The sequence below is a fragment of the Streptomyces sp. NPDC008079 genome (assembly GCF_042957385.1).
Lineage (GTDB): Bacteria > Actinomycetota > Actinomycetes > Streptomycetales > Streptomycetaceae > Actinacidiphila.
The window spans coordinates 57,102-103,387 of sequence record NZ_JBIBIC010000025.1 but is presented as its reverse complement, the minus strand read 5'-3'; the positions used below and the strand labels follow the sequence as shown (position 1 = coordinate 103,387).

Below are 46,286 nucleotides of genomic sequence, written 5' to 3'. Positions count from 1 at the left end.
ACCCCCCGCACGAGCGGCCCGCGCCCCGCCCCCGCGCGCCCCCGGCCGCCTTGGCCCCCGGGCCGGGGGTCCGGCCGGGCGGGGCCCCCGCGGGCGGCGCCGCCCGGTCGGACCGCGCGCAGGGGAGGGGCGGCGGCTCCCGCGAATCCGCACGAAGGCGTGCCGTTCGCGGGCGGCCGGTACGCACGGGCGGCGCCGCCCCTCCGGGGGCGGAAAGGCCAGCTCACGTCGCGTGTCGGCATCGCTCGACAGCGGTCCCTCGCTCGCCGCTCATCCCCTTTTCCATCCGTGTCGGAGATTCGGACATCGCGGCAGGTCTTGACAGAAGCCGGTAGGGATTACAGCCTATGGCAACGTTGTCATCCGAGTTGAGAGCCGGGCCGATCGTTCCGTCGGCTCACGTGGGATTGGACTTTTTGAACATGTCGGATCAGCCGCACCTTTCCCGGCGAAGGATCGTCGCCACCGGCTCCACCCTCCTGGCGGGCTTCGGCCTGGGCACCGCCTTTCCCACGGCTGCCTCCGCTTCCACCCCGGCCCCCGCCGCCGGGCCCGCGGCGCCGTCGGGGGCCGCCGCCGCGCGGGCCGAACTCGCCGCCTACCGCCCGATCACCGTGTCGTCCACGGACTACGCGCCCACGCCCGGCGAATTCGCGGTCGACGGGATCGGCACCGTCGGCGTACGCGGCACCGGCTGGCGGGCCGCGGCGGGCGACCCGCAGTGGATCTGTGTCGACCTCCAGGCGGACTGCGAGGTCGACTCCGTGAAGCTGACCTTCGAGGCCACGGTCAACGACCCGGTCTTCACCCCCTCCGACAGCGGCAATCCGCGCGACAGCACCACAGGGCAGGAGATCCTGTCGAGCTGCGCGGTGGACTTCGTCATCGAGACCTCGCGCGACCAGCACGCCTGGACCACCGTGTACCGGACCACCTCGGGCACCGGCGGCGTCGTGGACATCGCGCTGGACCGCAGGGTCACCGCGCGCTGGGTGCGGCTGACCGTGCGCAAGCGCTCCAACGCCAACCCGCTGGGCCTCAACGGCTTCGCGGTGTACGGCACTTCGCGCGCCCACCGCCCCGCCGCCACCGGCTGGACCGACTGGGGCACCCATCACCACCACGCCCCCGCGCTGAAGACCGCCGCCGACGGCACAGTGCCGCTGGAGTCCGGCTGGACGCTGACCATGGACGACTGGGCGGGCGGCGAGGGCGCCGACCTGTCCCGCCCGTCGGTGGACACCAGCCGCTGGCTGCCCGCGACCGTGCCCGGCACGGTCCTGGCCTCACTGGTCGAACAGGGCCATCTGCCCGACCCCGTGTCCGGCCTGAACAACCTGCACATCCCCGAGGCGCTGTCCCGCCACTCGTGGTGGTACCGGCGCGGCTTCGAGCTGCCCCGTAACCTGACGACCGGCTCGGGCCGCCACATCTGGCTGGAGTTCGACGGCGTCAACCACACCGCGGATATCTGGCTGAACGGCAAGCGGGTCGGCGGCCTGACCTACCCCTTCGCCCGCTCCGCCCACGACGTGACGGCGCTGCTCACCGCCCGCGGCGAACAGGCCCTCGCCGTGAAGATCACCCCGATGCCGTTCCCCGGCAGCCCCGGCGACAAGGGGGCGGCCGGACTGGCCTTCGTGGACGCGGGCGCCACCATGATGAACCGCAACTCGCCCACCTACCTGGCCTCTTCCGGCTGGGACTGGATGCCCGCCGTACGCGACCGCGTCTCCGGGATCTGGAACCACGTACGGCTGCGCTCCACCGGCCACGCCGTCATCGGCGACCCCCGCGTCGACACCGTCCTGCCCGACCTGCCCGACACCCGCAGCGCGGAGGTGACGATCGTCGTCCCCGTGCGCAACGCCGACACCACCGAGCGGCGCGTCACCGTCACCGCCGCCTTCGACGACGTCGAGGTGACCCAGACGGTCACCGTGCCCGCGGGCGGCGGCAAGGACGTCACCTTCACCCCGTCCGTGTACGGCAAACTGCGGCTGCGCAACCCCAAGCTGTGGTGGCCCAACGGCTACGGCGAGGCCGCCCTGCACGACCTGACACTGACCGCGACCGTCGACGGCCGCACCAGCGACCGGCGCACCACCCGGTTCGGCATCCGGCAGTTCGGCTACGAATTCGCCGTGCCGCTGCCCTTCACCGCCGGCGGCGACGCGTACACCCAGTCCGTCGACCTCGGGGCGCGGACCGCGCGGTACATACGGGTGCGCTGCCTGACCCGCGCCACCGCCTGGGGCTCGTCGCTGTGGAGCCTGTCGGTGGTCAACAGCGCCGCGCCCGGCACCGACCTCGCGCTGCGCAAGACGGCCACCGCCTCGTCGGTCGACGAGGACGACCACCAGCCGGGCAACGTCACCGACGGCGACCAGGGCACCCGCTGGTCCTCGTCCTTCGAGGACGACCAGTGGGTCCAGGTCGACCTCGGCGCCCAAGTCGCCTTCGACCGCGTCGACCTGACGTGGGAACAGGCGTACGCGCGCACGTACGTGGTCCAGGTCTCGGCCGACGGCTCGGCTTGGACCGACGCGAAGTCCGTCGACAACTCCGCGGTCCCGCTGCCCTTCAACGGCGGCGACGCCAGCCTCCAGACCGAGGACTTCAGCGCGGTGACCGCCCGCTATGTCCGGATCAACGGCGGTGCCCGCGCGACCAGTTGGGGCAACTCGCTGTGGACGCTCTCCGTGGTCGACAGCGCCAGGCCCGGCACCGACCTCGCACTCCACAAGACCGCGAGCGCCTCCTCCGAGGACTCCGGCAGCCCGGCGTCCCACGCCACCGACGGCGACCCCAACTCCCGCTGGTCGTCGGAGTATCTGGACAACCAGTGGATCCAGGTCGACCTCGGCTCGGCCCAGAGCTTCGACCGCGTCGTCATCGTGTGGGAAGCGGCCTACCCGAAGACGTACACGATCCAGGTGTCCGCCGACGCGAAGACCTGGACGGACGTGAAGTCCGTCGACAACACGCCCGAACCGCTGAAGATCAGCGTCAACGGCGTCCGGGTCTTCTGCCGCGGCGGCAACTGGGGCTGGGACGAACTGCTGCGCCGGATGCCCGCCGCGCGGATGGACGCCGCCGTGCGGATGCACCGCGACATGAACTTCACGATGATCCGCAACTGGGTGGCCAGCAGCAACCGCGAGGAGTTCTTCGCCAGTTGCGACGAGCACGGCCTGCTGGTGTGGAACGACTTCCCCAACGCGTGGGGCATGGACCCGCCGGACCACCAGGCGTACAACGACCTGGCGCGCGACACCGTACGGCGCTACCGCGTCCACCCCAGCGTCGTCGTGTGGTGCGGGGCCAACGAGGGCAATCCGCCCGCCGCGATCGACACCGGCATGCGCGACGCCGTCACCTCCGAGGCGCCCGGCGTGATGTACCAGAACAACTCCGCGGGCGGCATCATCACCGGCGGCGGCCCCTACGGATGGGTGGAGCCCGCCCGTTACTACGCGCCGTCCACGTACGGCAGCGGCAGCTTCGGCTTCCACACCGAGATCGGCATGCCGGTGGTGTCCACGGCCGCCAGCATGCGCAATCTCGTCGGCGACGAGCCGGAGTGGCCGGTCGGCGCGGCCTGGTACTACCACGACTGGAGCACGCGCGGGAATCAGGCGCCGCAGAACTACCAGGCCGCCATCGAGGCCCGCCTCGACACCGCCACCGGCCTCGACGACTTCGCGCGCAAGGCGCAGTTCGTCAACTACGAGAACACCCGCGCCATGTTCGAGGCGTGGAACGCCAACCTGTGGAAGGACGCCAGCGGCCTGATGCTGTGGATGTCCCACCCGGCGTGGCACAGCACGGTGTGGCAGACCTACGACTACGACTTCGACGTCAACGGCACCTATTACGGGGCCCGCAAGGCGTGCGAGGCGCTGCACGTCCAGGCCGACCCCGACAAGTGGCAGGTCATCGCCGTCAACCACACCCCGCACACGGTCACCGGCGCCCGGGTGACGGCCAACTACTACGACCTCGACGGCCGCCGGCTCGTCCCGGAACAGCGCAAGTTGGTGAACATCGCCCCGTCGTCGTCGGTCACCGCCTTCACCGCCGACCGGATGGACACCCTGCCGTCCTTCCACCTGCTCCGGCTCCGCCTGGAGGACCCGCTCGGCCGCGTGCTGTCCGAGAACACCTACTGGCGCTACCGCGACACCAAGGACATGCGGGCCCTGAACAAGGCCAAGCAGACCCGCCTGTCCACCGACCTCGGCCGCCTGACCCACTCCGGCGCCCGCCGCAGCCTCACCGCCACCGTCCGCAACCGCGGCTCCGCCGTCGCCGCCATGGTCCGGCTGTCGCTCCTCGACGACCACACCGGCGAGCGCGTCCTGCCCACCCTCTACAGCGACAACTACCTCTGGCTGCTGCCCGGCGAGTCCCGCACCCTCACCCTGACCTTCCCCGCCGCCGCCCTCCCCTCCTCCCGCCCCGCCCTGCGCGCCGAGTCCTACACCACCCCCACCACCCTCACCCGCCCCTGACCCCGGGACGCGAGGCGGGCGGCGGCGGGGGAATCCGCAGGTCAGTCCTACCCCCGCCGTCGGCGGACGGCGGGGGACACGGAGAATGGGGGCATGGATTCGGTGGACATACGTTTTTCGCGTGACGAGCTGATCGACCATCTGCGACGGACCCGCATCGCCGGGGACGTCGCCACCCCGCGGCAGGGGAATCTGCGCCACTACAGCGAGCTGGTGAAGGGGAACCGGCGCTTCTGGCTGGGACTGGAGCTGGGGGAGCGGTGGACCGAGGAGACGGTGCTGGCCGTGATGGCCGAGCGCGTCGGCGTGGTGGCCGACCCCGGACACCTCCAGGGTCAGGACACCATCGACGCGCGGCTCACCGTGGAAGGACTCGACCGGATGGCGGCCGTCCTGCGGGAGGCGGCCCGGCAGCGGTGGCGGGTGCTGGTCGCCACCGGGCACCCCGGCGGGCTGCTCGATGTGCACCAGGCCATCGCGGGGGCGCTGCGCGCGGCCGGTGCCACCGTCGTCGCCATTCCCAAGGGCCTGTCCACCACCGAGGGCGACGACGACTCCTACGGCGACGTCCGTCAGTTCGGCAGCGTCGCCGTGCTGGAGGACGGTGCCACCCTGTGGCACACCCACGCGCCGCAGCCGATGTCGGCCATTCTCGACGCGCTGACCGCCGCGGGCGAGCCGCTGCCCGACCTGGTGGTGGCCGACCACGGCTGGGCGGGCCGCGCGGGCCAGCGCGGGATCAGGACCGTCGCCTTCGCCGACTGCAACGATCCGGCGCTCTTCCTCGGCGAGGCGGAGGGCACCATCGCGGTGACCGTCCCGCTCGACGACCACGTGGTGGACCCGCAGGCGTACGAGCCGATGACCGCCTATCTGCTGTCGGAGGCCGGGCTCACCGCCTGAGACCCGCGCGAGCCCGTACGACGCGCCGGTACGACCGCGACCCGCCCCGTACGACCCCGCGGAACGCAGCCGCGTCGCCCCGGCGGGACCCACCGGCCGCCCACGGCCAGTAGGCTTCCCGTGGGTGCCCGAAGCACCGCAGAGACCGCCGCGGACGCCCCGGAACACGGGGCGTCCGCCGTGTGTTTCCGCCAAGGAACACGAGGAGGACTGAGATGACCGCTCAGACACAGAAGGCCGTCCTCGCCGGCGGATGCTTCTGGGGCATGCAGGACCTGATCCGACGCCTGCCCGGCGTGACGGACACCCGGGTCGGATACGCGGGCGGCGACGTGCCGAACCCCACGTACCGCAACCACGGCACCCACGCCGAGTCGATCGAGATCACCTACGACCCGGAGCGGACCGACTACCGGGCGCTGCTGGAGTTCTTCTTCCAGATCCACGACCCGAGCACGAAGAACCGCCAGGGCAACGACATGGGCCTCAGCTACCGGTCGGCCATCTTCTACGAGGACGACGAGCAAAAGCGCGTCGCCGAGGACACGATCGCCGACGTCGACGCCTCCGGCCTGTGGCCCGGCAAGGTCGTCACCGAGGTGTCGCCCGCCGGTACCTTCTGGGAGGCCGAGCCCGAGCACCAGGACTACCTGGAGCGCTACCCCGACGGCTACACCTGCCACTACGTACGCCCCGGCTGGCGCCTGCCCGCCCGTACCAAGGACTGACGCCCGGCACGCCCAGCAAACTCAGCACGCCCGGCACGCCCGGCACCGCTGGTTAACCGCATCCGGCCTTTCCCCGCCGGCCGTCCGACGTCCCATTGATAGCGTCGGACCGTGGCGCATACAGTGCGCGCGGCGACTCGTATCCGGGAGGCCAGATGTCGGGTTCATCGTCGGGCGGCACGCCGGGGCGCGCCATGGGGCGAAGGGCTCTGCTGCTCGCGGGCGCCGCCTCCGCGGCGGCGGCCGGCGCCGGATCCCTGGCCTCCGCGGAGCCCGCACACGCGCGCCCCGGTGGCCCGGGGGCCGAGTGGGTCGGCAGTTGGGCCGGGTCGCCGAACGCCGCGCCGACGGCCGCCGTCGTCCACCTGGAGAACCAGACGGTCCGCCATGTGCTGCGTCTGAGCCTCGGCGGCTCCGCGCTCCGGTTACGGCTGACGAACGAATTCGGTGAGAGCGCCGCGTCCATCGGCGAGGTACGGGTCGCCCGCCGCGCGGGAACGCAGGGCACGGCGATCGTCCCGGCCACCGACCGCCGGGTGACGTTCGGCGGCAGCGGGTCCGTCCTGATCCCGGCCGGGGCCCCGGCCGTCAGCGATCCCGTCGACCTGGCCCTGCCCGGCGGCGCCGACCTGGTCGTGAGCCTCTACCTGCCGGAGCGTACGGCCGCGACCAGCCTGCACGCGTACGCCCTCCAGAAGAACGCCGTGGCCGCGGGCAACGTCACCGGCGCGACGACGGTGACGCCGACCGCCGAGCCGCAGGCGGTGTATCTCGTCTCCGGTGTCAGCGTCCGGGCCGGACGGCAGGCGTCCGCGATCGTCGCGCTCGGGGACTCGATCACCGACGGCGGCAAGAGCACCGTCGGCGCCGATCTGCGGTGGCCGGACCAGCTCGCCGCGCGGCTGCGGTCGGCCCGCCCGGCCGCCGACCGCGCGGTGGTGAACGCGGGCATCTCCGGCAACCGCCTGCTGCACGACCCCAATCCGCCCGCGGGCGACCCGGCCGAGGCGTACGCGCTCAACTTCGGACCGAGCGCCCTGCGCCGCTTCGACCGCGACGTGCTCGCCCAGCCCGCGGCGGCGTACGTCATCACCCTGATCGGCGTGAACGACCTCGGCCACCCGGGCACCGTGGCGCCGTTGTCCGAGACGGTGACGGCCGAGCAACTGATCGCCGGGCACGGGCAGTTGGCGGCGCGCGCGCACGCCGCGGGCCTGATCGCCATCGGCGGTACGATCATGCCCTTCAAGGACGACACCTTCGGCTTCTGGAGCCAGGCCAACGGCGAGAAGCGGAACGCCGTCAACGACTGGATCCGCACCAGCGGCGCGTACGACGCCGTGATCGACTTCGCCCGCGTCACCGCCGACCCGGCCGACCCGGACAAGCTGGCCGCCGCGTACAGCAGCGGCGACGGCCTGCACCCCAACGACGCGGGCCACACCGCGATGGCCGCCGCCGTTCCGCTCGACCTGTTCCGCTGAGCCGTCCCCGTACGGCTCGGCGGCCACGGCGCACGGCGGCAGGACGTGCCCGGCCCCGGCCCTGAGCGACCCGTGCCCGGCACTCCGGCACGGCCGCCCCGTCACGCCACCGAGCCGTCCTGGGCGGATCGCTGACCGGCCGTCGGGCGTGCGGCGGTCGGCGCCGAGCCCCGTACTAATACGTATTATCCCTTGACTTCCGGGAATCCGGAAGCCACGATCCCTCACGGCGCCGAGCGTCTCCCGATCGGCCGCGCCGCTCCCGTGGCCGATGTCCTCCCCCCCAACCGTGAGGGTGCTCCATGTCCGTTGACCACTCGTCCCGCGGCCTCACCCGTCGCTCCGCCCTGCTGGCCGGCGCCGCGCTGGCCCCCGCGTGGTTCCTCGGCACCGCAGGCGCCGCGCCCAGCCGCGCCGCCGCGGCGACGGCCTCGGACTTCGCGACGGTCCGCACCCAGTGGGGCACCACGCTGATCGGCAGCTACGACGCCTCCGACCAGGTGATCTCCGCCTACGCGCAGGCGATGGCCGACACGGCGAACGGCCTGTGGTCGACGCTGAACACCGCCAACTCCCGCACCTACCTGTGGGCGGACCTGAACAGCTCCACCGTCTCGGCCGTCCAGCGCGACGTGATCGGACGGCTGCGCCAACTCGCCCTCGCCTACGCCTCGCCGGGCTCGTCGCTGGCGGGCAACGCGACGCTCCTGGCGGACCTCACATCCGCGCTCGACTGGTTCCTCGCCCACAAGTACGGCGTCACCGCGCGGTACGACAACTGGTGGGACTTCGAGATCGGCATACCGCTGGCCCTCAACGACACCTGCGTCGCCCTGTACGACCACCTCTCGGCGAGCCAGATCTCCACCGCGATGGCCGCGATCACCCGCTACGCGCCCGACCCGACGAAGGTCAACGGCGGGACGGCCACCGGCGCCAACCTCAACTGGAACTGCGCCATCGCGACCGTGCGCGGCGCGCTGAGCCAGGACGCGGCCGTCATCGACAGCGCCATGGCGGCGATCGCGCACCTCTTCCCGTACAGCACCGGCGGCGACGGCTTCTACCCCGACGGCGGCTTCATCCAGCACGCGGTCTACGCCTACAACGGCTCCTACGGGGTGTCGCTGCTCCAGTACCTGACCTACCTGCTGGTCACCGTGCAGGGCACCCCGTGGGCGGCGACAACGGACCAGGTGCAGCGCGTCTTCACCTGGACGCAGGCGAACTACCGGCCGTGGATCTACCGCGGGGCGTTCATGGACATGGTGCGCGGACGCGCGCTCTCCCGCTTCTACGAGACCGACCACCGTATCGGCCGCCTCACCACCGCCACCCTGCTCCAACTCGCCCGCGTCTTCCCGGCCGACCAGGCGCTCACCGTCCGGTCGCAGGCCAAGGGCTGGATCGGCGCGGACACCTACCAGGACTTCTTCGCCTTCGACGCGGCGCCGCTCGAACAGGTGCGGATCTCGTCCATCGCGCTCGGCCGCGCCGTCGTCGCCGACAGCGCCATACCGGCGGCGGCGGAGTCCACCACCTCCGTCGTGTCGACCTCGATGGCGCGGATCGTGCACCGGCGGCCCACGTTCGCCTTCGGCATCGCGATGGACAGCACGCGGATCAAGCCGTACGAGTCCGCGAACAACGAGAACCTCCAGGGCTGGTACACCGGTGAGGGCGCCACGTACCTGTATCTGCCCACGCAGCCCGGTCACTGGGTGAACGGGTACTGGCCGGCCGCGGACAAGTACCGGCTGCCCGGGGTCACGCTCGACACCAAGACCCTCGCGCTCGGCGCGAACCGCGGCTCGACCAACACCTGGGCGGGCGGCGCGCTGCTGGACGGGAACGTGGCCGCCGGTATGGGGCTGTCGTTCGCCGTCCAGACCCTCACGGGCCACAAGTCGTGGTTCTGCGTCGACGACATCGTCATCTGCCTGGGCGCGGGGATCACCAGCGACGACGGCCATACGATCGAGTCGGTCATCGAGAACCGCAACACCGGCCCCAACGGGCAGGCGAACATCCACGTCGATGGCAACGTTGTCCTGTCCACGCCGAGCAACACGCCGACGGTGGTCCAGCCGCGGTCGATCTTCGTGGACAACCTCGGCGGCTATGTCTTCCCGGTCGGCGGCCACGTCACCCTCCTGCGCCAGGACCGCACCGGCAAGTGGACCGACATGGACCACCGCGGCGTCTACGACGACACCGCCGCGTACACCCGCAGGTTCGTCACCATGTGGGTTGACCACGGCGTGAGCCCGACCGCGGGCAGCTACCGCTACATCCAACTGCCCGCCGCCACCTCGGCCCAGACCTCGGCGTTCGCCGCGTCGAACGACGTGACCGTCGCCTCGAACACCGCCGCCGTGCAGGCCGTCAGCCGTTCCGGCTCCGGCGTGGCCATGGCCAACGTCTGGCAGGCCGGAGCGCCCAAGGCCGCCGGAATCCAGGTCGACAGGACCGCCTCGGTCGTCACGCACCGGACGAACGGAACGCTCAGCGTGGCCGTGAGCGACCCGACCCAGCAGCTCACCGGGTCGGTCGTCGTCACCGTCGACGGCGCCGTCTCGGCCGCCACCTCCGTCGACCCCGGGGTGACGGTCCTCGCCACGACACCTGACCTCCGCCTCTCGGTAGCGGTCACGGGAGCGGCCGGAAAGACCTTCGTCGCACGCTTCACCGTCTGACAGCCGTCGGCCCGGCACCCCGTCGGCCCGGCACCCCGTCGGCCCGTCGGCCCGCGAGATAAGGAAGTCGCACATGCGCATGAGGGCTTTAGCAGTGGTGATCGGCATGCTCGTCGCGAGCTACGGCGTGACGTCGGGCTCGGCGCACGCCGCGTCATCGCTCTACGAGGCGGAGAACGCCACGGTTTTCCACGGGACGGTGGACCGCGACCACCTGGGATACACCGGGACCGGCTTCGTCAACACCGCCAACGAGGCAGGCGCGTACGTCGAGTTCAGCGTGAGCGCACCGGCCGCGGGCGGCTTCGCGCTGGCCCTGCGCCACGCGAACGGGACGGGGGAGGGACGCGCCGGCACCGTCAGCGTCAACGGCGCGGTGATCTCCGCACCGGCCTTCGCCGCGACCGCGGACTGGAACACCTGGGCCGTCACCCGGATACCGGTGACGTTGCGGGCGGGAACCAACGCGATCCGCGTGACCGGCGCCACGGCGGGCGGCCTGCCCAACCTCGACTCGCTGACCGTCTCCGACCCGCGGAGCACGGACTGGGCCGACGCACTGGTCGACTCCACCATGGAGCGCTACACCCCCGCGACCGTCGGCGGCTGGAGCTACCCGGTCGCGCTCTACCTGATGGGGCAGTACCAGGTCGCCCGGCACACCGCGGACCCCGCGCGCCGGGCGGCCCTGATCGCGTACATCAAGGCGTGGGCCGACCGCTTCGTGGACGCCTCGGGGCACATCGGCATCACCTTCAACAGCCTGGACAGCATGATGCCGGGTCAGGTGATGATCGCCCTGTACCGCGAGACCGGTGAGGCCAAGTACGGCCTGGCCGCCAAGCAGATCCATGACCGGCTGCTGCCCGGCGCCGGGTACCCGACCACGAGCGACGGCGGCTTCTGGCACGCCAACAGCGCCGACCGGGCCAACCAGCTCTGGTCCGACGGCACCTTCATGGCCGACCCCTTCATGGCGCAGTACGGCAGGTACATCGGCGACAGCGCGCAGTCCTACGACATCGCGGCCAAGCAGCTCGTGGTCTACGCCGGCCATCTGCAACAGGCGAACGGGCTGCTGAAGCACGCCTACGACGCGTCCAAGGCGGCGACCTGGTCCGACCCGACCAGCGGCCTGTCCTCCGAATACTGGTGCCGCGCCGTCGGCTGGTACGGCGTCGCCGCCACCGAGATCCTCGACCTGATCCCGGCCGACCACCCGCTGCGCGCCCAGTTGACCGCGACCGTACGCGATCTGGTGCGCGGCATCGCCGCCTACCAGGACCCGGCCAGCGGGCGGTGGTTCCAGGTCGTGGACAAGGGGAGCAGCGCGGGGAACTGGACCGAGACGTCGTGCTCGGCGATGTTCACCCTGACCGCCGACGCGGCGATCAAGCGCGGATACGTCCCGGCCGCCGCGTACCAGGCCACGGTGGACGCCGGAAAGCGCGGCGCATTGGACCGGATCTCCCTGCACAGCGACGGTCTGACGTATCTGACCTCGATCTCGGTCGGCACCAATGTCGGGGACTACGCGTATTACACCGCCCGGTCCCGGGCCACGAACGACTTCCACGGGCTGGGCGCCTTCCTCTACTTCTTCGAGCAGGTCAACGGCTGAACCGGCTCCTGCGAGCAGATCCGCGGCGGGGGAGTGGCGGTGGAGCGCCGTTCCCGGTTCTGGAACGCTACGACCGTCGGCCCGACAGGCCGACGGCACAGCTCTCCTCGACCCGGTGAAGGAACGACGCCATGACCACCGCGCACCCCATCGCGCTGGAGCCCACCGCGATCCATGTGGCCGACCGCGTCCTCGACGACCTGCGCACCCGTCTCGAACTGACCCGTCCGCCGCTGGACGAGGGGAACGAGGACTGGTCGTACGGCGTCCCGGCCAGCTATCTGCGGGAGTTGGTCGCCTACTGGAAGGACGGCTACGACTGGCGGGCGGCCGAGCGCGCCATCAACGCCTACGAGCACTACCAGGTGGAGGTCGCCGGTGTCCCCGTGCACTTCCTGCGCAAGCCGGGGCGCGGCCCCCGCCCGATCCCGCTGATCCTCACCCACGGCTGGCCGTGGACGTTCTGGCACTGGTCGAAGGTGATCGACCCGCTCGCCGACCCGGCCGCCTTCGGCGGCGACCCCGCCGACGCCTTCGACGTGATCGTGCCGTCCCTGCCCGGCTTCGGTTTCCCCGGCCCGCTCACCGGCTTCCCCGACGTCAACTTCTGGAAGGTCTCCGACCTCTGGCACACCCTGATGACCCGGACCCTGGGATACGAGAAGTACGCCGCCGGGGGCTGCGACATCGGCGGGATCGTCACCAGCCAGCTCGGCCACAAGTACGCCGACGAGCTGTACGGCATTCACATCGGCTCGGGGCTGCCCCTCGACTTCTTCACCGGCCCCCGCGCCTGGGACTTCGCCCGGAACCGGCCCCTCACCGACGACCAGCCGGCCGACATCCGCGCCCGCATCATCGAACAGGACCGCCGCTCGGCGACCCACCTGGTGGCGCACATGCTCGACGGCGCCACCCTGGCCCACGGGCTGAGCGACTCACCCGCGGGACTGCTCGCCTGGCTGCTCGAACGCTGGAACGCCTGGAGCGACAACGGCGGCGACCTCGAATCCGTCTTCACCAAGGACGACCTGCTCACCCATGCCACGATCTACTGGGTCAACAACTCCATCGCCACGTCGATGCGGTACTACGCCAACGCCAACCGCTACCCCTGGACCCCCGCCCACGACCGCACCCCGGCCGTCGAGGCCCCGGTCGGCCTCACCTTCGTGACGTACGAGAACCCGCCCGGCGTTCACTCCGCCGCCGACCGCGTCCAGGCGTTCAAGACCGGCCCGCAGTCCCGCTGGTTCCACCACGTCAACGTGAACGCCCACGACCACGGCGGCCACTTCATCCCCTGGGAGAACCCCGACGCCTGGGTCACCGACCTCCGCGGCACCTTCCGCACGCGCAGGCCCTGAGCGCCGGAAGGTCGCTCCCTCCCCGGACGGCAGAATTGACACAGCGGTGATAAAAATCGACACGGTGTAGACTTTTCGATGTGGGAGGACGTCGACTCCCCGCGTGACCGCCGAGGAGGAGCACATGGAGACGCGGAACTGGCTCATCACGGGCGTCAGCACGGGCCTCGGGCGCGCTTTCGCCCGGGCCGCGCTGACAGCCGGGCACACCGTCGTCGGCACCGTCCGCTCGGAGAAGGACCTGCGGGCCTTCGAGGAGCTGGAATCCGGGCGCGCGCACGGCCGCGTCCTGGACGTGACCGACGGCGACGCCGTCACGGCCGTGGTCGCCGAGGTCGAGCGGAGCGTCGGCCCGCTGGACGTCGTCGTCGCGAACGCCGGCTACGGCCTGGAGGGCACCTTCGAGGAGACGCCGCTGGCCGAGGTGCGGCGGCAGTTCGAGGTCAACGTGTTCGGAGCCGTGGCCACCTTGCGGGCCGCGCTGCCCCCCATGCGGCGCCGTCGCCGCGGACACCTGATGGCCGTCACCTCCATGGGCGGGCTCATGGCCGTGCCCGGCATGTCCGCCTACTGCGGCAGCAAATTCGCCCTGGAAGGCATCCTCGAAGCGCTGGGCAAGGAGGTCGCACAGTTCGGGATCCATGTGACGGCGATCGAGCCCGGCTCCTTCCGCACCGACTGGGCCGGACGGTCCATGACGCGCGCCGAGCAGTCCGTCGACGACTACGACGAGCTGTTCACCCCCATCCGCGAAGCGCGGCGGAAGGCCAGCGGGAACCAACTGGGCAACCCGGCCAAGGCCGGAGAGGCGGTCGTGCACATCGCGTCGGTCGACCGGCCGCCCGCCCACCTCGTCCTGGGCTCGGACGCGCTGCGCCTGGTCGCCGCCGCGCGCACGGCCGTCGACGAGGACATCCGCGCATGGGAGACGCTGTCGCGTACGACCGACTTCGCCGAGGGCGCTCAGCTCTGATGCCAGGCCACGAACCCGCCCGAGGCCGCCGGACCGCCGAACGCAAGGGCGATGTCCGGGAGCGCGCCATCCTCGACACCTGCGAGGCACTGCTGGCGACCAAGGGCCACGAGGCCATGACGGTCGCCGACATCGCCCAGGGCGCGGGCATCACCCGCGCCGCGCTGTACTTCTACTTCGGCTCCAAGCAGGAGGTGGTCACCGCGCTCGTGGCCAGAACGGTCGAGCACCTTTGGGAGCGGTCCAGGACCACCGCCCAGGCCGACGAACCGCGCCAGGCCGTCGCGGCGGCCATGCGGCGCACGGTCGAGCTGTGGAACGCGCACGGCCTGGTCATGCGCACCGCGATCGACCTGTCCCTGACCGTGCCCGAGATCGGCGAGCTGTGGAACCACACGGCGGACCTCTTCATCACGGCCATCACCGCCGTCCTGGAACGCGCCGGAATCGCACCGGGCACCGCGCCCCACCAGTCCTCCGCCCTGGCCCGCGCCCTGTGCTGGATGATCGAGCGGACCTTCTACCACGCCTCGCGGGAGTCCCCGGAAAAGCTGCGCGAGGCGTCCGCGACCTGCGAACACATCTGGCTGATCACCGCCGGCCTGACCGCGTGAGCCGTCCGCGGCGACCTCCCGACGATCGAACGGCATGTGCGCACCGGACACTTCGACGTCCTGCTCACCCCCAACCGCTGGACCCTGGTCAACCGTTCCGCCGGTCCGCTCATCGACCTGGCCGTGTCGATGAACGCCGGGGTCGTCAACGCCCCCGTGTCCGGCGGCCAGATCCTGCCGACCGGCATCGGCGGCTCGCGGTGGTGCCCCTACCGTGAGAGGCCGAACTGCTCGCCGCCATCGGCGCGATCGAAGAGGCGTGCCGCGACCACGGCGTGCCGCTCGCCGCGGCGGCGGTGCGTTTCTCCTCCCGCGACCCACGGATCGCCAGCACCGTCATCGGCACCTCGCGGCCCGAACGGATCGAGCAGACCCTCGCGCTCGACGCGACCGAGGTGCCCGACGCGCTCTGGGACGACGTGGACGCCATCGCCGCGCGCGTCGATCCCGCACACCTGCCCGCCTGGGGCCGACGTGCCGTCATCTCGAAGCCCTCGAAGCCCTCGGAACCCGATGAGGAGCCCCATGTCCGACCCCCTGCGCGTCCTGCTGTTCGGCTACGCCCTGGCGGGCCGCGTGTTCCACGGCCCGCTGCTCGCCACAAATCCGCACTACACGGTCCGGGCGATCGTCACCTCCGATCCGGCCCGCGCCGCCGCCGCGGCCCGACCACCCGGACGCCCGCGTGGTGGCCGACGCCGACACGGCGTTCGCGGCGGCCGACGACTACGACCTCGCGGTCGTGGCCACGCCCCACCAGACGCACGTCGAACGGGCCGGGCGCGCTCTCAAGGCCGGTCTGCACGTGGTCGTGGACAAGCCGCTCGCGCTCACCGCCTGTGACGCGCAGGAACTGGCCGACGCCGCCGACGCCGCGAACCGCGCCCTGTCGGCCTTCCAGAACCGGCGCTGGGACGGCGACTTCCTCACCCCCGCTTCGGCGCCACCGCGCTCGTGATGGGCGGTTCGATGACCGGCTCCGGGGACCTGATCGGTCCGGCACTGGCGGGGGGCTGCCCGCCGGCCTCCCGCCGCCGCTGCCCGCGGCCCGGCCGGCCGGAGCCGGGCTGATCGGCGCGGCGCGGTACGCGGCCGAGGTTCCGGAAGACAACGATGCCTCTATTCTCTAGTCAACGAGCCGAGAGGGAGACCACCGTGGCCGGCGCGCCGCTCACCACCGCACCACCGACCACGAAACAGGTCGCCACCCTCGCCGAGGCCAGCGCGATGACCGTGTCCCGCGTCCTGCGCGGCGACACCGGAGTGTCGGCGGACAGACGCGCACGCGTCGAGGCCGCGGTACGGCAACTCGGCTACCGGCCCGACGCTCTGGCCCGAAACTTCCGGCACGGACAGGGCACCGGCACCATCGGCCTGATCGTCACGACCCTCGCCAACCCCTTCTGCGCCCGGCTCGCGCTCGGCATCGAGGCGACGGTCGCCGAGGAGGGACTGCGGGTGATGATCACCAACACGGCCGGTGACGCGGGCCGCGAGCGCGACGCCGTCCGGGACTTCTCCGCGCGCCGGGTCGACGGCGTGATCCTCGTCCCGGCGGGGGCCGACCAGGCGTATCTGACCGAGGAGTTGCCCACCTCCCTGCCCGTGGTCACCGTCGCCCGGCCCCCGGCCGGGTTCGAGGCGGACAGCGTCCTGGTCGACGACTTCGGCGGCGCGTACGCGGCGACCAGCCGACTGCTGGCGGCAGGACACCGCAGGATCGGCTTCCTCGGCAACCCGCCCTCGGTGTACACCGGTTCCGAGCGCTACCGCGGCTACAGCGCGGCCCTCCACAAGGCGGGCATCGACCCCGACGACGCCCTGGTCAAGCGCGGCCGGGAGGATCTCGCCTCCGCCGAGGCGGCTGCCGCCGAACTGCTCGCGCTGCCCGAGCCGCCCACCGCGCTGTTCTCCACCGACAACCACAACACCCAGGGCGCCTACTGGGCGTTGCGGCACCACGGCGCCGGCGCGACGCTCGCGGGGTTCGACGACTTCGACCTCGCCGACGTGCTCAGCGTGCCGGTGCTGGTGGTGGACTACGACCCCGACGAGATCGGGCGCCGCGCCGCCCAGTTGCTCGGCGAGCGCCTGGCCCGCCAGGGCGCCGGAGCGCTGCCGCCGCGCCGGGTCGTGGTGCGCACCACGATCATCGCCCACGGGGAGGACCGCGGCCCGGCGCGGGACGTGTCCTAGCCGCGGGCCACGGGCAACGCGCCCCGGAAGCAGGCGCGTTGCCCGTCCGGAGCCTCGCGGTCCCCGAGCCCCGCCTCCACCGCGCCACGCCCGTCAGCCATTCGACCCGGCCGCCCACCACACCCCGGAGCCCGTACATGCACGACGACCGCAGCCTCATCGAGTCCCGCCTGGAACGCGTCCTCAACGAGCGCGTCCGCCCCGCGGTGTACGGGGAGCGGGTGCCGCTGACCGTCGGCATCTGGGACGCGCCCGACGAGCCGGTCCCGGTGGCCGAAGGCATCGCCGCGGCCCGCAGGCCGATCGCGCCCGGCGAGCCGTGGGGTCCGCCGTGGGGAACGAGCTGGCTCACCGTCAGCGGTACCGTGCCCGAGGAGTGGGCGGGCCGCACCGTCGAGGCGCTGCTGGACCTCGGCTTCGAGCGGGACACCCCCGGCTTCCAGTGCGAGGGCCTGGTCTACCGGCCGGACGGCACCCCGGTGAAGGGCCTCAACCCGCGCAATCAGTGGGTGCGCGTCGGCGACCCCGTCACCGGCGGCGAGCGGATCCTGCTGCACGTCGAGGCCGCCTCCAACCCGATCGTGCTGGACAACCCGCCCTTCCGCCCGACCGCCTTGGGCGACAAGGCGACGGCGGGCCGCGCGCCGCAGTACGTCCTGGGTCGGATGGACCTGGCCGTGCTGGACCGCACGGTCTGGGAGCTCGTGCAGGACCTCGAAGTGCTGGGCGAGCTGATGCGGGAGCTGCCCGCCGACTCGGCCCGCCGCTGGGACATCCTGCGCGCGGTGGAACGGGCGCTCGACGCGATCGACCTCCAGGACGTGGGCGGCACCGCCGAGGCGGCCCGAGCCCTGCTGGCCGACGTGCTGGCCGCGCCCGCGCACGCCTCGGCCCACCGGATCAGCGCGGTGGGCCACGCGCACATCGACTCCGCGTGGCTGTGGCCGCTGCGCGAGACCGTCCGCAAGGTGGCCCGGACCACCGCGAACATGACGGCCCTGATCGAGGACGAGCCCGACTTCGTCTACACCATGTCCCAGGCGCAGCAGTACGCCTGGATCAAGGAGCACCGCCCCGAGGTCTACGCCCGGGTCCGACAGGCCGTCGCCGACGGACGGTTCGTGCCCACCGGCGGAATGTGGGTCGAGTCGGACACGAACATGCCCGGCTCCGAGGCGATGGCCCGTCAGTTCGTGCACGGCAAGAGGTTCTTCCTGGACGAGTTCGGCATCGAGAGCGACGAGGTGTGGCTGCCGGACACCTTCGGCTTCGCGGCCGGGCTGCCGCAGATCATCCGGGCGTCCGGGTCGAGTTCGCTGCTGACCCAGAAGATCTCCTGGAGCCGCACCAACTCCTTCCCGCACCACACCTTCGCCTGGGAGGGCATCGACGGCAGCCAGGTCTTCACGCACTTCCCGCCGATGGACACCTACAACGCGGGCCTGGAAGGCCGCGAAGTCGCCCACGCCGCACGCAACTTCAGGGAGAAGGGCATGGCCGGGCGGTCGCTGGCGCCGACCGGGCTGGGCGACGGCGGCGGTGGCACGACCCGCGAGATGATCGCCAAGGCCGCCCGGCTGCGCGACCTGGAGGGTTCGGCCCGGGTGGAGTGGGAGTCCCCGGCGGAGTTCTTCGCCAAGGCCCGCGCCGAGTACCCCGAACCGCCCGTCTGGGTCGGGGAGTTGTACCTCGAACTGCACCGCGGCACGCTGACCAGCCAGGCGGGCACCAAGCAGGGCAACCGCCGCAGCGAGCACTTGCTGCGCGAGGCGGAGCTGTGGTCCGCGACCGCCGCCGTACGGGCCGGACTGCCCTACCCGTACGAGGAGTTGGACCGGATCTGGAAGACGGTGCTGCTGCACCAGTTCCACGACATCCTGCCCGGCTCGTCCATCGCGTGGGTGCACCGCGAGGCCGAGGCGACGTACGCCGCCCTCGCGGTGGAGCTGCGGTCGATCATCGACGCCGCCCAACTCGCCCTGGCCGGTGGGCCGTCGCGGGAGGGGGGCGAGGAGGGGGAGGGGGACCAGGAGGGAGAGGGGGCCCTGGTCTTCAACGCGGCCCCGCACACCCGCGGCGGTGTCCCGGCAGGGGGCGCCGCGCCCGTCGCCGACCCCGGCGTCGACGGGACGGTCACCGCTTCGGCCCGCCCCGGCGGCGGCCACGTACTGGACAACGGCCTGCTGCGGGTCGAGATCGACGACCGCGGCCTGGTGGTGTCGGTCCACGACCTCGCCGCGGACCGCGAGACCCTCGCCGAGGGACGCCCGGCCAACCTGCTCCAACTCCACCCCGACTTCCCCACCATGTGGGACGCCTGGGACGTGGACGCGTACTACCGCAACACCGTCACCGACCTGACCGCCGCCGACCGTGTCGAGGTGACCGCCGCGACGGCCCACGCCGTCACCGTCCGGGTCGAGCGCTCGTTCGGCCACTCGCGCGCCGTGCAGGACCTCACCCTCACCGCCGGGCACAAGCGCCTGGACGTCTCCACCGAGGTCGACTGGCGCGAGACGGAGAAGTTCCTGAAGGTGGCCTTCCCGCTGGACGTCCACGCCGACCGCTACGCGGCCGAGACCCAGTTCGGCCACGTCTACCGGCCCACCCACACCAACACCAGTTGGGACGCCGCCCGTTTCGAGGCGTGCAACCACCGATTCCTGCACCTCGCGGAGCCCGGCTGGGGCGTGGCCCTGGTCACCGACTCCACCTACGGCCACGACGTCACCCGCTCCACAAGCGGCAGCGCCCCCGGCGCCGCCGTCACCGTGCGCCTGTCCCTGCTGCGCGCGCCCCGCTTCCCCGACCCGCGGACGGACCAGGGCGTGCACCGCTTCCGCTACGCCCTGCTTCCCGGCGCGTCCATCGGCGACGCCGTCCGCGAGGGGTACGCCATCCACCTGCCCGAGCGCCGCGTGCCGGGCGCCGCCGCGGTCGAACCGCTGGCGACGGTCGGCCACGAGGGCGTCGTCGTCAGCGCCGTGAAGCTCGCCGACGACGCGAGCGGCGACATCGTCGTACGTCTCTACGAAGCCAACGGCGCCCGGACCCGCACCACCCTCACCCCCGGCTTCGCCCTCCACACCGCCACCCCCTGCGACCTGCTGGAACGCCCCCTGACCGACCAGCCGCCCGCCGAGATCCGCGACGGCGCCGTGGACCTGCGCCTGCGACCGTTCGAGATCGTCACGCTGCGCCTGACCCCCTCGAAGGACACCGCGCCGCCCCTGGCCGAGCACTGACCCGCCCGTCGTCGGCACCCCCCGCTGTCGACTTGCGCTTTACGCCGCGTCAACTTCTACGGTCGTCCATGTGGCCGCACCGACCGGCCGGCGAGGGGAGGCAGGGCGATGGCCTGGTCGATCGCGGACGTGGCCCGGCTGTCCGGAGTGACGTCCCGGACGCTGCGGTACTACGACGAGATCGGTCTGCTGCCCCCTGCGGGGACCGGCCGCAACGGGCACCGCTCCTACGAGCAGCGGGATCTGCTGCGGCTGCAACAGATCCTGCTGATGCGGGAGTTGGGCCTGGGCCTGCGGGACATCGCGGCGGTCCTCGACAGACAGGCGGACCGGGTGGCCGTGCTCCGGGAGCACCACCGGCGTCTGCTGGCGGAGCGGAACCGGCTCGACACCCTGGTCCGCACGGTCGGCCGCACCATCGCGGAGTTGGAGGAAGGAAAGGACGGGGACGACATGGCGGAGATCAGCAGGCCGGAGAATCTGTTCGAGGGCTTCGACGCCTCGCGCTACGAGGACGAGGCGCGCGAGCGGTGGCCGCGCGAGTACGAGCGGTCCCGGCGAATCGCCGGCCCGCTCACGGCCGAGGACCAGGAGCGGACGCAGCGCGAGATCACGGCGCGGATGGTCCGCATGGCCGATTTCATGGCGGCCGGCACGCCAGTGGCCGACCCGGCGGTGCAGGCCGAGACGGATGCCCACTACCAATGGCTGTGCGGATTCTGGACCCCCAGCGCGACCGCGTACAAGGGACTGGGGCAGATGTTCACCGACGACCCGCGCTTCCGCTCGGCGTACGACAAGATCGCGGCCGGGCTGGCGGAGTACCAGCGCGACGCGATGGCGGTCTACGCCGACGCCCGGCTGAGCTGACCCACCGCTGACGCCCGTCGGGTGCACGGTCGTCGCCGCTGTCACCCGCTCAGCGCGCGCCGGGCTTCAGACGGCTCGCGCGGGACTCCAGGAAGCGGCGCTCGGTGAGGCTGGCCGTGCCGCGCGCGGCCAGAAGATAGTGCTCGCGGGCGGCCGCGAGGTCGCCGGAGCGCTCCAGGAGATGGGCGCGGACGACATGGAGCCGGTGGTGGCCCTCGACGCGGGCGTCGTCGTCCAAGGTGGCCAGCAGGTCGAGCCCGGCCCGCGGCCCCTGGATCTCGGCGAGGGCGACGGCGCGGTTGAGGGTGACCATCGGGTTGGGCGCGATCCGCTCCAGGATCTTGTACAGGGTGTGCACCTGGTGCCAGTCGGTGTCCTCGGTGCGCTCCGCGGCGGCGTGCGTCGCGGCGATGGCGGCCTGGAGCTGATACGGCCCGAGCGCCGAGCGGGCCATGGCCGTACTGATCAAAGCGGTGCCCTCGGCGATCAGGTCGGCGTCCCAGAGCGTACGGTCCTGCTCGTCCAGCGGGATCAGGTCGCCGCCGGGCCCGGTCCTGGCGGCGCGGCGCGCGTCGGTGAGGAGCATGAGGGCGAGCAGACCGGCGACCTCGCCGTCGTCGGGCAGCAGCCGACCGACCACACGGGTCAGCCGGATCGCCTCGCGGGCGAGGTCGGCGCGGTGCAGCGCGGCCCCGGAAGTCGCGGTGTAGCCCTCGTTGAAGATCAGGTACAGCACGTGCAGGACGACCCGCAGCCGTTCCTCGCGCTCGCGTGCCTCGGGCAGGGTGAAGCGGCTGCCCGCCGCCTTGATCCGCTGCTTGGCCCGGCTGATCCGTACGGCCATGGTGGCCTCGGGCACCAGGAACGCGTGGGCGATCTCCGCCGTGGTCAGACCGCCGACCGCGCGCAGGGTCAGGGCGGTCTGCGAGCCGGGCGTCAGCGCCGGGTGGCAGCACAGGAACAGCAGTATCAGGGTGTCGTCACCCTCCGGCGCGCCGTCCTCGCCGGGACCCGGGCTGACGCCCGCCTCCCGCTCGGGGGACTGGGCCGCCGCGGCCGTCTCCCGCGCCTTGCGGGCGTGGTCGCTGCGGATCTGGTCGATCAGCCGGCGGGAGGCAGCGGTGATCAGCCAGCCGCGCGGATGGTCCGGCACACCGTCGGCCGGCCACTTCACGGCCGCGGCGAGCACCGCCTCCTGCACGGCGTCCTCGCACTCCTCGAACTGGCCGTGCCTGCGGACCAGCACACCGAGGACCTGCGGCGTCAGCTCGCGCAGCAGGTCCTCGGTCACGGTGTCGGTGCTCACATCTCCAATTGTCCACCGGAGAACATCACCTGGCGCACCTCGATGCCCAGCCCCTCCACCTTCGCGTCGGGGATCATCGCGGCGAGCTCCAGAGCGCGCTCGCGGTTCTCGCAGTCGATCAGGTAGAAGCCGCCGAGGTACTCCTTGGTCTCCAGGTACGGCCCGTCGGTGACGACCCGCTGCCCGTCGCGGACCCGCACGACGGCGCTCTGCGAGATGTCGGCCAGGCCCTGGGTGAGGATCATCTCGCCCGACTCGGTGACCGTGTTGATGAAGGCGTCGTGGCCGCCCATGACCTCGTTGCGCTCCTCCTCGGTCAGCGCGTTCCACACCGCCGGGTTCATGTGCATGATCAGCAGAAACTTCATCGCTACTCCTCTGTCCCGCGTGGACGCCGTCCGCGGATGCCCTGCTCGGACGTCCCGCGCGTATGTCGTACGTGTGTGCCGTACGCCGAACCCCTTCCGGGTCCGTGCACCACACAGTCGGAGCCGCGGACGGCTTCTTGACATCGGCGGCGCATCGAATTCTGGCCCGTTCCGATCCGTGTCCATACGTTTCGATCCGTACCGATCCGCTCCAATACGGCCCGGTCCGGCCCGCTCCGAAAATTCTTCCAGCCGGACCTCAAGAAGCCCGTCGCCGCTCCGACCGGTGCGGGAAAGAGACCCGACACGGCGGAGGAGCGGACATGCCGGACAACGGGGATACGGATGCGCCGGGTGGACCGGCGGACCGGCGCGAGTGGCTGGGCCCGACCCTGCTCGCCCTGCCGACGCTGCTGGTGGCGACGGACATGACCTCGCTGTTCCTCGCGCTGCCCCGAGTGACCGCCGACCTCGGCGCGAGCGGTGTCCAGCACCGGATGTCGGGCGCGCCGCCCGACGCGGTCCCCGCCGCCGTCGGCCGTACGCTCGCCGGTGCCACCGCCGCCAGTGACCGGCTCCCGCCCGGTCCGGCCGCCGAGCTGGTGCGCACGGCCAGGTCGGCCTTCACCGCCGGGGTGAACCTCACCGGAGTCAGCGCGACCGGGGTTGACGTACGGCGGGCGCGGTCATCTAAGCTCCATCGAGTTCACAAGGACACTCATCGTTCATGTCCTTGAATCCGCCGGTGAGTGGGCGTCCCGTACGCGCCACCCGCGCGTCACCCGCATCGAGAGCCGAGAACCGAGCCGTACCGACGCCACCACCGGCCATCCATGCCCGCAGCGCACCGAGCACGCACGGCACTTGGAGACTCCGATGGACCGACGCCACTTCCTGATCGGCGGTGCGGCACTCGCCGCGACCGCCACCGCGACCGCGATCCCCGCCACCGCGCACGCCACCGCCCGCGCCGCGGCCTCTGCCGCCGCCCCGCCCTCCCCGGTGCTGCCCTCCAGGGCGGCCGTCGTCACGGCACTGCGCCGCGTCGCCGACCACTGGATCGGCGCCCACGCCGACCCCGGCAACAACCAGTGGGCCAACGCCACCTTCTTCAGCGGCCTGACCGCCCTGTACCGGCTGACGTCCGACACCCGCTATCTGGCCTACGCGCGCTCCTGGGCCGAGCGGAACAACTACGGCCTCAACGGCGGCACGACCACCCGCAACGCGGACAACCAGTGCGCGGGCCAGGTGTATCTGGACCTGTACGAGATCGAACCCGACCCGGCGAAGCTGACCGCGATCGAGACCTGCCTGCACCGCATGGTCTACACCGACCAGGCCGGCAAGGGCGACGACTGGTGGTGGGACGACGCGCTGCACATGGCGATGTCGCCCTTCGCCCGCCTGGGCGTGCTGCGCGGTGACGCGAACTACCACCGCAAGCTGCACGACCTGTACCGGCACACCAAGTCGGCCGAGGGCGGCCCCGGTCTCCACGACCCGGCCACCGGGCTGTGGTACCGCGACAAGAACTTCCTGCCCGGCGGCATCCTCTCGCCCTCGGGCAAGCCCGTGCTGTGGTCGCGCGGCAACGGCTGGGTCGCCGCCGCGCACACCAAGACCCTCAAGGCGCTGCCCGCCGATCAGGCCGACACCGCCGAATACCGCGCCACGCTCAAGGAGTTGGTACGGGCGGTCGCCGCGGTGCAGCGCACCGACGGCTTCTGGAACGTCAACCTCGCCGACCCCGCGCACTTCCCCGGCCCCGAAACGAGTGGAACCGTTTTCTTCGCCTACGGCACCGCGTACGCGGTACGCGCGGGACTCGTCGACCGGGCCACGTATCTGCCGGTCGCCGCGCGCGCCTGGAACGGCCTGCTGGCCACGGCGGTTCACCCCGACGGCACCCTCGGCTGGATCCAGAAGGTCGGCGACCGGCCGGACTCCAGCCAGCCCGTGACGTACGACAGCACGGCCGACTTCGGCGTCGGCGGATTCCTGCTCGCCGGGACCGAACTCGCGGCGCTCGCCACCTGATCGCGAGCCGGGTTCGGCCAACTCCCGCACCGCGCAGGGGCTTGACGGGGGCATTAGTCCGTACCTATGGTCTGCGGTCAGTCAAGTGTTCAGAAATGCAAGCTCGGTTCACACTCAGGAACGCCACGGTGCACACCGGGGAACACGCGCTCACCAACGCGCTCACCCGGGAGCGCGCCGCTCACGAACAGCCCCCCACTCAAGATCGGATGGTCACCGCATGGCAGGCACCCCCACGCCCTCGCCCGCGCGCCACCGCCGCCGCGTACGGCGCCCCGTTCTGCTGGTCACCGCCGCCTGTGCGGCCGCGGCCCTTGTAACCGGTTTCTCCGCCTGGCCCGGAGGCGCCCAGCGCGCCAGCGCCGCACCGGCCGCCTTCGTCCACCCCGGAGTGACCGTCTCCGCCGCCCAACTCGACTTCGCCCGCGCCAAGGTGCAGGCCAACGCCGAGCCGTGGAAGAGCGCGTACAACCAGATGATGGCCAGCTCGTACGCCTCGCTGACCCGTACGCCCAAGCCGCGCGCGAACGTCGAGTGCGGCTCCTACTCCAACCCCAACAACGGCTGCACGGACGAGCGCGAGGACGCGATCGCGGCCTACACCGACGCGCTGGCCTGGTACTTCACCCGTGACGCGCGCTACGCGCAGGAGTCCATCAAGCTGATGGACGCGTGGTCGGCGACGATCACCCAGCACACCAACAGCAACGCCCCGTTGCAGACCGGCTGGGCGGGCTCGTCGTGGCCCAAGGCCGCCGACATCATCAAGTCGACCTACACCGGCGGCTGGCCGAACGCCGGGCGCTTCGGCACCATGCTCCGCAACGTCTACCTGCCCGAGATCATCAACGGCTCGAACAGCAACGGCAACTGGGAGCTGTCGATGATGGAGGCCGCCGTCGGCATCTCCGTCTTCCTCGACGACAAGACCGACTACGACAAGGCGATGGCCAAGTTCCGCACCCGCGCTGCGGCCTATGTCTACATCGCCGCGGACGGGGCGCTCCCCAAGACGGTGCCGAGCCAGAACCTCGACACCAAGGCCAAGATCGTCAGCTACTGGCAGGGGCAGTCCACCTTCGTCGACGGGCTGACCCAGGAGACCTGCCGCGACTTCACGCACACCGGATACGGCATCTCCGCGATCTCGCACATCGCCGAGACCAGCCGCATCCAGGGCGACGACCTGTACGGCACGGACATCGGCGAGCGGCTGCGGCAGGCGCTCGGCTTCCAGTCCAAGTACGAACTTGGCACGGCGCCGCCGAGCTGGCTGTGCAACGGCAGTGTCAACCGCGGCCTCGGCCCGATCACCGAGACCGGCTACAACGCGCTGCACACCCGGCGCGGGGTCGCGATGACCAACACGCAGACCCTCACGCAGAACAACCGGCCCGCCGGTTCCAACAACCTTTTCGTGGCCTGGGAGACCCTTACGAACGCCGAGAACCCCAACTGACCCACGCGGACGGCGAATCACGCGAGGGCCGCGCACCCCACCGGGCTGCGCGGCCCTCGTCGCGCGCTCTGCGCGGAGCCCCGCGGCCACGGCGTCCGGCAAGCGCCTGACGGACACCGGATGTTCGGCCCCGGCAGCGGCGGCCGACAGTGTCGCCGAGAGCGAAAACCGGAGGGAATCACGCGGCGCGGTGCGTACCGTCTGCCGGATGACTCTCTCTTACGACACGGCGGGCGACGGCCCCGCACTGGTATTCCTGCACGCCGGGGTCTGCGACCGGCGGATGTGGGACCCGCAATGGCAGCCGCTGGCCGACGCCGGTTACCGCGTCATCCGCTGCGACCTGCGCGGCTTCGGCCGGACCCCCGCGCCGGACGCGCCGTACAACAACGCCGACGACGTGATCGGACTCCTCGACACGCTCGGCATCGGTCAGGCGGCGCTCGTCGGCGCCTCCTACGGCGGCAGGACCTCGCTGGAGATCGCCGCGCGCCACCCCGAGCGGGTCGGCGCGATGGTGCTGCTGTGCCCGGGAATGGCCGGGCACGAAGCCTCCGCCGAACTCGACGCGCTGGACGAACGCGAGGAGGCGCTGCTGGAGGCGGGCGACCTCGCGGGCGCCGTCGAGCTGATGGTCGAGACCTGGATCGGCCCCGAGGGCGACGAGGCCGCCCGGCGGGCCGTACGCGTCCAGCAGCGGAACGCCTACGAAGTTCAGCTCGCCGCCGAGGAGTTCGACCAGCTCCGCCCGCCGTACGACCTTGCGGCGGTACGGGCGCCGTCCCTCGTCGTCTCCGGCGCCCACGACCTGGCGGACTTCCGGCAGATCGCCGCCCGGCTGCCCGGACTGCTCGCCGACGCCGGCCACCTCGAACTGCCCTGGGCCGGACACCTGCCCAGCATGGAACGGCCCGCCGCCGTCACCCACCTGCTGAAGGACTTCCTGGGGGAGCGGTGGAGCGAGACCCCGCGCGCGCCTCAGGTGACGCCGAAGGTCACCCGGTAGTCGCACCGCCCCTTGCACGACATCGTCGCCGCGTCGTCGAAGGCGTACGAATAGGCGTACGGCGCGGCCTTCTTGAACACCTGCGTGTAGTCTACCGGCCACTTCGACGGCACGCACTTCTCCCGCCCGGCCCAGGCGCCTTGACAGCAGTAGGTGTCCCCGCCGAAGGCCGCGCACGGCGGCTTGCAGCCGACGACCCGGCCGCCCGACATGGCCCGCATGGCGCTGGGGCAGTCCACCGGCTTGGTGCACGCGCCCTTGTAGCAGCCCGTCGCACTCACCGGATCGGCGGTCACGGTGTGCGAGATGTTGATGTACATCGGCAGATTCGCGCCGTCGACCATGCTCACGTCGTAGAAGTCGAGCCCGGCGTACGCGTCGAAGGTGAACTCACCCAGCGTGGTGGGCGGGTTGGCGCCCGAGCACTGCGACGTGCAGTCCCCGGTCAGGCACGCGCCCTGGCCGCCGGACGTGCAGCCGGTACGGCCCCAGATCCGGCCGCCCCATTTGTTGCCCACGGTGAGGGACGTGCTCTGCCCCGGCCGCAGCTCCCGGCCGTTCGGATACGCGGCGGTGCCGGTGACGATCGCCCACACCGTCTCCTGCGTGCGGTTGACGACGGTGATCGTCCGCCCGCCACCCGAACCGGCCCCGGCCGCCGCTGACTTCGGCGCGGACGGCTTCGGCGACGACGGCTTGGGACTCGGCCGCTGCGACGGGCGCGCGGTCGCCGACGGCGAGGCGGACGCGCGGGTCGCGGTCGCGGACGCCGTCGGCGACCCGGACACGGTGGGGGTCGCCGGAGCCGAAGCCGCGGCCTGGCGGGTCACCGCCTCCGTACTCGCGGACCCGTCACCGCCCGGCGAGGACGGCCAGTAGTAGACCACCCCGCTCGCGACCACGGCGGCCACGACCAGCCCCCACCAGCCCCGTACGGATCTCGTCCGCCGCCTGCGTCCCATCGTGCCGCCTCCAGCCGTGCCACGTGCATCGGTACACGTCGGAGACCCCGTGGGACGCGGCCGGATAACACAAACCGTCCGGCGACGGCATGGCGAAGGGCGGGAACACCCCCGTGGCTCCCGCCCCTGTCATTCGGACCGCAACCGCCGTCGCGCCCCGGCCGTCCGGCCGAGGCGCGGAGGAAGGGCCGGCGCCTGCCGTCCGGGATTCCGCTAGGTCTCGTCGTCGTGCAGCGGGAGCCAGTTGGCGCGGCGGCGGGCCGCCTTCGGCGTGTCGATCTGCATGATCGGTTCCTGTCTGTCGGCGAACCGTCCGTGGACCGCCCTCATGGGCGACGGACGGGCCGCCCCGTGGCCGGGGTCCGCGGGTGGCGGGTCCGACCTGGGGCATGCACAGGCAAGCCTGCCGGTCACGGCGCCGGCCTGTCGTTAGCAGCCGGTCGCCTGACGACTTGGCAATGCGTCCACAACGGCCGGAGCCACCCTAGGAACCCGCACCCGGACGTACGGACCGCTGGCGGTGGTCGGTGGGCGCCGCCCCGTGGACGGCGCGGTAGGCGCGGCTGAAGTCCGCCGCCCGCGGAAAGCCCCAGCGGGCCGCGATGAGATGGATCGGCGTCTCCAGCAGCGCCGGATCGGCCAGGTCGCGACGCGCGCCCTCCAGCCGCAGGCGGCGTATGTACGAGGCGACCGTCTCGTCCTCCGCCTGGAAGAGCCGGTGCAGGTAACTGCGCGAAATGTGGTGCACCGCGGCGATATGACGAGGCGTCAGCTCCGGGTCGTGGAGATTCTGCCGGATGAAGGACTTCACCCGCAAGGTGAGCGCCCGGGTCCGCGTCTCCGGTGTCAGCGCCGCCTCGGCGTCCAGGGCGTTCGCGAGGAGCGCCGCCACCAGGTCGACCAGCACGGCGCCCAGCCGAGGACCGTCGGAGGGCGCGTACGGCACGGTGTCCGCGGCGAGCTGGGTGAGGAACTGCGCGAGCAGCGCGCCCACGCCCTCGCGTCCGGTGATGTGCCGCCCGATCACCTTGTCCAGCCGGTGCTGCGGAAGCGGCAGCAGCACCTTGGGGATCTCGACGCCCACCGAGGAGATCGACCCGTGCCCGGTCCAGATCTCGTACGGCCGCGAGGAGTCGTTGGTGTGGATGTCGAACGCACCGTAGGAGTTCTCCTCCCGGCCCCACGACACCCCGGCCTCACCGCTCAGCAGGAGCGAGAGGTGGTAGACCTCGGGGTCCGACTGCCGGATCAGCTTCGGCGTGCGCAGGAAGACCAGCTGCTCGAAGGTCGCGGGCCAGATCGACACCGCGCCCAGCCCGATCAGCCGCTGATGCGCCTTGAAGTCGGCCGCGCACTCGCTCTCCAGCCGCATCGGGGCGTGCGTACGGTTCATGCACTCGCGCCAGGCGTCGAATCGGTCCTCGACCGCCAGGTCCTCGCTGCGGAAGACCGTCTCCGCCAGCATCGCCACACCCACTTCCGCACCGCGACATCGCGCCGCCGACGTCGTGCCCGCCCCGGCCGTCCCGGAAAGCGGAACGTACGGCGCCGCGTCGGCGACCCCGGTGAGTTTGCCATGCGCCCCGGCGAGCCCGGCACGGCACCCGGCCGGGCCGCCGCCCCGGCACACCCTCCGGTCAGGTCCTTCGCGCGTCACCGCGCAGGACGCGGTGCCCGTACTCGGCGATCAGCGGGTCGAGGTCCGGCTCACCGAATTCGGCGATCAGCGCGCGGAACGCGACCACCTTGTCCGGGCCGAACCGCGCCACCTTCCCGGCGTACGCGGCGGCGTCCAGGAACTTCGGCGGGCTCGACTTCGAATGGAACTTGTCCGCGTACATCACCAGCCGCTCCTCGACGGACCCGGCGACGTACTCACCGGGCGGGATGGGCAGCCGCTGCCGCTCGATGTCGGCGCGCGTCAGCCCGACGCCGGTGTGGTGGGAGGCGAAACGGCACAGCTCCTCCGGCAGGCCCTCCGCGCGCAGCAGCTCGTGGCCGAGCACACCGTGCCGGACGTACGCGTCGTCGCCCAGCCGGTAGACACCGATGTCGTGCAGGAGTGCACCGGTCTCGACGAGCCCGGTGTTGACCGGCTCGGGTGAACGCGCGGCCAGGTCGAGGGCGATCCGCGCCACGATCTCGCAGTGGGTGCGGACGAGGGACAGGGACTCACGGGTCGGAGCGTACTTCTCGTGCAGCGCGCGCACGCTCTCGGCGGTGGGAAGAATCACTTCCGCAGCGTATGACCCGACACCCCGCGCCGGGGGCCCGCGGGCGGCCGTACGGAGTGCGATGCTCTGCTGATGACCACAGAACCGGACGCGGCGCGGCGGGCACGACGACACGGGGCACCGCCGTGCTGAACGTCCTGAACTGGCTCCGCACCCGCGACGCGGACCTGTCCGCGCTGCGCCGCGCCGGACGCGCCGCGATCGTCATGCCCGCCCTGTTCGCCCTGTGCGACAAGGTCGTCGGCAACCCGGCCATGGCCACCTTCGCCTCGTTCGGCGCGCTGTCCGGGCTGCTCTTCGTCGACTTCAGCGGCGCGATGGGCCAACGGCTCGCCGCGCAGACCGGTCTGGTGGCGGCGGGCGCGGTCCTGGTCACGGTCGGGACGCTCGCCTCGCGGACGGCGTGGCTGGCCGTCCTGGTCACCCTCGTCGTCGGCTTCCTCGTGCTGTTCGCCGGGGTCGTCAGCTCGGTGCTGGCCAGCGCCTCGACCGCGCTGCTGGTCGCCTTCGTGCTGCCGGTGACGCTGCCCGCCCCGGTGAGCGCGCTGCCCGACCGGCTCGCGGGCTGGCTGCTGGCCGGCGCGGCGTCGGTGATCGCCGTCGGCCTGCTCTGGCCCGCGCCCCGGCGCGAACCGCTGCGGCTGGCCACCGCCACGGCGTGCGCGCTGCTGGCCCGGCGGCTGCGCTCCGAGGTCGACTGCGTCCGCGGCGGCTTCGGACCGGTCGGCGCGGCCGAGTACCGGGCGCTGTCCGACGAGGCGGGCGCCGCCGTCGCCGCGCTGCGCACCTCGTTCTTCGGGACGCCGTACCGCCCCACGGGGCTGTCCACGTCGGCGCGCACGCTGGTCCGGCTGGTCGACCAGGTGGTGTGGCTCGACGCGATCCTGGAGCGCATGCCACTCGACGAGGAGCCCGGGCCGACGGACGCGGTCGTCTGCGACGTGAAGGTGGCCGCCGCGACCCTGCTCGAACACGGCGCGGCCAGCCTGGAGTCGGTCGCCGACAGCTCCGCGGAGCTGGAGCGCGACCTGCGGCGGCTGGAGGCCGCCCGCGAGGCGATGGAGACGGCCGTCACCGGCGATCTGCCGCTGCACCGGCCCCGGACGGCGAAGTCAGGCTCCGCCGACGCGCCGGGCCCGTCCGGCGCGCCCGACACCCCTGCCGCCGACGACGCCGTGGCCGGAATCCTCGGCGCCCTCGAACCGAGCTTCCGCGCCCAGGAGATGAGCTTCGCGATCTCCGCCATGGCCACCAACATCGGCCTCACCGTCGCCGCCCTGCGCCGCGGTTGGTGGGACCACGTCCTGGGCCGCGGGCCCTCGGGCGTGCCGTCCTTCCTGTCGTCCGCGCAGGAACGCGCCGGGGCCCACGTCGAGCGCCACTCCGTCTGGCTGCACAACAGCGTCCGCGGCGCCATCGCGCTCGCCCTGGCCGTCCTGCTCGCCGAGTCGACCGGAGTCCAGCACTCGTTCTGGGTCGTCCTCGGCACCCTCGCGGTGCTGCGCTCCAACGCCCTGAGCACCGGCCAGAACGCGCTGCGCGGCCTGCTCGGCACGGGCGTCGGCTTCGTCATCGGCGGCGGCATCGTCTACGGCGTCGGCACCCACACCACCGCCCTGTGGCTGCTGCTGCCCTTCGCCGTGGCCTTCGCGGGACTCGCGCCCGCCGCCATCTCCTTCGCCGCCGGACAGGCCGGGTTCACCACCGTCCTGCTCATCCTCTACAACATCATCGAGCCCGCGGGCTGGCAGATCGGGCTCGTCCGCGTCGAGGACGTCGCCCTCGGCTGCGGGGTCTCCCTGGTGGCCGGGGCGCTGTTCTGGCCACGCGGGGCAGGACGCGCCCTCGGCCAGGCACTGGCCGGCGCCTACGAGGAAGGCGCCCACTATCTGCGCGGCGCCATCCAGTACGGCGTCGCCCGCTGTGACGCCGCCGCCCCCGCGCCCGCCACCCCGCAGGACGAGCGGCGCCGGGCCGCCGCCGCCTCGCGCCGCCTCGACGACGCCTTCCGCGGCTTCCTCGCCGAGCGCGGCACCAAGCACATCCCGCTGGCCGACGTGACGACCCTCATCACCGGCGTCGCCGCGCTGCGGCTCACCTCCGACGCGATCCTCGACCTGTGGGAGCGCGAGACCGTGACCTCGCAGGAGGACAGGACGGCGGCCCGCGGCGAGATCCTCTACGCGGGCACCTTGCTGGTCGACTGGTACGAGGCCGCCGCGCGGGCCCTCGCGGGCTCCGGCGCCGTCCCCGACCGTGCCGCCCGCGACGAGGCCGCGGACGGGCGGCTGCTCGACGCCGTACGCCGCGACCTCACCGCCGACGACGGGCGCGGCACCTCCACCGCCGTCAAGATGATCTGGACCTTCGACCACATCGACGCGGCCCGCCGCCTCCAGGCGGGCATCCTGCGCCCGGCGCGGGCAGCCGCGACCCTGCGACAGGGCCGCGGCCCGTTCGGCCCGCGTCCGGCGCTGCGGGTCAGGTCGTCGCGGGCGTGAGGCTCAGGTCGAGGCGCTGCGGACCGCGGACGAACACCCCGCTGTCCGGGGCCGGCGTCCCGTCGGCGAAGCCCATCTCGGCGAAGGCGTCCAGGAGTTGGTTGGCGCCGACCTCCACCTCGGCCTTCGCCAGCAGCGCGCCCACGCAGAAGTGCCGCCCGAGCGCGAACGCCAGGTGATCGGCGGCGGCGCTGAAGGCGTTCGCGGTGGTCAGGTCCGTGCGGTGGATGTCGAAGGTGTCGGGCCTGTCGTAATGCCGCTCGTCCCGGTTGGCCGCGCCGATCAGACAGGTGACCGTCGCGCCCGCCGGGATGGTGACGCCGTGGAGCGTGACGTCCTGGGCCGGCTGCCGCATGATCATCTGGAGCGGGGGAGTGAACCGCAGGGACTCCGCGAAGGCCGCCGCCACCAAGTCGCGGTCGGCCCGCACGGCCTCCAACTGCTCGGGGTTGGCCAGCAGATTGCGGAACATCCCGGAGATCGCCTTGTCGGTGGTCTCGCCGCCCGCGGACAGCAGCAGGCTCACGAACGAGGTGATGTCCTGGTCGGTCATCACCGTGCCGTCGATCTCCGCCGTGCACAGCGACGACAGCAGGTCCTCGCCCGGCTCGGCCCGCCGCCGGTGGACGATCGGCACCAGATACGCGGCCAGCTCCCGGCTCGCGCGCATCCCGGCCTCGGCGACCTCGGGGTCCTGCGCGAGATTGGCGAAGAAGCCGACCACGGCGGCGTACCAGGCGTGGAAGCGGTCGTGGTCGTCGCGGTCGAGCCCGAGCATGTCGACGATCACATTGACCGGGAAGCGGGTCGCGAACTGATCGACCAGGTCCGCCTGTTCGGCGTCACGGAAGGCGTCGATCAGATCGCGCGCGTTGCGCTCGATCACCGGCAGGAACCGCTCCCGTAACTCCCGGCCGCGGAAGGCCGGTGCCACCAGCGCCCGGTGGACGGAGTGCTCCCGCCCGCTCATCTGCACGATGGTCCGCCCGCCGTGCACCGGTTCGAGCTGCCAGGCGTAGTTGTCGGTGGTGAACACCGGGTCGCGGAAGGCCCGTTCGACGTCCTCGTACCGCGACAGCAGCCAACTGCCGGTGCCCTCGTGGAAGACGACGGGGTAGTGCTCCCGCAGGACGCGGTAGGCCGGATACGGGTCGGCGGCGAACTGCGGCGAGAGGATGTCGGGCGGTTGCGGTATGACGGTCACGATACGTCCTCTGCTTCCCTGCTCACGGGCGCGTACGGCATGCGGGCGGTCACGACGCTAGGGCACGGCGGGCAGCCGCACCTAGGCGCTTTCGCGCCCTGTGCGGACCTCTACACTCCTGGCCATGCTGCCTCTGGACGACCCCCGCTGGACCACGCTCGACCACCGCGACCGGTCGAACGGCAAGGGCGGTTCCGACGCCCCCTGCGTGCCCGACGAACTGCGCCACCTGCTCGACCACCCCGCCGACCGCGAACGCTTCGACGACCTGTGGCCGTACCTCTGCTCCGAGGGCACCGCCTGGCCCGCCGCGTACGCCGCCGTGCCGCACATCGTCGCCATCGCGCGCGGCCTTCCGGCGGCCGAGAGGGACGACTACCTGTACGTGATCGGGCTCGTCGCCATGTGCTCGGGCGAGTACGGACAGGTCTGGGACGGCCTGCCCGACGACCTCGCGCAGGCGTACCGGCAGGCGCTCCCCGAGGCGCTGGCCCTGCTCGGGGAGACGCTGGTGGCGGGCGAGCACGACCAGGTCACCACGGGTTATCTGCTCGCGGCCACGGCCGCGCTCAAGGGACACGGCGAATACGCCGAAATCCTCAACGACCTCGATGTGTACGCCGAATGCCAGTCCTGCGGCGAGCCGATGCTCGAACTGCCCTGATCCGCGCCGACCGTATACAGCGCCGAACCGGTCAGACCGATTCGCCGAAGCCGGGAAGAATGGCGAGGCGCCGCACGGTCGCCTTCTTGGCGATCTCGATGCCGGGCGCGTAGGTGTCCGAGTCGTACCAGGCCCGCGCCTGCTCCACGCTGCTGAACGACAGCAGCGTCAGGCCCTTGGCGCCGTCCCACGTGCCCTCGACCGCCTCGGGCCTGGCGTTGATCATCAGGTACTCGCCGCCGAATTCGGCCACCGCCTTCTGGGCGATCTCCCGGTAGTCCGCCATGGCGGCCATGTCGGTCACTTGGATTTCCAGCAGGACGTACGCGGTCATCTGCGGTCTCCCCGAATTCGGCTGCGAAATACGTCACATGACGTGGAACGCTGTGGATCACATGCGATCCGGCGCTCAGCATGCCGAATTCGGGACGGCCGCGCAATGGTCCCAAAGTCCCCGTGCCGTGCGGGAATTGGCGTGACTGTCACGCTCCGGCCCGCGATTGGCTCACCGGCCCGCCGCGGTGAACCGCCAGTGGCCGGAACCGATCGCGTAGACCGCCTCCTCGCCGTCGCTGTGCAGCAGCCGAGCGCCGTGCGTGGCCTCGACCCGCGGATGCCGTGCGTCGGGCAGCGGCAGATGGACGGTCGCGGTCGAGCCGACCGGCACCGTGACGTCGAGCGTGGTCCGGCCGTTCGCGACGGTCCAGGAACTGGCGACCGTGCCGCGCGGGGTGGCGATCGAGGCCGCGGCGTGCCGCATCCCCGCAGGGATCCGCGGCGCGACCGTCACCGTACGGTAGGCCGGCCCGGTCGGCTCGATGCCCGCCAACCGCGTGTAGAGCGAGGCGTTGACACCGGCGAACATCGCGTGGTCGTGGGTCTCCATGTTGGAGTAGTACGTCCACTGCTCCCACGAACTCGTCGCGCCCTGGCCGATCTCGTACCCGAAGCCGGGGTAGGCGCGCTGGTCCAGCACCGTCATCGCCACATCGATCCGGTCGATCGCGGCGAGCGCGTCCATCAGGTAGCGGGTGCCGAAGATGCCGGTGTCGAGGTGTCCGCCGTCCTTCTCGGTGATGGTGGCGACCAGTTGCCGTCCGACGGCCGCCACATGCGCCGCGGGCACCATGCCGAAGGCCAGCGGCAGCACGCTCGTGGTCTGCCGCCCGTCCCCGTAGGTGTCGCCCGCCGCGTTGAGGAACGCGGCGTTGAACGCGTCCTTGATGTCCCGTGCCAGCGTCCCGTAACGGGCGGCGTCCGCGCTGTGGCCCAGCGCCGTCGCCGACTTGGCGACATCCACCGCCTGGAGGTACGACAGCGCGGTGTTCACCACCGACACCTCGCTGGTGCAGGCGCCCGCGTTCGGCCCGCCGCGACCGCCGTTGGCGTTGGCGCCGCGGTCCGGCGGACACCAGTCGCCGAAGCCCCGGTCGCTCGGCCAGATGTGCCCCGGCACATCGGCGGCGTTCTTGTCGACGAACGCCTTCATCGCCGGATACGTGGCCGCCAGCGTCGCCAGGTCGCCGTACTGCTCGTACAGCGTCCACGCCAGCGTGATCTGGTTGCCGCCCATGTCGGGCTGCTGCGCGTTGCCCGCGTCGTTCGGCAGGGCCGTGCCGGGCGGCATGTCCTGGAGGTACTTGGCGTAGTAGCGGTCCATGCCGAACTCACGGGTGGACGCGTCGTGATACGCCTGCACGTCCATGCCGGGAGGAGTCCGCTCGTCGCGGACCGGATTGTCGGTCGGGACGCTCATCGAGTTGTTGAGGACGCTCCACCGGTTGTTCCGCCAGATCTGGTTCAGCAGCGCGTCGGAGGAGGAGAAGGTGCCCGTGGAGGCCACATCGGCGTGCACCACGCGCGCGTCCAGGCTGCTCAGGGCCGGTTTGCCGGGGAAGCCGGTGACCTCGACATAGCGGAAGCCGTGGTAGGTGAAGCGCGGCTCGTACGTCTCCGCCGTACGGGCGCCCGCCAGAGTGTAGGAATCGGTGGACGCCGCCGACCTGTTGGTGGCCGTGTCCAGCGTCCCGTCCGCGCCGACCTCCTCCGCCGTCCGCATCCGCACTGTCGTCCCGGCGGGACCCGTCACCCGCAGCCGCTCCCACCCCGCGATGTTCTGCCCGAAGTCGTAGACGTAGACGCCGGGCTGAGGCTGCGTCAGCTTCACCGCGCGGAGCGTGTCCGTCACCCTGACCGGCGGCATGGTGTCCGCGACGAGCTTGTCGGAGGGCGCCGCCACCGTCCGCACCGGCTGCCAGCCGGAGTCGTCGAACCCGGCGCGGTCCCAACCCGGCTTGTCCAGAAGGGCGTTGTAGCTCTCACCCGCGTAGAGGTCATTGGCGGTGACGGCGCCGGTCGACCACTTCCAGGAGTCGTCGCTCACGACGCTCTGCCGGGTGCCGTCGGAGTAGCGGACATCGAGCAGCACGACGGCCTGCTTGGGCCCGGTCCAGCGGAAGCCGTACGGGCTGAACCGTGGCCCGTATCCGTTGCCCAGCCAGAGGCCCACCGTGTTGGCGCCCTGCTTGAGGGAGCCGGTGATGTCGTACGTGGCGTACAGATCGCGCTGGTCGTACGGCGTGCTCGCCGGTGCGAGCACCCGGTCGCCGACCTTCGCGCCGTTCAGGTGCATCTCGTAGAAGCCGAGCCCGTAGACGTACGCCCGCGCCCTGGTGACCTTCTTCCGGCCGTCGAGGGTGAAGCCCTTGCGGAGCAGGGGCGCCGCGGGGTTCGGGTCGAGCAGTGTCGGGTCGCCCTTGGGTTCGAGCTGCCCGTCGGTGACCGCCGAGTCGGGGAAGGACGGGTCGGGCGAGGCGGAGAAGTCGTCGGAGAACAGCGTCGCCCCGTCCAGGCCGCGCACGACGAGGTTGTCGTACAGGGCGTGCTCGGCGACGTTGCCGGTGGTCGAGGTGCGGAAGCCCAGGGTGCCGGCGGTGAAGGTGGTGTCGGTCCGGGTGTCCACCCGCGTGCCGTCGACCGAGGTGGTGATCGTGGCGCCGTCCGCCCGGACGGTCAGGTGGTGGGGCGCTCCGGCGTTCGCCGTGGTGACCACCGGGCTGAGGTCGACCTCACCGAGGGTGGCGAAGGAGCCGTCCTTCTGGACGTGCGGGCGCAGCAGCACCTTGCCGGGCGTCGAGGCCGCGTTGATCTGCCACATGTAGTAGTCGCGGCTGTCCTTGACGCGGAACAGGACGCTCGCCGCGCCCGCCTTGATGGTGAAGTCCGTGTCCAGGGTGAAGTCCGACCAGGAGGCGGCGCCGCCGGTGTCCGGAGTGATCCACCGCGCGCCCTTCCAGTCCGCCGAGTTCAGCAGGCCCATCTCCCAGCGCCCGACCGGACTCCAGGCCGACGCCCGGCCGTAGGCGTCCCAGACCTGCACCTTCCAGTAGTAGGTGCGCGAGGACTCCAGCGCGGGACCGCCGTAGGGCACGCCGGTCGAATCGTCCGTCGCCACCCGGCCGCTGTCCCAGACGTCCGCCTTCGGGGAGTTCAGCCGGGCCGGGTCGCTCGCCACCAGCACCCGATAGGCGCTCTGCCGCTGGCCGTTGGCCGCGGCGCGCAGTTTCCAGCCGAGCGCGGGACGCGGATCGTCGATGCCCAGCGGATCCGTCGTGGCGTCAGCGGTCAGCTCACCCACGGAGATTCCGCCGGACGCGGCCTGCGCGGCCGGGGGGTGACCGAAGGGCGCGCCGCCCAGGGACAGCGACGTCACCAGGACCGCGACGGCGATCCCGTACGACAGTTTTTCCCGCGCAAAACCGGACATCGGACTCCTTGCGGTGAGTGAAACGATTCACTCCATTGAGGCGTGAGAAACGTATGAGAACGCCAGGCGGGGCGTCAATACTTCTGACGCGGCCCGGTTGCGTGCAGCCGCCATCCGGGGGTGTGCGCCCGATCCATCGGATCGGACATCGTTGTCGACATTGAAAGACGTTTCAATATCCTGGTCTTGGGATTTCGGGTAATTCCGGGCGCACGCCTATTGACCGGCCGCTGAGATGGACTTAGGTTCTCCCCGGCTCCTGTTGAATCGTTATACGGTCTGCCCCGCTTCGGATACGGCGCGTCCCCCGTGGCCCGCGCCCGGCGACCGACCCCGCACCGCCCCTGGGGGGCGGGCCCGTTCGGCGCGACGACGGAATGAATCGATTGACCGGGCAGGCGGCGCCGCACCACGGCCGCGCACCGCGCGACGTACTCCAGAGGGGACACCGATGACCGCACACCCCGCAGCGCAGCCCGACGGCGGACGGCCCGCACGGGCCCGAACGGGCAGGCTCGTACGGGCGTTGACCGCCGCCCTGCTGCTCACCTCGGCCACCGGACTGCTGCCCGCCGTCACCGGACAGGCCGCGGCCGACAGCGGCACGGCCGCCTGTCCCTGGCTGCACTCCAAGGCCGCCCCGGAACAGCGGGCCGCGCAGGTGCTCGCGCGGATGACCACCGACGAGAAGCTGTCGATGACCCACGGCAGCCAACTCCCCGGCTACGCGGGCGTGGTGGCCCCCCTGCCCCGGCTGTGCATACCCGCGCTGAACCTCAACGACGGGGGAGCGGGCGTGGTGATGGGCGGCACGACGGCCATGCCCGCTCCGGTCGCCGCCGCCGCCACCTGGGACCCGGCCGTGGAGACCGCGTACGGACAGGTCGTCGGCGCCGAGGCGAAGACCAAGGGCGTCAGCGTCAACCTCGGACCCGATGTGAACCTGGAGCGCGACCCGCGCGGCGGACGCGTCTTCGAGATGGCCGGTGAAGACCCCTACCTGTCCGGCGCGATGGCCACCAAGTACGTCCAAGGCGTCCAGTCCCAGGGCGTGATGGCCGACCTCAAGCACCTCGCGGCCAACGACACCGAGCAGAACCGCAACAACGGCAACGCCATCGTCGACGAACGCACCCTCAACGAGATCTACTACCCGGCGTTCAAGCAGGCCGTCCAGCAGGGCGACGCCGCCTCCATCATGGCCGCCACCAGCCTGGTCAACGGCGTCCACTCCAACGAGGACGCGTATCTGCTGAACCGGACCGCCAAGCAGGACTGGGGCTTCGACGGATTCGTCGTCACCGACTGGGACGGCGCCCGCAGCACCGTCCGGGCCGCCAACGCCGGTCTCGACCTCACCATGCCCGCCCCCGGCAACTTCGGCCAGCCGCTCGCCGACGCCGTCCGCTCCGGGCAGGTCGGCATGGCCGTGCTCAACGACAAGGTCGCCCGGCTGCTCACCGAGGAATTCGCCTACGGCCTCTTCGACACCGCACCGGGCTCGCCCTCCGCGACCGCGACCACCCCCGCGCACGTCGCCACCGCGCGCGACATCGCGGCGCAGGGCACCGTCCTGATGAAGAACGCGCGCCGGCTGCTCCCGCTCGACCCCGCCAGGACGCCCACGGTCGCCGTGATCGGCGCCGCCGCCAAGGACGCGCCGATCACCGGAGGCGGCGGCAGCTCGCACGTACCCGTGGACGCCTCGTCCGTCGTCACCGTCGCCGACGGCATCGCCCAACGGCTCGGGACGAAGGGCCGCGTCGACTACCTCGGCGCCTGGGCCGCCCGGGCGTCCTCCTCGGCCGGCCCCTCCGACCAGCCGCACAACATGGTCGACGGCAACGCGGGCACCCGCTGGTCCAGCGGCACCCCGATGGCCGACGGCCAGTGGGTCAGCGTCGACATGGGCGCCTCGCACAGCGTCGACCAGGTCACCCTGGACGCGGGCAACAGCACCGACTACGCCCGCGGTTACCGCGTCCTGCTCTCCGCGGACGGCGCCACATGGGGCGACCCGGTCGCCGAGGGCGCCGGCACCGGACAGGTCGTCACCGCGACCTTCGCCGCCCGGCAGGCCCGCTACATCAGGATCGAACAGACCGGCACCGCCGACAGTTGGTGGTCGATCGCCGAACTGACCGCCTTCGGCGCGGACGGCACCGGCGCCCAGGTCGCCATCGGCAGAACCGGAGTCGACGTCCCGGGCGTGACCGACAAGCTGCCGACCGTACCGGCCGCGACCTTCACCACCGCCGACGGCCGACCCGGCCTGACCACGCAGTACTTCAACAACCTCGACCTGTCCGGCGCTCCCGCGCTCACCCGCGTCGAGCCGACCGTCGACGACCACTACACGGCCGCGCCCGGCCCCGGTGTCAACCCGGCCGGATTCTCCGTGCGGTGGAAGGGCTACCTGACGGCCCCCGTCACCGGCACGTACACCTTCTCGATGGCCAACACCGGCGGCATCCGGATGACCCTCGACGGGCAGCCGGTCTTCCAGGACTGGGCGCAATACGGCCCCGGCGTGTCCGCCATCCGCCTCACGGGCGGCGTGCGGACCCCGATCACGGTCGAGAACTACCAGCCGGTCAACGGCCCCACAGGACCGGTCGCCGGGACGCCGACCAGCCCGCCGGGCAACGGCTCGGTCACTCTGGGCTGGCAGGTGCCCGACACCGCGGCCATCGCCGCCGCGGCGGCCGCCGCACGACAGGACAGCGTCGCCGTGGTCGTCGTCAACGACGACGAGAGCGAGGACGGCGACCGGCAGAATCTCACCCTGCCCGGCGCGCAGGACGACCTCGTCGCCGCCGTCGCCGCGGCCAACCCGCACACGATCGTCGTCCTCAACACCGGCGCGCCCGTGCTCATGCCGTGGCTCGACAAGGTCGACGGCGTCCTCGAGTCCTGGTACGGCGGCCAGCAGAACGGCGCCGCACTGGCCTCCGTCCTGTTCGGCGACGTCAACCCCTCGGGCAAGCTGCCCCAGACCTGGCCCGCGAGCACGGCGCAACTGCCGACCGCCGACCCGTCCCGCTACCCGGGCACCGTCGATGTGGCCACCAACACCACCGACTACCACTACAGCGAGGGACTCGAGGTCGGCTACCGCTGGTACGACGCCCACCACCTCACCCCGCTCTTCCCGTTCGGCTACGGTCTGACCTACTCGTCCTTCTCCTTCAGCGGGCTCACCGTCTCACCGGGCGTCACCGGCACGACCGGGCCGGTGAAGGTCTCCGCGACGGTGAAGAACACCGGCACCCGTACCGCCTCCGAGGTCGCCCAGCTCTACGTCGGCGACCCGGCGGGCGCGGGCGAACCCCCCAAGCAGCTCAAGGGATTCCAGCGCGTCACCCTCCGGGCCGGACAGTCGCAGCGCGTCACCTTCACCCTCGCGCCCGACGACCTGCGCACCTGGGACTCCAAGGCGCACGCCTGGACGACGATTCCGGGCACGTACCGGATCTACGTCGGTAACTCCTCGCGCGATCTGCCGCTGACCGGCGCCCACACCCTCACCACGACCACCGGCGCCCGTACCGTCACCGCGCAGGTCCCCGCCGCGCTCGACCCCGTCCACGGCAACGTGGTCACCACCACCCTCACCGCGGGCGGCACGCGCACGCTCCAGCACGTCCGGCTCGGCCTCGACGTACCCGCCGGATGGACCGTACGGGCCCTGACGCCCGCCACCTTCAACCGTGTCGACCCCCGCACCCGCCCGCGCACCTCATGGCTGGTGACCCCGCCCGCCGATGCGCAGAACCGCCTGTGGCGGCTCACCGCGACGGCCACGGCGACCGGCGGATTCAGTGTCTCCGGCGGCCAACAGGTCACCACCGCGCCGCTGGTGGCCGCGCGACTGACCTCCGCCACCGAGCTGGCGCGCACCGGCACCGCGTTCCCCGCGACCCTCACCCTGCGCAACGCGACCGACCAGACCGTCACCGTCGCCGCCGACATCAAGGCGCCGACCGGCGTCACCGTCACACCGTCCCGGGCCGCGGTGACCCTGCGCCCCCGCGCCACCGCCACCACCAAGCTGACCGTCACCGTCGGCGCGAACGCCACCTCCGCGGCGCTCGACCTCACCGGCACCGCCACCGTGGCCCGCCACGACCACCCGCTCGACGGCGGATCGCTCGCACTGCCCATGCTGTTCGGATCACTCGCCGCCGCCTACGACAACACCGGGGTCGGCGACGAGACCGCACCCGGCGCGGCCGACTTCGACGGCGCGGGATTCAGCTACTCCGCCCAGGCCCTCGCCGACGTCGGCGTCAAGCCGGGCCAATCCGTCGCACACGGCCCGGCCACCTTCACCTGGCCGGACCCGGCACCGGGCGGCGCGGACAACGTGGTCGCGGCCGGACAGCACATCGCGGTGGACACGAGCGGATCTGCCCTGTGGTTCCTCGGCGCCGCGAACAACGGCAGCGGATCGGGCACCGGCACCCTCACGTACACCGACGGCAGCACCGCCCCGTTCACCCTCGCCCTCACCAACTGGACCCCGAGCACCCCGCTCCCCGAGGACGAACCCGTCGCCACCGCACCCCGCTGGAACCGTCCGCCGAACAGCGGCTATCCGGCCGACACCGCCGTCAGCCTGTACGCCACCAGGATCCCGCTGGCCGCGGGCAGGACGCTGGCGTACGTCACCCTGCCGACCACGGTCACCGGCGATCAGGCGGGCACCCGGCTGCACGTCTTCGGCCTGACCGTCACCTAGGGCGTGTCCGTGAAGTCTCGTCTGGCTGGCGGCGCCTGGCACGCACGCTCGCTGCGTTGTCGGGCTCATCCGAATAGGCCCACTATGAGGACGACCCTCCGCCTTGCGATCGCACCCACCAGACACCGCCAGCCCCGCCCTCCGGGCGGACGACGCGACTTCACGGACACGCCCTAGGCCCGACAGGACCCGCCGGACCATGAGCGCCGTTCCCCGTCCACCCCTCCCGGGCGGGGAACGGTACCGCCGAGTGCCGTACACGCCGGGCCGGGCACGACTAAGGTGTGCCCGGCCCGCACCCGCCCGGCGGGCCGGATGTTCCTTGGGGGGACCGTCATGCGTATCTCACTGCGCGCCTCACTGCGCGCCACCTTATTGACCACCGCCGTCGCGCTCGGACTTGTGGCCGGGGGAGTCGCCCCCGCGCAAGCCGCGACCGGCTACGACCGGTGCCCGCAGGGCGCCCTGTGCCTGTTCGACCAGCCCGGCGGCCAGGGGACCATGACGTCCTACACGGCCGCGCAGCCGACCCTCGGCGCGTGGGACGACAAGGCGTCCTCGGTCTACAACCGCACCGGCTACCACGCCCTGTGCATGTACAGCCTGGCCGACTACCAGTACCTCGACGCCGTCCACGACGTCGAGGCCGACACCACCGGCACCGGCGACGACCGCTGGGAGCTGTCGCGGTTCACCAGCCCGGGCGCCACCCTCGACTACAACCTCAGCTCCTTCCGCTGGGCGCACACCCTGCGGGAGTGCCAGGGAGGCCCCGAGTACCTGCCGTGGTTCGCGCCGTACGGAGTCTTCAAACGCCCCGCCCAGCCGTTCGGCGATCTCAACGGCGACGGCCGCCAGGACCTGCTGCTGCGGACGTACTCCGGAAAGCTGTGGCGGCTGCCCGGCGACGGCACCGCCGGTCTTGAGGGGTCCGGCTGGAACTCCATGTCGGCGCTGACCCGGCACGGCGACCTCAACGGCGACGGCACGGAGGACCTGCTGGCCCGCGACACCACCGGCCGGCTGTGGATGTACCCGGGCACCGGCCGCGGCACCTTCGGCGCCCGGCTCCTGGTGGGCCCCGGCTGGAACACGATGACCGCCGTGACCGCCGCCGGAGACCTCGACGGCGACGGCAAGGGCGATCTGCTGGCCCGCGACACCTCCGGCCAGTTGTGGATGTACCCCGGCCGGGGCGACGGCACCTTCGGCACCCGCCTGCTCGTCGGTCCCGGCTGGAACGTGATGGGCGCCTTCGCCGCCCCCGGCGACCTGACCGGCGACGGCCGCCCCGACCTCGTCGTGACCGAGCTGTCCACGGGCAAGCTGTGGCTCTATCCGGGCGACGGGCACGGACGCCTCGGCGCCCGCGTCCTGGCGGGCACCGGCGGCTGGACGCCCTTCACCACGCTCCTCGGCATCGGCGACCTGACCGGTGATCTGCTGCCCGATCTCGTGGCCGCCACCACCGGGCAGATGCGCGTGTACTCGGCGGGGACGTCGGAGGGCGTCTTCGACACCGGGGCGCGCGTGAGCCTGTCCGAGGGCGACGCGCTGTTCTGAGCCCGCCGGGAGTCACCGGACGGGTGGGTCCGGCGGACGGCCCGCCAGGGAGTCGAGGAGGCCACGCGCGGCGGTCGGTGCGCCGGTCGCCGCGCTGGTCCGGTGACTCCCGGCGCGGACCGCTCAGCCGGAGGCGCGGACCCTGATCAGCGGCGCGTCCCGCGAGAACTCCCGGAATCCGACGCCGTAGTACAGGGCGCGCGCCGCCGGATAGCCCGGCGCGCCCAGGCAGGCGACGGTCGCGTGCGTGGCCCCGGCGGCCCGCGCGCGACGCATGCCGTGCAGGAGCATCGCCCTGGCCAGCCCCAGACGCCGGTAGTCCGGATGGGTGCCGACCGGCTCGAACTCGACGGTCGCGTTCGCCTCGTCGAACCACATGATGGTCGAGGACGCCATCGTCGCGTCCGGCGCCTCCACCAGAAGGTGCAGATCCGCGCGGTAGCCCGTCGCCCGCCGGACACCCTCATAGCTCTCGGCCGTGTACGTCGAGGGCGCCCACGCGTCCACATGGGCCCGGACCGCGGCCTGCGGTCCCGCCTCCTCGGCGGTGCGGAACCGGAATCCGTCCGGCAGCAGCGGCTCCTCGACGTCGGTCAGCTCCCGCTCGTTGAGCTGCGTCCAGGACCCCTTCTCGCCGAGCGAGGCCGGATCGGGCTCGTAGCCGTGCGCCGCCCACCGCGCCAGGCCGAACGTGTCGGCGCCGCTCGGCACCACCGTCCGCTCGACGTCCGGCGTCGTGGCGTGGAACCAGTCGATCACCTCGTCGACCAGTCCCGCGTGGTCGGGGTGGACCTGATACGCCAGATAGGCGCCGGTCGCATCCCGCACAGAACCGTCGCTGCGCCGCAGCCGGTGCGGAAGCTGGGCCCAGCCCCACGCGACCGGCTCCCCGCCGGAGAACCACAGCCGCCGCGGCCAGTTCGCGCCGCCGGCGGCGTGCCCCTTGCCCCAGTTCCACGCCAGCTCGCCGTACGACGCGTCGGTGTTCACCAGGTCAGGGCGCACAGCGGTGACGCGCTGCGCCATGTCCTGCATGAGCTGTACGTCCGCGGCGGTCAGCAGCTCGAAGTCGGTCATGGTCCGCCACAGTGTCAGGACTCGGCGGAGCCGTCGAACGGTTTTCCGGGCCCACCGGTCGCGGCGGCCGAGAACACGGGGCGGGCGTGTCGTCACCGGCCTCGGGGGCGGCAGAGCCGGATCGGGCTCAGCCCTCACCGGGGCGCGGGGCGTCCGACTCGGCGGGGAAGCAGTCCAGCCGGGC

Annotated in this window: 32 protein-coding genes and 1 pseudogene (1 of these 33 only partly in view); 23 read left to right on the top strand and 10 right to left on the bottom strand. The window is 72.1% G+C overall.

What is annotated here, in order from left to right:
* Nucleotides 1–422: 422 nt before the first annotated feature.
* The 14 genes and pseudogenes from ACFZAM_RS34495 to ACFZAM_RS34430 all read left to right on the top strand — a co-directional run bounded on the left by ACFZAM_RS34495 (nt 423) and on the right by ACFZAM_RS34430 (nt 21,211).
* Nucleotides 423–4,514, top strand: coding sequence for a discoidin domain-containing protein (locus ACFZAM_RS34495; protein ID WP_391051908.1), 4,092 nt, complete (start codon nt 423–425; stop codon nt 4,512–4,514).
* Between the two features lie 93 nt (nt 4,515–4,607).
* Nucleotides 4,608–5,417, top strand: coding sequence for a phosphatase (locus ACFZAM_RS34490; protein ID WP_391051905.1), 810 nt, complete (start codon nt 4,608–4,610; stop codon nt 5,415–5,417).
* 215 nt (nt 5,418–5,632) lie between these two features.
* The gene (gene msrA, locus ACFZAM_RS34485) at nt 5,633–6,145 is read left to right on the top strand and encodes a peptide-methionine (S)-S-oxide reductase MsrA (protein WP_355343668.1); all 513 of its coding nucleotides are present in this window, start codon (nt 5,633–5,635) and stop codon (nt 6,143–6,145) included.
* Between the two features lie 155 nt (nt 6,146–6,300).
* Nucleotides 6,301–7,629 carry a GDSL-type esterase/lipase family protein gene (locus tag ACFZAM_RS34480; RefSeq protein ID WP_391051901.1) on the top strand — a complete coding sequence of 443 codons (1,329 nt, stop codon included), beginning with the start codon at nt 6,301–6,303 and terminating at the stop codon, nt 7,627–7,629.
* Between the two features lie 302 nt (nt 7,630–7,931).
* A complete protein-coding gene (locus tag ACFZAM_RS34475; protein WP_391051898.1) occupies nt 7,932–10,325 on the top strand; it encodes a polysaccharide lyase family 8 super-sandwich domain-containing protein in 2,394 nt (797 codons plus the stop codon).
* A 79-nt stretch (nt 10,326–10,404) separates the two neighbouring features.
* Complete coding sequence (locus ACFZAM_RS34470; RefSeq protein ID WP_391051896.1) at nt 10,405–11,946, top strand: glycoside hydrolase family 88 protein; 1,542 nt, start codon at nt 10,405–10,407, stop codon at nt 11,944–11,946.
* A gap of 131 nt (nt 11,947–12,077) precedes the next feature.
* Entirely contained in the window at nt 12,078–13,313 is a 1,236-nt protein-coding gene (locus tag ACFZAM_RS34465) for an alpha/beta fold hydrolase (protein WP_391051894.1), read from the top strand.
* 124 nt (nt 13,314–13,437) lie between these two features.
* Nucleotides 13,438–14,286 carry an oxidoreductase gene (locus tag ACFZAM_RS34460; RefSeq protein ID WP_355343653.1) on the top strand — a complete coding sequence of 283 codons (849 nt, stop codon included), beginning with the start codon at nt 13,438–13,440 and terminating at the stop codon, nt 14,284–14,286.
* Entirely contained in the window at nt 14,286–14,900 is a 615-nt protein-coding gene (locus ACFZAM_RS34455; protein WP_391051891.1) for a TetR family transcriptional regulator, read from the top strand. The genes ACFZAM_RS34460 and ACFZAM_RS34455 overlap by 1 nt, the downstream gene beginning before the upstream one ends.
* Before the next feature lie 275 nt (nt 14,901–15,175).
* Nucleotides 15,176–15,271, top strand: a pseudogene (locus tag ACFZAM_RS34450) (aldo/keto reductase); the annotation flags it as partial.
* A 317-nt stretch (nt 15,272–15,588) separates the two neighbouring features.
* Nucleotides 15,589–15,858 (top strand): Gfo/Idh/MocA family oxidoreductase, encoded by a 270-nt coding sequence (locus tag ACFZAM_RS34445; RefSeq protein ID WP_391051888.1) that lies wholly within the window; start codon nt 15,589–15,591, stop codon nt 15,856–15,858.
* Nucleotides 15,859–16,055: 197 nt separating this feature from the next.
* Nucleotides 16,056–17,096: a substrate-binding domain-containing protein gene (locus ACFZAM_RS34440; RefSeq protein WP_391051885.1), complete on the top strand. Its 1,041-nt coding sequence runs from the start codon at nt 16,056–16,058 to the stop codon at nt 17,094–17,096.
* A gap of 137 nt (nt 17,097–17,233) precedes the next feature.
* Nucleotides 17,234–20,341, top strand: coding sequence for a glycoside hydrolase family 38 C-terminal domain-containing protein (locus ACFZAM_RS34435; protein ID WP_391051882.1), 3,108 nt, complete (start codon nt 17,234–17,236; stop codon nt 20,339–20,341).
* 108 nt (nt 20,342–20,449) lie between these two features.
* Nucleotides 20,450–21,211, top strand: a complete 762-nt coding sequence (locus ACFZAM_RS34430) for a TipAS antibiotic-recognition domain-containing protein (RefSeq protein ID WP_391051879.1) — start codon at nt 20,450–20,452, stop codon at nt 21,209–21,211.
* A gap of 49 nt (nt 21,212–21,260) precedes the next feature.
* Here ACFZAM_RS34430 and ACFZAM_RS34425 read toward each other — a convergent pair whose 3' ends face one another.
* Nucleotides 21,261–22,517 carry a DUF6596 domain-containing protein gene (locus ACFZAM_RS34425; RefSeq protein ID WP_391051876.1) on the bottom strand — a complete coding sequence of 419 codons (1,257 nt, stop codon included), beginning with the start codon at nt 22,515–22,517 and terminating at the stop codon, nt 21,261–21,263.
* Nucleotides 22,514–22,885: a YciI family protein gene (locus ACFZAM_RS34420; protein ID WP_391051873.1), complete on the bottom strand. Its 372-nt coding sequence runs from the start codon at nt 22,883–22,885 to the stop codon at nt 22,514–22,516. The genes ACFZAM_RS34425 and ACFZAM_RS34420 overlap by 4 nt, the downstream gene beginning before the upstream one ends.
* Nucleotides 22,886–23,208: 323 nt before the next feature.
* Here ACFZAM_RS34420 and ACFZAM_RS34415 point away from each other — a divergent pair, with 323 nt between their 5' ends.
* The 4 genes from ACFZAM_RS34415 to ACFZAM_RS34400 all read left to right on the top strand — a co-directional run bounded on the left by ACFZAM_RS34415 (nt 23,209) and on the right by ACFZAM_RS34400 (nt 27,390).
* The gene (locus ACFZAM_RS34415) at nt 23,209–23,622 is read left to right on the top strand and encodes a hypothetical protein (RefSeq protein ID WP_391051871.1); all 414 of its coding nucleotides are present in this window, start codon (nt 23,209–23,211) and stop codon (nt 23,620–23,622) included.
* A 139-nt stretch (nt 23,623–23,761) separates the two neighbouring features.
* Nucleotides 23,762–24,925 (top strand): glycoside hydrolase family 88 protein, encoded by a 1,164-nt coding sequence (locus ACFZAM_RS34410; RefSeq protein WP_391051868.1) that lies wholly within the window; start codon nt 23,762–23,764, stop codon nt 24,923–24,925.
* A gap of 220 nt (nt 24,926–25,145) precedes the next feature.
* Entirely contained in the window at nt 25,146–26,384 is a 1,239-nt protein-coding gene (locus tag ACFZAM_RS34405; protein WP_391051866.1) for an alginate lyase family protein, read from the top strand.
* 208 nt (nt 26,385–26,592) lie between these two features.
* Nucleotides 26,593–27,390, top strand: a complete 798-nt coding sequence (locus tag ACFZAM_RS34400) for an alpha/beta fold hydrolase (protein WP_391051863.1) — start codon at nt 26,593–26,595, stop codon at nt 27,388–27,390.
* On the opposite strand, the gene ACFZAM_RS34395 is transcribed toward ACFZAM_RS34400, so the two are convergent.
* A complete protein-coding gene (locus ACFZAM_RS34395; protein ID WP_391051861.1) occupies nt 27,363–27,986 on the bottom strand; it encodes a thaumatin family protein in 624 nt (207 codons plus the stop codon). The two genes, ACFZAM_RS34400 and ACFZAM_RS34395, sit on opposite strands and share 28 nt — an antisense overlap.
* A 10-nt stretch (nt 27,987–27,996) precedes the next feature.
* On the opposite strand from ACFZAM_RS34395, the gene ACFZAM_RS34390 reads away from it, so the two are divergent.
* Entirely contained in the window at nt 27,997–28,269 is a 273-nt protein-coding gene (locus tag ACFZAM_RS34390) for a hypothetical protein (protein ID WP_391051858.1), read from the top strand.
* A 567-nt stretch (nt 28,270–28,836) separates the two neighbouring features.
* On the opposite strand, the gene ACFZAM_RS34385 is transcribed toward ACFZAM_RS34390, so the two are convergent.
* Both ACFZAM_RS34385 and ACFZAM_RS34380 read right to left on the bottom strand, forming a co-directional pair.
* A complete protein-coding gene (locus tag ACFZAM_RS34385) occupies nt 28,837–29,817 on the bottom strand; it encodes a helix-turn-helix domain-containing protein (protein ID WP_391051911.1) in 981 nt (326 codons plus the stop codon).
* Between the two features lie 172 nt (nt 29,818–29,989).
* A complete protein-coding gene (locus tag ACFZAM_RS34380; RefSeq protein WP_391051856.1) occupies nt 29,990–30,586 on the bottom strand; it encodes an HD domain-containing protein in 597 nt (198 codons plus the stop codon).
* A 125-nt stretch (nt 30,587–30,711) separates the two neighbouring features.
* Between ACFZAM_RS34380 and ACFZAM_RS34375 the strand changes: the two genes are divergently transcribed.
* On the top strand, nt 30,712–33,087 hold the full coding sequence (locus ACFZAM_RS34375) for an FUSC family protein (protein WP_391051853.1): 2,376 nt from the start codon (nt 30,712–30,714) through the stop codon (nt 33,085–33,087).
* On the opposite strand, the gene ACFZAM_RS34370 is transcribed toward ACFZAM_RS34375, so the two are convergent.
* Nucleotides 33,068–34,291: a cytochrome P450 gene (locus ACFZAM_RS34370; RefSeq protein ID WP_355343608.1), complete on the bottom strand. Its 1,224-nt coding sequence runs from the start codon at nt 34,289–34,291 to the stop codon at nt 33,068–33,070. The genes ACFZAM_RS34375 and ACFZAM_RS34370 overlap by 20 nt on opposite strands.
* A 124-nt stretch (nt 34,292–34,415) precedes the next feature.
* Between ACFZAM_RS34370 and ACFZAM_RS34365 the strand changes: the two genes are divergently transcribed.
* A complete protein-coding gene (locus ACFZAM_RS34365) occupies nt 34,416–34,955 on the top strand; it encodes a hypothetical protein (RefSeq protein WP_391051849.1) in 540 nt (179 codons plus the stop codon).
* A gap of 31 nt (nt 34,956–34,986) precedes the next feature.
* Here ACFZAM_RS34365 and ACFZAM_RS34360 read toward each other — a convergent pair whose 3' ends face one another.
* Together ACFZAM_RS34360 and ACFZAM_RS34355 are read right to left on the bottom strand one after the other, a co-directional pair.
* Nucleotides 34,987–35,289 carry a DUF1330 domain-containing protein gene (locus ACFZAM_RS34360; protein ID WP_355343602.1) on the bottom strand — a complete coding sequence of 101 codons (303 nt, stop codon included), beginning with the start codon at nt 35,287–35,289 and terminating at the stop codon, nt 34,987–34,989.
* A gap of 171 nt (nt 35,290–35,460) precedes the next feature.
* Nucleotides 35,461–38,721 (bottom strand): family 78 glycoside hydrolase catalytic domain, encoded by a 3,261-nt coding sequence (locus tag ACFZAM_RS34355; RefSeq protein WP_391051845.1) that lies wholly within the window; start codon nt 38,719–38,721, stop codon nt 35,461–35,463.
* Between the two features lie 451 nt (nt 38,722–39,172).
* Here ACFZAM_RS34355 and ACFZAM_RS34350 point away from each other — a divergent pair, with 451 nt between their 5' ends.
* Both ACFZAM_RS34350 and ACFZAM_RS34345 read left to right on the top strand, forming a co-directional pair.
* Nucleotides 39,173–43,462 (top strand): glycoside hydrolase family 3 C-terminal domain-containing protein, encoded by a 4,290-nt coding sequence (locus tag ACFZAM_RS34350; protein ID WP_391051842.1) that lies wholly within the window; start codon nt 39,173–39,175, stop codon nt 43,460–43,462.
* A 336-nt stretch (nt 43,463–43,798) separates the two neighbouring features.
* Nucleotides 43,799–45,025, top strand: a complete 1,227-nt coding sequence (locus ACFZAM_RS34345) for an FG-GAP-like repeat-containing protein (RefSeq protein ID WP_391051839.1) — start codon at nt 43,799–43,801, stop codon at nt 45,023–45,025.
* A 123-nt stretch (nt 45,026–45,148) separates the two neighbouring features.
* Here ACFZAM_RS34345 and ACFZAM_RS34340 read toward each other — a convergent pair whose 3' ends face one another.
* Both ACFZAM_RS34340 and ACFZAM_RS34335 read right to left on the bottom strand, forming a co-directional pair.
* Nucleotides 45,149–46,102: a GNAT family N-acetyltransferase gene (locus tag ACFZAM_RS34340; RefSeq protein ID WP_391051837.1), complete on the bottom strand. Its 954-nt coding sequence runs from the start codon at nt 46,100–46,102 to the stop codon at nt 45,149–45,151.
* A 127-nt stretch (nt 46,103–46,229) separates the two neighbouring features.
* Nucleotides 46,230–46,286: the final stretch of a hypothetical protein gene (locus ACFZAM_RS34335; RefSeq protein ID WP_391051834.1), read on the bottom strand. It continues 561 nt past the right edge of the window; 57 of the gene's 618 nt are visible here — the last part of the coding sequence; the start codon falls outside the window, past its right edge; its stop codon occupies nt 46,230–46,232.

Excerpts from the sequence above, each read along its gene's own strand:
- ACFZAM_RS34435 (WP_391051882.1), top strand. The coding sequence starts at position 17,234 with ATGCACGACGACCGCAGCCTCATCGAGTCCCGCCTGGAACGCGTCCTC.
- ACFZAM_RS34460 (WP_355343653.1), top strand. The coding sequence starts at position 13,438 with ATGGAGACGCGGAACTGGCTCATCACGGGCGTCAGCACGGGCCTCGGG.
- ACFZAM_RS34410 (WP_391051868.1), top strand. The coding sequence starts at position 23,762 with ATGGACCGACGCCACTTCCTGATCGGCGGTGCGGCACTCGCCGCGACC.
- ACFZAM_RS34470 (WP_391051896.1), top strand. The coding sequence starts at position 10,405 with ATGAGGGCTTTAGCAGTGGTGATCGGCATGCTCGTCGCGAGCTACGGC.
- ACFZAM_RS34350 (WP_391051842.1), top strand. The coding sequence starts at position 39,173 with ATGACCGCACACCCCGCAGCGCAGCCCGACGGCGGACGGCCCGCACGG.
- ACFZAM_RS34385 (WP_391051911.1), bottom strand. The coding sequence starts at position 29,817 with ATGCTGGCGGAGACGGTCTTCCGCAGCGAGGACCTGGCGGTCGAGGAC.
- ACFZAM_RS34405 (WP_391051866.1), top strand. The coding sequence starts at position 25,146 with ATGGCAGGCACCCCCACGCCCTCGCCCGCGCGCCACCGCCGCCGCGTA.
- ACFZAM_RS34420 (WP_391051873.1), bottom strand. The coding sequence starts at position 22,885 with ATGAAGTTTCTGCTGATCATGCACATGAACCCGGCGGTGTGGAACGCG.
- ACFZAM_RS34345 (WP_391051839.1), top strand. The coding sequence starts at position 43,799 with ATGCGTATCTCACTGCGCGCCTCACTGCGCGCCACCTTATTGACCACC.
- ACFZAM_RS34360 (WP_355343602.1), bottom strand. The coding sequence starts at position 35,289 with ATGACCGCGTACGTCCTGCTGGAAATCCAAGTGACCGACATGGCCGCC.
- ACFZAM_RS34490 (WP_391051905.1), top strand. The coding sequence starts at position 4,608 with ATGGATTCGGTGGACATACGTTTTTCGCGTGACGAGCTGATCGACCAT.
- ACFZAM_RS34415 (WP_391051871.1), top strand. The coding sequence starts at position 23,209 with ATGCCGGACAACGGGGATACGGATGCGCCGGGTGGACCGGCGGACCGG.
- ACFZAM_RS34355 (WP_391051845.1), bottom strand. The coding sequence starts at position 38,721 with ATGTCCGGTTTTGCGCGGGAAAAACTGTCGTACGGGATCGCCGTCGCG.
- ACFZAM_RS34430 (WP_391051879.1), top strand. The coding sequence starts at position 20,450 with ATGGCCTGGTCGATCGCGGACGTGGCCCGGCTGTCCGGAGTGACGTCC.
- ACFZAM_RS34365 (WP_391051849.1), top strand. The coding sequence starts at position 34,416 with ATGCTGCCTCTGGACGACCCCCGCTGGACCACGCTCGACCACCGCGAC.
- ACFZAM_RS34495 (WP_391051908.1), top strand. The coding sequence starts at position 423 with ATGTCGGATCAGCCGCACCTTTCCCGGCGAAGGATCGTCGCCACCGGC.
- ACFZAM_RS34340 (WP_391051837.1), bottom strand. The coding sequence starts at position 46,102 with ATGACCGACTTCGAGCTGCTGACCGCCGCGGACGTACAGCTCATGCAG.
- ACFZAM_RS34455 (WP_391051891.1), top strand. The coding sequence starts at position 14,286 with ATGCCAGGCCACGAACCCGCCCGAGGCCGCCGGACCGCCGAACGCAAG.
- ACFZAM_RS34475 (WP_391051898.1), top strand. The coding sequence starts at position 7,932 with ATGTCCGTTGACCACTCGTCCCGCGGCCTCACCCGTCGCTCCGCCCTG.
- ACFZAM_RS34480 (WP_391051901.1), top strand. The coding sequence starts at position 6,301 with ATGTCGGGTTCATCGTCGGGCGGCACGCCGGGGCGCGCCATGGGGCGA.
- ACFZAM_RS34465 (WP_391051894.1), top strand. The coding sequence starts at position 12,078 with ATGACCACCGCGCACCCCATCGCGCTGGAGCCCACCGCGATCCATGTG.
- msrA (WP_355343668.1), top strand. The coding sequence starts at position 5,633 with ATGACCGCTCAGACACAGAAGGCCGTCCTCGCCGGCGGATGCTTCTGG.
- ACFZAM_RS34400 (WP_391051863.1), top strand. The coding sequence starts at position 26,593 with ATGACTCTCTCTTACGACACGGCGGGCGACGGCCCCGCACTGGTATTC.